This is a genomic window from Micromonospora sp. DT4, assembly GCF_049841675.1.
Lineage (GTDB): Bacteria > Actinomycetota > Actinomycetes > Mycobacteriales > Micromonosporaceae > Micromonospora.
Genome location: NZ_JBNCKT010000002.1, coordinates 114,017 through 170,162 on the forward strand (window position 1 = coordinate 114,017; position 56,146 = coordinate 170,162).

Sequence of the window (56,146 nt, forward strand, 5' to 3'; positions counted from 1 at the left end):
GCGCGGTGCCGCCGGCCGAGGCGGGCGAGCCGTTCCGGCCGACGCTGACCACCGCCGCCATCAACAGCGCTCGGGCCGAGCGGCAGCGTACGGTCATCCCGCCCCGCCCGAAGACCAACGGCGAGCGGCAGAGCCACCCGCAGCGGCCGTCGGTCGAGGATCCGCCCACCGGCGGCTTCAGCGTCACCGACCTGAGCATCCCCGTGCCCGCTCCCCGTCCGGAGCAGGAGTCCGCGCCTCCGGGCTCCCGGGCGAACTGGCCCCTGGTCAACAACCCGGAGGACCCGGCCGACAGCTCGCCGAACAACCCGGCCGCCTACCCGTACGGCGGCAACCGGGGCATCGAGGCCCCGACCGATCCGGGCCGGGCCGACGGGCGGGTCACGCCGCCATGGCTGGCCGACGACCTGCCCCAGGAGCCCCCCATGCTGCGGCTGGTCGAGCCGCCGCCGCTGGCGGACCGGGCGCTGCGGGAAGGTCTCAACCCGCCTGCGGCTGAGCCCCGCGTGGACACTCCGCCGCTGCGGCTGGTCGACCGCGAGCAGGCTGCCCGCAACGACCGCCCCGCGCCCCGCGTCGAGCGGGCCGTCGAGCACCGGCCGTCGCCCCCGGTCGAGCACCGGCCGCCGCCGGTCGCCGACGAGGGCGACGGTGATCTACTGATCTTCGCGCAGGCCAAGTCCGCCTGGTTCGTGGGCCACAGCGAGGACGAGTCCGATCTCGACTGGTCGACCACGGCCGACACCGGATGGCAAGCCGCCGAGCAGGCCGCGCGCCCCGCCGTCGGCGCCGAGACCAACGCCGGCCTGCCGAAGCGCGTTCCGCAGGCAAATTTGGTCCCGGGCTCCCCGCTGCGCGAGGAGCGTCCACTGCGGATAGTGCGGGACGCGGCGAGCCTCGCGGAGAACACCACTGGCTACTTCCGTGGCTGGCGTCGTGGCCAGGAGATCGGCGGGTTCGCGGTGGGCGGCCGTCCGGGCCGCGAGGCCGCCGGTGGTTGGGACTTCAGCCGCGATCACGGGGACCGCGACGACGACCGCGAGTACGAGTACCGTTCCGCCGGCTACCAGTCCTGACCGTCACCCGCATCTGAGTCGTATTCCGCCCTCCGTCGCCAGACGGAGGGCGGAATACGACTGCCAACCTTCCCGGACCCACCAAACGCGCTGCCCGCGACAGCACGGCGGCGACCCGGGCCAGCAGCGCCTCGCAGGCCGGATCGCCGGTGGCCACAGGACTCTGGCTGGCGCTGAGCGTGGCTGGGGCTGCGAGGGCTGCGAGGGCTGCGGTGGCGGGCCCGCGGGGACGGGACCGCTCGTGGGGCATCTCAGCGGGCAGACGGGGGCATGGGAACGGCGGTGTAGCAGGTGGCCCCGCCGCCTGGAGAGCACTCGACGCCCGGTGGCGGCCAAGGCCACCACCGGGCGCGGAAGCTCCCGGTCAGGCCGGGGCGACGGCGCGCGTACGCCGCATGGTGAGCACGTACTCGACCAGCGAGATCAGCACGTGCTTCGTCGACTCCCGGTTACGGGCGTCGCAGGCCACCACCGGCACGTCGCTCGAGATCGCCAAGGCGTCCCGGACGTCCTGCGGGTCGTGGTACTGCATCCCGTCGAAGCAGTTGATGGCCACCAGGTACGGCAGCCGTCGGTGCTCGAAGAAGTCGATAGCCGCGAAGCAGTCGGCCAGCCGGCGGGTGTCCACCAGCACGACCGCACCGATCGCACCCCGCACCAGTTCATCCCACATGAACCAGAATCGGGTCTGACCCGGCGTACCAAACAGGTACAGGATCAGATCACGGTCGATCGAGATCCGGCCGAAGTCCATGGCCACCGTGGTCGTCGTCTTGCCCGGCACCTGCCGGGTGTCGTCGACGCCCACGCCGGCCGAGGTCATGATGGCCTCGGTGGTCAGCGGCGTGATCTCCGAGACCGAGCCGACCAGCGTCGTCTTGCCGACGCCGAATCCACCGGCGATAACGATCTTCGCCGACGTCACGCGCCCACTCGGGTTCGGCGGGCGGTGCGACATGTCAGAGCCTGCGAAGTCCACTCAGCACCCTCTCCAGCAGTTCAGTGCCCACCGCGTCATCGGAGTCGTCCAGGATGGTCGGCTCGTGGACCGCGACCAGGCCGTCCGTCGCCATGTCGGCGATGAGCACCCGGGCCACACCGAGCGGCAGCTGCATCCGCGCCGCGATCTCGGCGAGCGATTGCACGCGTCCGTCACACAGCGCGGCAATGTACTGGTGTTCGCGGCCCTGGCCGCCGTTGCCATTGGCAGCGGCCCGACCGCGCACCGTCGTCTCGACGAGCGCCTCCAGCGCGATGTCGAGCCGGGGACGGGTTCGACCACGGGTCACGGCGTATGGACGGACCAACGCTCCGGTCGGTTCGTCACGATCGGCCATGTCGCCGCTCACCTCCTTCGCACCCCGTACCGGCTCCCACCGGTGGAACTCGTCGTCCTTGTCGTTTCAGTTGCGCCGACCGCACGATCGGCGAGACGTCAGCCCAGCATGCCCGCGGCCGCGCGCGGCTGCGGGGTCAGGGCGTCGCCCACCCGGTCGACCAGTAGCGCCATCTCGTAGCCAACCTGCCCGACGTCTGAGCTGCGGGCCGCCAGCACGGCGAAGGACGAACCATCCGAGATGGACATCAGGAACAGGAAGCCATTGTCCATCTCCACGACGGTCTGCAGCACCGCGCCTCCCTCGAAGCAGCGGGCCGCACCCTGGGTCAGGCTGACCAGACCGGACGCGATCGCGGCGAGCTGGTCTGCCCTGTCCCGCGGCAGGTCCCGTGACGACGCGAGGAGCAGGCCGTCCGCCGAGACGGCGACCGCGTGTGCGACACCCGGCACCCGGTCGGCGAAGTTGGCCAGCAGCCAACCAAGATCCTGCGTAGTTGTCATCCTTCTTGCTCCTTCTGCCCGCTCCCGGCCGCTGGGCCTGAGCCAGACTGCGAGGATTGCTGCCCTCCCGGAGTCTCCTCCGGGCTGGTCGGGTTGTCCGAGGTGCTACGCCCTCGCTGCACGCCCCGGTGGTAGGCGGAGAGCAGGCCACGGACCGCCTCCGGGGAGCGTCGCTGGACCGAGGTGGCGGGCTTCTCCACCGCGCCCGGCACCAGCTGCGCCATCGGCTTGCGCTTGGGCAGGCCGGTCGTGGTGGTCTCGTTCACCGGCACCGCGGTGGCCGCGGCCGAGGCGGCGCGCCAGCCGTCGTCGGCGGCGGTCTGCCAGCCGTTGTTCTGCGATTGGGGCCGGCGGTTCGGCAGGCCCTCGGCGAGGCCGGGGCGTGCGCCCCCGTTCGCTGTCGACCCGTTGTCCCGCAGCGCTCCTCCGGCCGTCGGAGTGTCTGCCATCGGTGTGTTACCTGTCGTCCCGGGTGGTGTCTTGTGGGCTGCCCGACCGGTGGCATCGACCGCGGCGAACTGCTGGGTCGCGTCACCGCCGTTCGCCGCCGGCGTGGCACCGGCCGTGGCCTCCTCCGGACCCGGACGGCGGGTACGGAACCAGGCGGACTCGAGCTCCCGGAAGATCGGCAGTTCCATGGTCTCGTCCGCGTACCGCTGGCGGTTCTGTGCCTGCGGCTGCTGCGGCGCCGGGCGGGCCGGCGCCAACGGCGCCTGCGCCTGTGGGGCGGGCGCGGCCTGCGGCGCGGGAGCCGGTGGCTGGGCGGCGGTGGCCGGCTGTTCGCCGGGTCGCGGCACCCGGGGCAGCTCCGTCGTCATGTCCAGTGCGGCGGCGAGCCGCTCGGGAACCGGCGGGGTCTGCGCGTCCCGCTCGCCGCCGGGGACCGGCGGCCAGGCCGGCGGCGCCGGAGCGCTGGGGGCCGGAGCGGGCGGGGCGGACCGGGGGGTGAAGCCGCTGAACGACTGGCCGGAGGCCGGCGGCGCCGAGTACGGCTGGCCGGACGCCGGGGAGGCCGAGTACGGCTGGCCGGACGCCGGGGAGGCCGAGACGGGCGACGCGGACACCGGCGGACCGGCGTACGGCGCACCCGAGTACGGCTGGCCGGAGTACGGCTGACCGGAGTACGGCTGACCGGAGGCCGGCGAGGCGGAGACCGGCGCACCGGAGTAGGGCTGGGCGGAGACCGGCGGGGCGGAGTACGGGTGCGCCTCCGGGCTGCTGGGGAGCTGCCGCGGGATGTTCGGCTGCTGGCCGCCGTTCGGCTCGTCACCGGCCCGGCGCTGCGGCAGCGGGTCGACGGACTGCCCGTTGGCGTTCCGGGGGGTGAACCCGTCGCCGCCGTTGACGCCGTTCGGCGCGCTCGCGCCGGTCAGGTCCGACCAGGCGGGCATCGAGCGGTATCCACCCGTGTTGGCGGGCGTACCGGAACCGTTGCGCGATGCCGGGTCGAACGGCCGACCACCGAGGGTGACCTGGTTGCCGGACTCGCCGGGGCGTGACCCGTTGCCCAGCGCGGGCAGCGCGCCGAGGACCGGCGACGGCCCAGCGGGCTGCGGGCCACCGGCGGCGGGAAGGGCCGGCGGATGCTGCACCCGGCCGGAGAGCGCCCGGGGCACCAGCACCGAGGTGGGCAGGGTCGCGTCGGCGACCGTGCCGCGATCGGCGCCGGGGCGCAGCTCGACGCGAACGCCGTGCCGCGACGCCAGGCGGGCGACCACGACCAGGCCCATCATCCGGGAGACGGCCACGTCCACCTGCGGCGGCGTCGCGAGCTTGTCGTTGAGCTCGTGCAACTGCTCGCGGCTGATGCCGATGCCGCGGTCCTCCACGTAGAGCGTGGCGCGGTCACCGACCCGGCGGGCTTCGACCATGACCTGCGAGTCCGGAGGGGAGAACGCGGTGGCGTTGTCGAACAGCTCGGCGACGAGGTGCACCAGGTCGTTGACCGCGTGCGCGGCGACCTCGATGTCCCGGTCGATGACCCCGAACTCGATGCGGGTGTAGTGCTCGACCTCGGACTGCGCCGCGCGCAGCACGTCGATGAGCGCCGCCGGCTCGCGCTGTACACGGGTGGAGTCGGCGCCCGCGAGAACGAGCAGGTTTTCGTCGTTGCGGCGCATCCGGGTGGCCAGGTGGTCGAGCTGGAACAGCTCGGCCAGCCGGTCCGGGTCTTCCTCGCCGCGCTCCAACCGGTCGAGGTGCCCGATGAGGCGGTCGACCAGGATCTGCGAACGACGGGCCAGGTTGACGAACATGGTCGCGACGGAGGCACGCAGCGCCGCCTGCTCGGCGGCTGTGCGGACGGCTTCCAGGTGGACGGCGTTGAACGCCTCGGTCACCTGGCCGAACTCGTCCTTGCTGCGGACCGGCAGCGGCTCGGCGATCTGGTTGGCCAGCTGCACCGGGGAGAGCTGCCCGACGACCTGCGGGTCACGCAGTCGGGCCACCGCCTGCGGTAGCCCGTACTGGGCGACGGAGAGCGCGCCCTGACGCAGCTCACGCAGCGAGCGAGCCATCGAGCGGGCGACCAGGTACGCGAAGAGGATGGCCAGCAGCAGCACGCTGAGCAGCAGGCCGGTCTCCAGGAACACCTGGCGCTGGACGTCCGAGCGGAGGTTGTCGGCCTCGGCGACCACGTCGCCGTCAAGCTTCGTCTCGACGGCGCGGATCAGCTTGGCGTTGGCCGTCATGGCCGAGTCCCATTGGTCCGGGCCGAACGGGGCGCCGCGCATGTCGCCGGTGGTGTTGCCGTCGATCCAGCCGGTGTATTTCTGCGCCTCGCGGCGGTCACCGCCGGCGACCGTCTGGTCGTGGAACTTCGCCTCGTCCGGGCTGGCCACCGCCTTGAAGCTCTGCAGCGCCTGCTGCTGGCCGGTGCCGCTGGCGATGTAGTCGGTGCGCAGCGCCGGAGTCAGCCGTTGCCCACCCTGCACGCCGAGGGCCCGGTGGACGACGACCCGGCGGAGGGCGAGGAATTCCTTCTCGCGCGCCACCGCCGCGGCGGCCCGCATCCGGTCGCTCAGGTCGTTGTTGCCGGCGAGCTGGGTGGCCGAGTCACGGATGGCGAGGAGGTCGTCGATGAGACCCTCGTACGCCTGGACGGCCTCGGCGAGCTTGAGCTTGCCGTTGAACACCTGACTGCGGACGCCCGGCAGGTCCTTGAGGCTCTGGTCGATGCCGTCGAGCAGGCCTTCGAAGCTGCCCGGCAGGTCCTCGACGTCGCCCCGCCGCTGACGGTACGGACCCGTCGCCTGGTCCACCCGGGAGTTCACCCGGTTGTAGGCCTCCTGGTACTGCGCCTTCGGCTGCGTACCCGTCGCCTGGAGCAGCAGCACGGCGGTGGTCCGCTCGTCCTGCAGGGTGTCGATCAGGTCACCCGAACGGCTCGACAGGTTGGCCAGGTCGCCGGCCCGGTTGGCATTGTTGAGCGTCTCCAGGTGGTCGACCAAACCACTGCTACCCACAACGACCGTGGCGATGGTCGGCACGATCATGATGAGACCGAGCTTGGACCAGATCGGCATGTCCCGGAGTCGGCTGGCCGGCCGGCGCAGCCGCGACAGGAAGGAGCCCGCCGTCTTTGGCCGTTTGCTCACGTCACCGTCCTCGCGATTACAGCTTTGAACGCGTTGCCCCGGGCAACGCCCAGCGACCGACCCGGCGGGTCGGACCCCCGAGATTCCATCACGCCGCCCGGCAAGAAGAAAGCCCAGGTTGTCACCGGCTGTAGGTGTGATGAGATGTTGATACGATTTGATAGCAGTCCGTCTGGCCGGAGTAACTGAAAGTAATGAAACATCCCCACCGCGTTGTCCTGCTCGCCGGCCCCTCAGGCTCCGGAAAGTCGTACATAGCGCAGCAAACAGGTCTGCCCGTGCTGTGCCTGGACGACTTCTACAAAGACGGCGATGACCCTACGTTGCCACGGCGAAACGGCCAGGTCGATTGGGAATCGCCGCAGTCCTGGGACGCCTCGACCGCCGTCGAAACGATTGCGCGACTTGCCCGCGAAGGCCGTGCCGATGTGCCTGTTTATGCGATCGGTGCGGATCGACGGGTAGCCACCCGGCCATTCGACGTCGACGGATCGCCACTTTTCGTGGCCGAAGGGATTTTCGCCGCCGAGATCGTCGAGGAGTGCCGCCGGCGGGGGCTGCTCGCCGGGGCCTACGCGCTGCGTCGCCCTCGGGGGGCGACGTTCCTGCGCCGGCTGGCCCGCGACCTGGCCGAGCAGCGCAAGGCGCCCCGGGTGCTGGTCCGGCGCGGCGTGGTGCTGCTGCGGGCGGAGCCCGCGGTGCTGCGCCGCCAGACGGGCCTGGGCGCCGAGGCGGCCCGGGCCCGGGAGGTGCTGCGCCGGGTGGCCGACCTGCTCGCCGGCCACCACCCGCACGGCCGAGAAGGCCACCCGCACGGCTGACCAGGGTCAGGCCAGCAGCTTGGCGTACGCCGGCTTGATCACCTCGTCGATGATCCGCAGTCGCTCGTCGAACGGGATGAAGGCGCTCTTCATCGCGTTGATGGTAAACCACTGCAACTCGCGCCAGCCGTAGCCGAACGTCTCCACCAGCAGCGACATCTCCCGGGACATGGACGTGCCGCTCATCAGCCGGTTGTCGGTGTTGACGGTGGCCCGGAACCGCAGGTCCCGCAGCAGACCGATCGGGTGCTCGGCGATCGAGGCCACCGCCCCGGTCTGCACGTTCGACGACGGGCACAGCTCCAGCGGAATCCGCTTGTCCCGGACGTACGCGGCCAGCCGACCGAGCGCGCCGTCCGGGGCGATGTCGTCTACGATCCGTACGCCGTGACCGAGCCGGTCCGCACCGCACCACTGGATCGCCTGCCAGATCGACGGCAGCCCGAACGCCTCACCGGCGTGGATGGTGAAGTGGAAGTTCTCCCGCTGCAGGTATTCGAAGGCATCCAGGTGGCGGGTGGGCGGGAACCCCGCCTCGGCGCCGGCGATGTCGAAGCCGACCACCCCGGCGTCACGGTGCCGCACCGCCAGCTCGGCGATCTCCTGCGAGCGGGCCGCGTGCCGCATGGCGGTGAGCAGCGTGCCCACCCGGATGCTCAGGCCCGCCTCGACGGCCTGGGCGGTTCCCTCGGCAAACCCGGCCAGCACGGCCTCGACCACCTCGTCCAGGCTCAGGTCCCGCTCCAGGTGCTGCTCGGGAGCGAAGCGCACCTCGGCGTAGACGACGCCGTCGGCGGCCAGGTCCAGCGCGCACTCGCGCGCCACCCGGCGCAGCGCCGGCCCGCTCTGCATGACCGCCACGGTGTGCGCGAACGTCTCCAGGTAACGCTCCAGCGACCCCGAGTCGGCGGCCTCCACGAACCAGCGCCCGAGCGCCTCGGGGTCGGTGGTGGGCAGCTCGTGCCCCACCTCCGCCGCCAACTCGACGATGGTCGCCGGACGCAGCCCACCGTCGAGGTGATCGTGTAGCAGCGCCTTCGGGACCTTGACGATGTCCTCGTACCGGATAGTTGCGACCATGCTCAGACCCTAGTCAGCCTGCTCGGACCAGCCGCGCCAGCCCGCTCATCCGGGCCAGCCGTAGACGCGGTCGACGGCGAACCGCAGGACCACCCGCCCGTCGGCGACCATCGCGGCGCGGTAGTCCGCCCAGTCCGGGTGGTCGCCGCGGATCCCCCGGTAGACCTCGATCAGCTCGTCGACCGCCGCGTCGCCGGTTGCCGCCGCCGGCTCGGTGAGCGTCACGGTTCCCTCGGCGACCGCGTACGCGCCGCCGTCCGGCGTGGTCACGTGGAAGCTGGCCCGGGGGTCGCGGCGCAGGTGCGCACCTTCGCCCGGTCGCCCGTGGTGGAGCAGCGGATCAACCCGGGTTCGGCCAGGTAGTCGAGGTTGGACAGTTGGGGTCGGCCGTCGCGGCGCAGGGTGACGAGCACGCCGCGTCCTCGGGTGCCGAAGAGGTCCCACAAGAGATTTGTTGACATGTCATCGACCGTAGGAGGCGATTCGATGACATGTCAACCAAGACGCTAGGCTGAACGGCATGGAAGCGACCCGGTGGCTGGACGAGCGCCAGGACCGCGCCTGGCGGGGCTACCGTCGGATGCGCCGCCTGCTCGACCTGGAACTGGCCCGGGAGCTGAGCCAGGACGCCGGCCTGTCCGAGCCGGACTACGACGTGCTCTCCGACCTCTCCGAGACGCCGCAGGGCCGGCTGCGCCTCAGCGAACTGGCGGACCGGATGCTCTGGTCCCGCAGTCGACTCTCCCACCATTTGACCCGGATGCAGCAGCGCGGCCTGGTGACCCGGGAGGAGTGCCCGGACGACGCCCGAGGCGCGTTCGTCGTGCTCACCCGGGCCGGCCGGAACGCCATCGAGGCCGCCGCCCCCGGCCACGTGACCGCCGTCCGGCAGCACTTCCTCGACCTGCTCACCCCGGCCGAGGTCGAGGCGCTCGGCGCGTTCACCCACCGGGTCGTCGACCACCTCGCGCAGAGCCGCGCGCCCCGCCCCCGGCGGGGCCCGGAGGCCTGACATGGACCCGCGCATCCTCGGCCGGCTGAGCTGCCCGGTCTGCGGCGAACCCCTGGCCGAGACGACCGCCGGCACCGCCCGGGCGCTGCGCTGTGGGCGCCGGCACACCTTCGACATCGCCCGCCAGGGCTACGTGAACCTGCTCACCGGCCGAGCGCCGCACGTCGGCGACAGCGCCGAGATGATCGCCGCACGCGCGGAGTTCCAGGCCGCCGGTCACTACGACGTCATCTCGGCCGCGCTTGCCGCCGCCACGACCCGAGCCGTGCAGCACCTGCGCGACGTCTCGTCGTTCGACGCGTACCCCCTGGTGGTGGACGTCGGCGCGGGCACGGGCCGCTACCTCGGCGCGGTGCTGGCGGCGCTGCCGGACTCCGTGGGTCTGGCCCTGGACGTCTCCAAGCCGGCGCTGCGTCGCGCGGCGCGGGCGCACCCCCGGGCGGCGGCGGCGCTGGCCGACACCTGGCAGCGGCTGCCCCTGGCGGACGGCTCGACGGCCGTGCTGCTGAACGTGTTCGCCCCGCGCAACGGGCCGGAGTTCCACCGGGTGCTCGACCCGGCCGGCACGTTGCTGGTGGTGACGCCCGCCGCCGACCATCTCACCGAACTGGTGGACGCCCTGGGCCTGCTGCGGGTGGACCCGGACAAGGCCGACCGGGTGACCGCCACGCTGGGTGGTCACTTCACGCCGGTCAGCTCGACGGCGCACCGCGCGGAGCTGACCCTGACCCGGCCGGAGATCGCCACGCTGGTCGGGATGGGTCCGAGCGCCTGGCACACCGACCCGGCGGCGCTCGCCGACCGGCTGGCCGCGCTGCCCGATCCGGTCCGGGTGTCCGTGGCGGTCCGGCTGGACGCCTACCGTCCCCGCTGACCTCAGGTAGAGAGGTCGACCTCTTCCCAGCCGGGCGGCTCGTCGTGGTAGGGCCCGCGCAGGATCACCGCCCACTCCAGCGCCCAGCGCCGCTGCCCGATCGCGTTGGCGTCGACCATCCCCGGCAGGGGGCGGCCGGTGCGCTCGGTCTCCAGGTACGCCCAGTCCAGGCAGTAGTGCAGATCGAGCAGGGCCGCCGCGTCGACCGGATGCTGCGGCACGGCGAGGATGCGGGACTGCCAGCGCCCGAAGGTCTCCCCCTCGGCGATGTGCGGCAGCCGCTCGACCAGCCGCTCGTCCACCGCCAGGGTGGGGTCGAGCTGCTTGCTCAGCCCCAGCACCCAGGCCAGCGCGAAGAGCGCGTCGTGGTGCAGCACGAACGAGCGGTGGTCACCCTTGCCGCCCATCACGAACTGCCACTCCGGCGGGGTGACCATCTCGACCAGGTGCGAGCCGAGCAGCCAGCTCATCGCCGCCTGCGGGGGCATCCCGAAGCAGCGGGCCAGGATGAGGTGCAGCACGGCGATGCGCGCCTCGATCTCGGGCCGGGGGCGCAGCTCGATCTCGTCACCCGGCTCCCACACGAGCGGAAACTGGGCCGGCGGCAGCGGCAGGCCGAGCCGGGACAGCTCGTCCAGGCTCGCCTCACGCACCTCGCGAGGGTCGGGGGCAGGTACGGTCACGGGGCAACTTCCTGTCTGCACGCGACGCCTTTGGCCTGCGAGGATAGCGCTCCCAGGTGACCGGCACCACGCCACCCCGACCCTCGGGTGGTCAGCCGATCCGTTCGATGACCAGGGCTGCTGCGGCTGGCGCGGTCGGTGCAATGTGCACCGCGCGAGTTGCCTCCGCCAGGGCCGCCGGAATCCGCGACGGATCCTCGGCGCGCAGCTCGTAGAGAGGGTCGCCGGCCCGCACCGCGTCACCCGGCCGCTTGTGCAACACCACGCCGGCCGGCACGCTGACCGGGTCCTCCTTGCGGGCCCGGCCCGCGCCGAGCCGCCAGGCCGCAACCCCCATGGCGTACGCGTCGACGGCTGCCACGTATCCGTCCTGGTCGGCCCGGACCACCTCGACCTCCGGGGCGGTCGGCATCGGTGCGTCCGGATCGCCGCCCTGCGCCCGGATCATCGCCCGCCAGGAGTCCATCGCCCGCCCGTCGCGCAGGGCAGCAGCGGGGTCGACGTCCGGTAGGCCGGCGGCGTCGAGCATCTCCCGGGCCAGCGCGAGGGTCAGCTCCACCACGTCGGCGGGCCCTCCCCCGGCCAGCACCTCGACCGACTCGGTCACCTCGACCGCGTTGCCGATGGTCAGGCCGAGCGGGGTGGACATGTCGGTGAGCAGGGCGACCGTCCGTACGCCGTGCGCACCGCCCAGCTCCACCATCGTGCGTGCCAGCTCGCGGGCCTGGTCGACGGACTTCATGAAGGCGCCCGAGCCGACCTTGACGTCGAGGACCAACGCTCCGGTGCCCTCGGCGATCTTCTTACTCATGATCGAGCTGGCGATCAGCGGGATCGCCTCCACGGTGCCGGTCACGTCGCGCAGCGCGTACAGCTTGCGGTCGGCCGGGGCGAGCCCCGCGCCGGCCGCGCAGATCACCGCGCCGACCTCGCCGAGCTGGCTGATGAACTCGTCGTTGCTCAGCCCCGCCCGCCAGCCCGGGATGGACTCCAGCTTGTCCAGCGTGCCACCGGTGTGCCCGAGGCCCCGTCCGCTGAGCTGCGGAACGGCGGCGCCGCACGCGGCGACCAACGGCGTGAGCGGCAGCGTGATCTTGTCGCCGACGCCGCCGGTGGAGTGCTTGTCGACGGTGGGACGGCGTACCGCCGAGAGGTCGAGCCGCTCACCGCTGGCGATCATCGCGGCGGTCCACCGGGCGATCTCCGGCCCGGTCATGCCGTTGAGCAGAATGGCCATGGCCAGCGCCGACATCTGCTCGTCGGCGACGACCCCCCGGGTGTACGCGTCCATCACCCAGTCGATCTGCGCGTCCGACAGCACACCCCCGTCCCGCTTGACCCGAATAACGTCAACAGCAGCAAACCCGCTCACCTTGTGGTTCCTTCTCGCGTCGTCATGCAGAACCCGACCCACGGTCGGTGACCACGTCGGGGCGCTCAACCCCAACGAACCGGGATCTCCGCAGGCGGCTCCCCCTCGCCAGCCCAGAAAATCGTGCCCGTCTCGTCCACCACGACGACGCGCGGCGTCCGGGCCATTCCCCAGGTGATCGCCTCGGCAGGGTCGTCCCAGTTCGGCGCCTCCTCCAGCACTCCGGTCTCGGCGTCCGCGTCGTCCCCGGCCGACCGCTCCCAGTACGCCGTCCAGACCTGCTGCCCCGCAGACATGTCCGGGTGCACGAAGACGGTGCCGCGCCCGCGCCAGGCGGCCAGCCGCTCCGGGACCACCGGCACCGGAGTCTCCCCGGTCACCGCCTCCAGGTTCTCCACGCCGAAGGCGTGCGGCAGCAGTTCGGCCATCCGCAGCGGGCGGGTCTTCGTCTCGATCAGGCACTCCGGGCCGCCGTTCTCCCAGAGCAGTTGCCGGCACCGGCCGCACGGCATCAGCGGCTCACCGGTGGCGTCGACGCAGGAGAGCGCGACGAGGCGACCGCCACCGGTGGCGTGCAGGCTGGACACCACTCCGCATTCGGCGCAGAGCGTCACCCCGTACGCGGCGTTCTCGACATTGCAGCCGACCACGACGCGGCCGTCGTCCACCAGCGCCGCGGCGCCGACCGGGAACGTCGAGTACGGCGCGTACGCGTGCCGCATCGCTTCGGTGGCGGCAGCTCGTAGTCGTTCCCAGTCGATCTCGGTCATCCCGTCATTCTGCCCGAAGCAGCGCAGGTCAGACGCGACCAGGGTGCCGGTCGACGTCCCACCGCGCCGGCTCCGGGCGGTGTGACCGGATGCTCCAGATTACGGATAAAGTCGTTGTTCAGAGCATGGAGGTACCGTTCGGCGGCGAAACGTACTAATGATCATGAAGGGATCTATTGTGCGAATCGCAAAACGAGTCGGGGCCGCGCTGACCGCGTTCGGGGTGACCCTCGGTGGACTCACCATGGCCACGACCACGAGCGCCCAGGCCAGCGCGAGTCAGTGCAAGTCGGGCCAGATCTGCCTGTACGAAGTGGAGAACTTCTCCGGCGGGATCTTCCGGGTGAGCGGAGGGTGCGACCTCAACCTCGGCGACAACCACTTCGACAACGGCAACCCGGTCGCGGACCACACCTCGTCGATCATCAACAACAGCGGTAGCGCGGTGTTCCTCTACGAGCTCGCCGACCCGTACCGCAAGAGCGGGTACGAGCTGGGCGTGGGGGCGAAGAAATCCCTGTCGAACCTGCGCAGCGTGCAGGTCCTCGACTACCGCGACGGCACCTTCAAGATGGTCAACTTCAACGACAAGGCGTCCGCCGCCTGCTAGACGGCGGACACCACAAGCGGCGGTCGACCGGTCCCGGTCGGCCGCCGCTTTCGCATGTCGTCAGCCCTTGATGTACGGCTTACCGTCGGCGGCGGGCGCCCGGACCCGACCGACCAGACCGGCGACCGCCAGGATGGTCGCCAGGTAGGGCAGCATGGCCAGGAACTGGCTCGGGATCACACTGTTGATGGCACCCAGGTAGGTGGCGAGCTGGTCGGCGAAGCCGAAGAAGAGCGCGGCGAGCAGCGCCCCGGTCGGGTTCCAGCGGCCGAAGATCAGCGCGGCCAGCGCAATGAAGCCCTTGCCGCCGATCATGTTCTTGGTGAACGAGTAGAGCGCCAGCGTGTACGACGCGCCACCGATACCGGCGACCACACCGGCCAGCAGCACGTTGCGGTAGCGCACCCGCAGCACCTTGACGCCGAGCGTGTCGGCGGCGATCGGGTGCTCACCCACCGACCGGGTCCGCAGCCCCCAGCGGGTGCGGAACAGCCCGATGTGGATCACCAGCACCAGCAGCAGGCCGAAATAGAGGAAGATGTTGCCGCGGAACAGCGCCGGCCCGAGCACCGGAATGTCCTTGAGCAGCGGGATCTCCCAGTTGCTGAAGCGGGGCGCGCTGTTGTACTTCTCCGCGTCGGTCTGCATCAGCCGCTCGTAGAGGAAGCCGGTGACACCGACCGCGAGCAGGTTCAGCACGATGCCCATGACGACCTGGTCGACCAGGTAGCGGATGGCGAAGACGGCCAGCAGCAGCGAGATGAACGCGCCACCGATGGCGGCGGCGACCAGGCCCACCCAGACGTTGCCGGAGATGCTGCCGAACAGCGCGCCGCTGAACGCGCCCATCAGCAGCTGCCCCTCGATGGCCACGTTGACCACGCCAGACCGCTCGCAGAGCACCCCGGCCAGCGCGCCGAAGATCAGCGGCAGGGCCAGGATGAACGTGCCCCGGATGATGTTGACCAGCGGCATGAAGTTCTGCCCGGTCGGCGCGGCGGAGACCTGCCAGCAGAGGAAGGAGAGCACGAAACCGACCAGCCCGACGCCGAGCACGGGAAGGAACCAGCGCTTCGGCACTCCGGCGAGCAGCGCCGCGCCAGCGGCGATCGCGATGATCCCGAACAGGATCGCGCCGATCGTGCCGTTGATCTCCAGCGCCGCGCCGGCCGCGTCGTCGCTGAGCGTGAAACGGGCCTGCTGGTCGGTGGCGAGGGCGCCGAAGAGCACCGCCGAGAGCAGGCCGAGCGCCAACAGGGTGAGGCCGACCTTGCGGGGCCGGGTCCAGAAGCCCTCGTCGACCTGGGCGACGGCGACGTCGGGGACAGCCATGGTGGACATGCGTTACCAGCCCTTCGCCAGGCTCGTCTGCAACCGGGCGGCCCGTGCGGCCCGGAGCTGGAAGATCGCCTTCACCAGGGCGGGTGCGGCGATGAAGATGACGATCAGCGCCTGTAGCACGGTCACCAGCTCCAGCGAGATACCTGAGTACGACTGCATCCGGTTGCCCCCGGCCTGCAACGCACCGAACAGCAGCGCGGCGAGCAGCACGCCCCACGGCTTTACCCGGCCGAGCAGCGCCACCAGGATGCCGTCGAAGCCGATCTGCGCGACCACCAGCGGGGTCAACGCGCTGGCGGTCGAGCCGAGCACCATGTTCGAGCCGCCCAGACCGGCCAGGATCCCGGAGAACACCATGATCAGGATGTACGTCCGGGTGACGCTGATGCCCGCGGTCCGTGCGGCGTCCGGGTTGGCGCCGACCGCCCGCAGCTCGAAGCCGAGCGTGGACCGGTTGAGCAGCCAGGCGACCGCCCAGGTGGCCAGCACGGCGAGCAGGATGCCGGCGTGCACCCGCAGGTTGTCGCCGAGCAGGCGGGGCAGCTGCGCGGAGGTGTCCACCGCCTTGCTGATCGCGTCGGTCCGCTTCGGGTCCTGCACGCCGTTCTGCACGATGAGCCAGGTCAGGAAGTACGTGGCGACGTAGTTGAGCATGATCGTGTTGATCACCTCGTGCGCGCCGGCGCGGGCCTTGAGGATGCCCGGGATGAAGCCCCACAGCGCCCCGCCTAGCGCGCCGGCCAGCACCGCCACCAGCAGGTGCAGGCCGGGCGGCAACGGCAGCAGGAAGCCGGCCAGCGCGGCCAGGATAACGCCGATGGTCGCCTGACCCTGCGCGCCGATGTTGAACAGGCCGCCGCGGAAGGCCAGCGCCACCGCCAGGCCAGTGAAGACCAGCGGCGCGGCGTACGTAAGCGTCTCGGAGATCGGCGCGAGCACCGCCTGCCAGCCGTTGCTGCCGTTCAGCCAGCCGGAGAACGCCTCCGGGTCGAAGATCGAGCCCTTGAACAGGTTCGCGTACGCCTCACTCACCAGCGTCCAGCTCGAACTGAACGCGTCCGAGGGGCGGGCGGTGATGTAGGTGTAGGTGTGCAGCACGTCCGGATCAGAAATGATCATCAACACCGCGCCGACCACGATCGCCAGCACCAGTGACAGCAGGGTCACCGTGAAGGTGTTGGCCGCCCAGAGGTTGTCCAGGAACAACCGGCCCAGGGACTGCTCCGGCTCCGGTTCGGGCTTCGACGCCGGGGAGGCCGGCTGGGTCGCCGACTCAGCCCGTTCGGTGTTGCCGAGCGCGTTCTGCGCGGCCTGCGCCTTGCTCGCCGGCTCCTTGTCCGGCGAGCCGGACTGCGGGGTGGGGTCGCTCATGCCTCGTCCTCGTTCGCGGAGCCCGCGTCGCTCGCCGGACTCCCGTCGATGGCCGCGCCGTCGGTCGGCTCGGCGTCCGTGCCGTGTTCGGCGTCCGTGCCGTGTTCGGCGTCCGGGCTGATGCCGGCCATCAGGAGGCCGATCTCCGCACGCGGGGTGTCCGGGCCGACGATGCCGATGATCCGGCCGCGGTACATCACCGCGATCCGGTCAGCCAGCCCGACCACCTCGTCGAGCTCGCTGGACACCACCAGGACCGCGGTGCCGACGTCCCGCTCGTGGATGATCTGGCTGTGGATGAACTCGATCGACCCGACGTCCACGCCACGGGTGGGCTGGGCGGCGATGAAGAGCTTCAACGGCCGGGACAGCTCCCGTGCCACGATCACCTTCTGCTGGTTGCCGCCGGAGAGGGTGCCCACCGCCGCGTCCGCTGACGAGGTGCGGACGTCGAACTGCTCGATCCGCTCCTTCGCCGACACGGCGATCGCGTCCGACTTCAGCGCGAGTCCGGCGCCGAACGGCGGCCGGTCGTACATGTCGAGCACCAGGTTCTCGGCGACGCTGAACTCCTTGACCAGGCCATCCACGCTGCGGTCCTCGGGCACGTAGCCGACGCCGGCGCGGAGCACCCTCTTGGTCGTCCAACCGTCGATCCGGTCACCGCCCAGGCTGACCGTGCCGGCGAGCACCGGGCGCAGGCCCATGATCGCCTCGATCAGCTCCGTCTGACCGTTGCCCTGCACCCCCGCCACACCGAGGACCTCGCCCGCCCGCACGGTCAGGTCCACCCCGTCGACGGCCCGGACCTGTCGGTCGTCTTCGACGACCAGCCCGGCCACCTCCAGCACCGGGTCACCCGGGGTGGACGGCGACTTGTCGACCGTGAGCCGCACGCTGCGGCCCACCATCAGCGCGGCCAACTCGTCCCGGCTGGCCTCGGGAGAGGCCGTACCGACGGTCTTTCCGCGCCGAATCACCGTGATCCGGTCGGCGATCGCCTTGACCTCGCCCAGCTTGTGGGTAATGAAGACGATCGACTTGCCGGCCGCCTTCAGCGACCGCATGACCGTCAACAGTTCGTCGGTCTCCTGCGGAGTGAGCACGGCGGTCGGCTCGTCCAGGATGAGCAGGTCGACGTCGCGGGTGAGCGCCTTGACGATCTCGACGCGCTGCTGGATGCCGACCGGCAGATCCTCGATCACCGCGTCCGGATCGACCCGCAGGTTGTAGCGCTCGGACACCTCGGCGACCTCGCGCCGGGCCCGCCGCCGGTCCAGGAAGCCGGCGATGCCGCCCCGGGTCTGCTCGGCGCCGAGCATGATGTTCTCCGCGACCGTGAAGACCGGCACCAGCATGAAGTGCTGGTGCACCATGCCGATCCCGGCGCCGATCGCGTCGGACGGACCCTTCAGCTTCAGCGGCTCGCCGTCGACCAGGATCTCGCCCTCGTCGGGCTGGTAGAGCCCGTAGAGCACGTTCATCAGGGTCGACTTGCCCGCGCCGTTCTCGCCGAGCAGGGCGTGGATCTCTCCAGGCTCCACCGTCAGGTCGATGTGGTCGTTGGCGACCAGATCACCGAACCGCTTGGTGATGCCGCGCAGTTCGAGTCTCAGCGCAACCTCCTGGAGTGCGAGCGATGGTGCAGCGTAGCTGCCGGTGACCGGGCTGGACCGGCCGGCCGCCGTGGCGAGATCGGCCGCTCCGGCCCACGGGTGGTCACCCGCGACGCCGGAGCGGCCGTATCGGTCGTACCTGTCCCCCGCCGGCCCCCCGATGATCCCACCGGAAAAGCCGGCCGGTCGTCACTTGGTCGGCTGGGCCTTCGAGGTGACGGTGATGGTGCCGGCGGCGATGTCCGCCTTGATCTTGTCGACCTCGGTCTTCAGCTCGGCCGGAACCTTGCTGTCGAAGTCGTGGAACGGAGCGATCGAGACACCGGTGTTGGCCAGGGTGCCGACGAAGCCCGGCTTGGCCTGCAACTTCTCGCCACCGGCGGCCTTGAGTACGGCCTCCTTGACGGCCTCCGGGATGTTCTTGACCACGGTGGTGATGATCGCGGCGCAGTCCGGGGTGCTCTCGCAGCCGTCGACGTCCACCCAGATGGTGTTGTACTTGCCACCGGACGCCTTGGCCGCGGAGGTGGTGCCGAGGCCGGAGCCGCCGGCGACCGGCATGATGATGTCCGCGCCCTGGGCGACCAGCGCGTCGGAGACCTTCTTGCCCTCGTCCTGCTTGGCGAAGTCGTTGGTGAAGGAACCCTTCTGGGTCTCCTTGTTCCAGCCCAGCGCCTGGACGTTCTTCTTCTTGGTGGTGTTGTAGTACGCCACACCGTCGACGAAGCCGTCCATGAAGATCGTCACCGGCGGGATCGGCAGACCACCGTAGGTGCCCACCTTGCCGCTCTTGCTCATCCCGGCGGCCAGGTAGCCGGCCTGGAACGCGGCCTGGGCGGTGTCGAACTGCATCGGGTAGACGTTGGCGTCACCCGGGTTGGCGTCGACGATGCCGAACTGCTGGTTCGGGTTCGCCTTGGCGATCTTCGAGGTCGCGTTGGCCATCAGGCCGCCGACGGCCAGGATGAAGTCGCACTTCTGGTTGACGAACTGCGTCAGGTTCGGCTCGTAGTCGGCCTCGGCCTTCGACGCGACGTACTTGATGTCGATGTTGTCGTTGGCGGCCTTGGCCGCCTGCAGGCCCTTCCAGGCCGAGGTGTTGAACGACTTGTCGTCGATGCCGCCGACATCGGTCACCATGCAGGCGCTGTACTTCTTGGCGCCACTGCCGGCGTTCTTGTCATCATCGGGGGCCTCGCCACACGCGGCGGCGCTGAGCACGAGCCCACCTGCCGCGAAGATCGAGGCGATCCGCATCCCACGCACCGAGCGCAAGACGTCTCCTTCCCATTGCACACCGCGCCTAGTGCGGTGGCAGCCCATCAGCCGACCTGCGGGTGTGCCGCCGGCTGTCCCACGTTACGGACGGGAGCGTACGCCCGCGCCCACCCACCGGCCGACAATCGTGCACGACTGTTGAGCGCCTGTTACCCGGGTGTAACCCTTGCGTGGGGCACATCACTCTTCGTGCTGCTAACCGAACGCCGAGGCGTCGCGGATGTCCGGTTTCCGGCGAGCGGTTCCTCCTCGGACGCTACCGCCAAAAGACCGCCACTGCCGCATTGACCAGGGTCAGGCCGACGATCGCGAGGAAGTGGCCGCGGTTGACCACGTCCCGCTTACGAGAGAAGAAGACCATGACGAAGATGAGCAGCGCGATCACCAACTTCGTCACAAGTTTCGCGGGGTCCGGCTCGGCGTCACCGCCGCCGCGCAGGGGCGCGGACAGCCCGAGGCCGGTCAGCAACTGGATCACGGCGCCCCAGAGCATGGCGGAGTTGATCCGCAGCTTCCCGCTGACGTACTGGGCGATCGAGCCACCGAGCAGCAGGGCGAAGCCGATCAGATGGACATAGAGGAGAATAAGTCGAAGTGCTTCCACGCCACCCATCCTCCCCCATCAACGACACTTTGTAGTAGTTGGGTCGGTCAATCGGCGTGGCAGTCCCGCCCGAGCCTCGCGCGCGCCGATCACCTACTGCCGGTCGACGCGGCTGCCTGGTTGGAACGGCGCTGAACGGGTAACCCAATTCCGACCTGGTCGTCCGTCGTGCCCCGCGCCAACGGGCGACTGGGCTGCCGACCCCTTGTGGTGGGGGGTGAGGTGCACCGGCGTCACGCGGAGCGAACTCCGCGCGGCGCCGGTGTTCGTGTGACGCCCGTGGTGTGTCCGGTCGCCGCCGTGGGTACCGCCAGGGACACCGACGCGACGGAGGTGACCCCCATGGTGGTACGGATGGCGCAGTACACGATCGACGTCGAGGACCTGGACCTGATGGTCACGTTCTGGTCGGCGGCGCTCGGCTACCAGGTCGAGCAGGGCGACGACGGCAGCGCCAAGCTCTGGCCGCCGGAGCAGCCGACCGCCCCCGCGCCCACCATCTGGTTGCAGGGCTCCGGCACCACCAAGCAGGGCAAGAACCGGGTACACCTCGACCTGGTCGCGGACACCGACCCGCAGGCCGAGGTACGTCGGCTGGTCGGCCTCGGCGCACGGCACGTCGACGTCGGCCAGACCGGGAACGAGCGGTTCACCGTGCTCGCCGACCCCGAGGGCAACGAGTTCTGCGTGCTGGACGGCCCGCCGACGCGCTGACCCGCCGCGTCACTTCGCGGTGAGCAGCGCCGCGATCCGGGTGAAGCCGGCGCGCACCTCGGCCTCGTCCGGCGGCTCGGCGGGCTCGCCGTGACCCGCCTCGTCGACCGCGGCGTCCAACTCCTCGTCGATCACGTCCTCGAAGTCGCCGTACAGGTCGGCCCCCTCGACCTGCCGGGCCTCGTCCTCGGCGGCCACCTGCGCGGCGGCGATCTCGCTGCGGATCTCGTCGGCCGACAGCGCCGTCAGCAGCGGCTCGACCACCGCCATCAACTGCTCCTCGGCCACCACCGCCTCGGCCAACGCCAACGCGTGCGGCCGTTCGTACGGCCCGCAGACCACCGGCTCCCACTCGTCCAGGTCTCCGAGCGGCCCGAAGGTGATGATCCACGGCAGGCCGAGCATCGGCGAGTCGGCCGGCAGGTCCAGTGTCATAAGTGCGCCCACGCGCTCATCATGGTCCGCGAACGCGAGCATCGGTGCTGTTCTGTTCAGTTACCGCCCGTCCGGAGTCCGATCGGCAGCCACTCAGCGGCCCGGCGACGTACCGCCTGGATGCAACCCGCGTACAGGTCGAGCGCGAGGTTTTCGTCGGAGTTGTGGTTGGCGAGCAGCCTTCGCCGTCCTCGGCTCAGTCGTGCCGGGTGGCGTCGACGGCGGCGCGGACGAGAGCGACAGCGCGATCGGGAGGTACGCCCAGCCGCCGCGCCTCGGCGGCGTACTCGACGGCGACCCGGTGTAGCCGGTCGACGGCGTCGTCCCGCCCAGGGGCGACGAAGGTGCCGTTGCGTCCCCGGGTCTGCAACAGTCCGGCCGCCTCCAACTCCCGGTACGCCCGCGCCACCGTGTTCGCGGCCAGGCGCAGGTCGGCGGCGAGCTGCCGGACGGTGGGCAGGCGGCTGCCCACGGGCAACCGGCCGTCGCCGATGAGCTCGGCGAGCTGCACACGCACCTGCTCGTACGGGGGCACCGGCGAATCCTGGTCGACCGTGATCAGCACGTCGGGCATCTCCGCCGTCACCCCGCACCGCCCGGAGCGCCGGGATCGGTGTTCTCGTCGACATCCACCGCCGGGGCACCCTCGGCCAGGTCCACCACACGCCCGCTCCGGCTGGTCGCGAGCAGCGCCGCTCCGAACAGCACCAGTTGGTTCAGCAGATAGAGGTAGAGCAGCAGACCGACCGCGCCGGCCACGACGGTGTACGCCGGATTCCGCTCGGTGCGCACCACGTAGTACCGCCCCACGGTGTTGAGCAGCGTGATGCCCACCGCCACCAGCAGCACCACCGGACGCAACCGGGACCGGCTCATCCGCAGTCGGGGCACCGCGAGCAGCAGCGCGGTGGCGAGAACCGCGTTGACCAGCACACTGAGTACGGCGCTGACGGTGGTCAGGCCGACCGACCCGGTGCTGCGCAGCAGGAAGCGCAGCAGGGACTCCAACGCGTCCACCGCCGCCACGGAGAGGCCGAGCAGCACGAAGACGCCGATCAGCACCCCTAGGTCGACCAGCCGCCGGACCACGAGGTTGCCGGGCTGCTGGTTGAGCGCGTACATGAGCCGCTGGGAGGAGCGGATGGCCTCCACCCAGCCGATGCCGGTGAACACCAGGATGACCAGGCCGACCACCCCGACCGTCCCGCTGGAGTTCGCGATCTGCTGCGCGTCCAGGAACGGCAGGTTCTCCTTCAGGAACCCAGCCGCCGCCTCGCTGACCTCGTCGTTGTCCTCCAGGATCGCGCCGAAGATGGAGTACGCGACCAGGGCGAGCGCGAAGACTGCGAAGAAGCCGTAGTAGGCGATCGCTGCGGCGAGCCGCCCCGCCAACACGTCGGCGTAGAGCGTCCCGGCGCGCCACACGTGGTCGAACAGGCCCGACCGGGCGCGCGCGGCACCCACCCAGCGGTCGATACCCGCCTCGATCCGGCCGATCACGTTCACGCAATCATCCTCGCCGATCTCCTGCCGCCGTCCCGGCAACCAGCACAAGACTGCTCGCCGCCCGGCGCGTCGCCGAGCTTCAGTCGCCGAGGCGGAAGTCCCGGCGCGGCTGCCACCGGGCCTGTCCACTGTGCGAGAACAGGGTGAACCCGTCGACCTCGAACATCGCGGAGAAGTCGGCCAGATCCTCGTACACCTTGTCCAACGCCTCCGGAGCGACGTCCTGGGCCACGGTGACGTGCGGATGGTACGGGAAGCGGGTCGGGCGGTGCAGTCCCGGCGCGGCCGCGATGGCCGCGGCCAGCAGTTCGCATTCGCTGATGCCGGCGGCCACCGCCACGAACACCACCTGCGTCACCGGCCGGAACGTGCCCGTGCCCCGCAGGTGCAGCGTGAACGGCAGGTGCGCGGCGGCCACGGCGGCGAGGTGCCGCTCGACGCCTGGCAGCACGTCGGTCGGGATCTCGGTCGGGCCGAGCAGCGTCACGTGCGCGGGCACCGCGAGGGGATCACCCGCCTCGACCCGTCGCCGGGTGAGCTGCGCCCCCCACGGCTCCGGGATGTCCACCGCGATGCCGATCTGCACGGTGTCGCCGCTCGACGGCACCCCGCCACTGCGATCCACGCTCCGTGCCACCACGTCGGCCACCTGTCCCCGCAGCGTTATTCGCCGCGCACCGGCGGGAAGAAGCCGATTCGCTCGTACACGGACCGCAGGGTCGCGCCGGCTACGGACCGGGCCTTCTCCGCGCCGGCGGCCAGCAGCTTGTCGAGCTGGGCCGGGTCGTCGAGGTACGTGCGCGTGCGCTCCTGGATCGGACGGACGAACTCCGCCACCACCTCGGCCAACTCCTTCTTGAGGTCGCCGTAGCCGCGACCGGCGAACGCCGACACGAGGTCGTCGATGCCACGCCCGCTGAGTGCCGAGTAGATGGTCAACAGGTTGGACACACCCGGCTTGGTCTCGGCGTCGAAGACGATCTCCCGGCCGGTGTCGGTCACCGCGGAGCGGATCTTCTTCGCGGACCGGGCCGGGTCCTCCAGCAGGTCGATGATGCCCGCCGGCGAGGACGACGACTTGGACATCTTCGCCGTCGGGTCCTGCAGGTCGGTGATCTTCGCGGTGTCCTTGACGATGTGCGGCGCGGGCACGGTGAACGTCGCGCCGAACAGCGAGTTGAAGCGCTGGGCAAGATCGCGGGACAGTTCCAGGTGTTGGCGCTGGTCCTCGCCGACCGGCACGGCGTTGGCCTGGTAGAGCAGGATGTCGGCGGCCTGCAGGACCGGGTAGGTGAACAGCCCGACGCTGGCCCGCTCGTTGCCCTGCTTCTGCGACTTGTCCTTGAACTGGGTCATCCGGCTGGCCTCGCCGAAGCCGGTGATGCAGCCGAGCACCCAGGCCAGCTGCGGGTGCTCGGGCACCTGCGACTGCACGAACAGGGTGCTGCGGTCGGGGTCGATACCGACCGCGAAGAGCTGGGCGGCCGCCACCCTGCTCCGTTGACGCAGGACCGCCGGGTCGTGGCCGGCGGTGATCGCGTGCAGGTCCACCACGCAGTAGAACGCGTCGTGGGTGTCCTGCAGGGCCACCCAGTGCCGCACGGCTCCCAGGTAGTTGCCGAGGTGGAACGAGTCGGCCGTCGGCTGGATGCCGGAGAAGACGCGGGGTCGTTCGGGAACGTCGGGCATGACGATAATTCTGTCAGCAAGCGAGCGGAGCCGTCATGACGGGCCGGCGCGTCGGCCCCGGCCTGCCGGTGTCGGGGCGCTGACCTCGCGTCGCCCGGCCGTGCCTACCCGTCGACTCGGCCCCACAGCGCCGCCGCGCCGCTGCCCCGCGGCGCTCCCGTCCGCCTCGCGCAGAAGGCCGGTGGCGGGGTCGCGCCGCTGTTCCGGCACCCGTACCGCCGTCACCGCGAGCCGGGCGACCCGGCGTCCGTCCAGGGCCAGCACCCGCAGCAGCCAACCGTCCGCCGGGGCCGCCGGATCTCCTCCGCCGCCGTCGGACGGCTCGGCGGGTACCGGAACCTCGTCCCCGGCCAGCGGCAACCGACCCAGCACGGCCATCACGTACCCGCCGACGGTCTCGTACGGCCCGGCGGGCAGCGCCACCCCGGTCCGCTCGGCGAAGTCGGCGAGGTTGAGCCGGCCGTCCACCACCGCAGGCAGACCGGCGTGCGTCGAGTCGGGTGTCGCGTCGTACTCGTCGTGGATCTCCCCGACGAGTTCCTCGATGAGGTCCTCCAGGGTGACGATGCCGGCGGTTCCGCCGTACTCGTCGATCACCACCGCCAGGTGGTGTCCCTCCCGGCGCATCTCGGTCAGCGCGGCCAGGACCCGCTTGCTCCCGGGCACCTGCTTGACCTCGCGGGTCAGCTCGCCGACGGTGCCACAGGGGTCGGCGTCCGGACGCAGCAGCACGTCCCGCAGGTGCACGAACCCGACCACGTCGTCATGGGTGCCGTCGGTGACCGGGTAGCGGGTGTGCGTCTCGGCCCGCACCAGCCGGGCGGCCTCGGCGATGGTCAGCCGGGCCGGCAGGAAGACCACCTCGGTGCGGGGCATCATCACCTCGCGGACGAGGCTCGCGCCGGCCACCAACACCTCGTCGATGATCCGTCGCTCGTCCGGGTCGAGCACCGTGTTGGCCGCGACCAGATCCCGTAGCTCGGCCTCGGAGATGCGCTCCCGACCGGCCGCCGGACCGGTCCCGAGCAGATTGGTGACGAGGCGGCTGGCGCCGTCGGCGGTACGGACCAGCACCCGGGCGACGGCTCGGGCGAGCGGCCCGGGGTCGCGGGGGGAGCCTCCCCGCCCGCGTCGTCGGAGCCCGGAACGGGCCGCTTCCCGCATGACAGAGATGGTAGACACCGTGTGCCCGCCACACGGGAGATCACACGGAGTCACCGGGGCATGTGCGGCTCTGTTTAAACATGAGAGATTATGATGGAATGGCGCGCGGCGCGATCCACACTGCTCCCGATCGCCGCCGTAGGGTGATCACCAAGGGCCACGTCCCGGCGGGCCAGGCAGGAGGCAACGACGTGAAACTGCTCGTCACCGGGGGTGCCGGTTTCATCGGCAGCGTGGTGACCCGGATGCTGCTCGACGCCGGCCACCAGGTCGTCGTCCTGGACGACCTGCGCACCGGTCACCGTGAGGCGCTCGCTCCGGACGCGACCCACGTCGAGGCGTCCATCCAGGACGCCGCCCAGGTCCTCACCCCCGACGCCGGCTTCGACGGAGTGCTGCACTTCGCCGCCCTCATCGCCGCCGGCGAGTCGATGGTGAAGCCGGAGCTGTACTGGCAGACCAACACCGTCGGTACGCTCGCCCTGATCAACGCGGTCCGCGCCGCAGGGGTACCGCGGATGGTCTTCTCCTCCACGGCCGCCGTCTACGGCAACCCCACCGAGCTGCCGATCACGGAGACCGCGGTCAAGGCACCCACCAACACGTACGGCGCCACCAAGCTCGCCGTCGACATGGCGCTCACGTCCGAGGCCGTCGCGCACGGGCTGGCCGCCGTGTCGCTGCGCTACTTCAACGTGGCCGGAGCGCACCTCGCCGGCGACGTCGCGCTCGGCGAGCGCCACGACCCGGAGACGCACCTCATCCCGATCGCCCTCGAGGTCGCCGCCGGTAGGCGGGAGAAGCTCCAACTCTTCGGCGACGACTACCCCACCGTGGACGGCACCTGCGTACGCGACTACATCCACGTCGCCGACCTCGCCCGCGCGCACCTGCTGGCGCTGGACGCCGCCACCGTGGGTCAGCACCGCATCTACAACCTCGGCAACGGAAACGGCTTCACCAACCGCCAGGTGGTCGACGTGGTCCGCGAGGTCACGGGTCACCAGCTTCCGGTCGAGGTGGCGCCGCGCCGCGAGGGTGACCCCGCCGAGCTGGTCGCCTCCTCCGCGCTGGCCCGTGACGAGCTGAGTTGGGTGCCCCGCAAGCCCACCCTGCACGACATGGTCGGCGATGCCTGGGCCTTCTACCGCGCGCACGTCCTGGAGCAGTCGTGAGCGGGAGGAGTGAGCCGGATTTGCGAGCCCCGCAGTCGCGAACAAAGGAGGCGCTATGACCGGCCCCACCGGTGACGTCGTCGAGCGGGCCACGGTCGGCTTCACCGAACAGTACGACGGTCCGGCCGCCGGCCTCTGGGCCGCACCCGGTCGGGTCAACCTGATCGGCGAGCACACCGACTACAACGACGGGTTCGTGCTGCCCTTCGCGCTGCCCATGCGTACCGTGGTCGCCGCCGACCGGCGGGACGACGAGCGCTGGACGGTCTGGTCCGAACTCTCCGGCGAGACGATCAGCTTCGACGCGGACGACGTGGCCGAGCCCGGCCGGGTGACCGGCTGGGGCGCGTACGTGGCCGGGGTGGTCTGGGCGCTGCGCGACGCCGGCCACGCGGTGCCCGGCGCCCGGCTGGCCATCGCCTCCGACGTGCCGCTGGGTTCCGGGCTCTCCTCGTCGGCCGCGCTCGAGTCGGCGGTGCTCGCCGCCCTGCTCGACCTCGCAGGACTGGAGCTGCCCGCAGAACGGCAGCCGCGGCTGGCGCAGCGGGCGGAGAACGTCTACGTGGGCGCACCGACCGGCATCATGGACCAGTCCGCCGTGATCCGCTGCCGCGCCGGCCATGCACTCTTCCTCGACTGCCGCGACGAGTCCGTCGAGCACATCCCGTTCGACCTGGACGCCGCCGGGCTGGCCGTGCTGGTCATCGACAGCCGCGCCCCGCACCGGCACGCCGACGGCGAGTACGCCGCCCGCCGCCGATCCTGCGAGGCCGCCGCCGAGGCGCTCGGCGTCCCGGCGCTGCGCGACGTGCCGGTCGACCAGCTCGACACCGCCCTGGCCCGGCTCGACGACACCGAGACCCGACGGCGGGTCCGACACGTCGTCACCGAGGACCAGCGCGTGCTGGACACTGTCACGCTGCTGCGCGCCGGCCGGGTCCGCGACATCGGCCCGCTGCTCACCGCCTCACACGTCTCGATGCGCGACGACTTCGAGATCACCGTGCCGGAGATCGACACGGCGGTCGAGGCGGCGCTGTCGGCCGGCGCGTTGGGGGCACGGATGACCGGCGGCGGGTTCGGTGGCTGCGTCCTCGCCCTGGTCGAGACCGACCGCGCAGACGCGGTGGCCGAGGCCGTCCGGGCCGCCTACGCCGAACGCAACTACACGGCCCCCACCACGGTTCCGGTCCTCCCCGCCCCCGGCGCCACCCGCCTGCACTGACCCCGGCCGGCGTTCCCCCGGTGATCACCCCGGTGCTCAAGAGGTTCGCGTCAGAATCCGGGCTCGGATTGACGCAAACCTCTTGATCACCGGATGGGTGGGTGGAGCGGGTGGAGCGGGCAGGGCGCTAGGCGGCTTCGACGATCATGGCGGCGCCCACCGTGCGATTGGTGGCCTCGTCGATGATGACGAAGCCGCCGGTGGTGCGGTTGCGGCGGTACTCGTCGGCCAGCAGCGGCACCGTCGTCCGCAGCCGCACCCGGCCGATCTCGTTGAGCCGCAGTTCGTCGGCCGACTCGTCGCGGTGCAACGAGTTGATGTCCAGCCGGTAGTACAGCCCGCGCACGATCGCCCGCGCCGACCGCGTGGTGTGCTTGATCGCGTAGCGGCCGCCGACCCGTAGCGGGGCCGTCTCGTCCATCCAGCAGACCATCGCCTCGATGTCCTGGGCGACGGCGGGCGCGTTGTTCGGCCGGCAGATCATGTCGCCCCGGGAGATGTCGATCTCGTCGGCCAGCCGTACCGTCACCGACATCGGCGGGAACGCCTCCGCGACCGGCCCGTCGGCGGTCTCCACGGCGGCGATCCGGCTGGTGAAGCCGGACGGCAGCACCATCACCTCGTCACCCGGCTTGAGCACACCGGAGGCGACCTGACCGGCGTAGCCGCGGTAGTCGGTGACCGTGGTGGACTGCGGGCGGATCACGTACTGCACCGGGAAGCGGACGTCGACCAGGTTGCGGTCACTGGCGATGTGCACCCGCTCCAGGTGGTGCAGCAGCGACGGGCCCTCGTACCAGGGCATGTTCTGCGATCGGGCGACGATGTTGTCGCCGCGCAGCGCGGAGATCGGCACCACGGTCAGGTCCGGTACGTCGAGCTTCGCGGCGAACGCGGTGAACTCGTCGGCGATCCGCTCGTAGACCTCCTGCGACCAGTCGACCAGGTCCATCTTGTTGACGCACAGGACCAGGTGCGGCACCCGCAGCAGCGAGCACAGGAACGCGTGCCGGCGGGACTGCTCGACCAGGCCCTTGCGGGCGTCCACCAGGATCAACGCCAGGTCGGCCGTGGACGCGCCGGTGACCATGTTGCGGGTGTACTGGATGTGCCCTGGCGTGTCCGCGATGATGAACTTGCGCCGGGGCGTGGCGAAGTACCGGTACGCCACGTCGATGGTGATGCCCTGCTCCCGCTCCGCGCGCAGGCCGTCGGTCAGCAGCGCGAGGTTGGTGTACTCGTCGCCACGGGCCACGCTGACCGCCTCCACCGCGGCCAACTGGTCGGTGAAGAGCGACTTGGTGTCGTACAGCAGCCGGCCGATCAGGGTGGACTTCCCGTCGTCCACGCTGCCGGCGGTCGCGAACCGCAGCAGGTCCATGGACCGAGCCTCCGGCCCGGCCCCGGTAACAGCCCGCGCCTGCGCATTCGTGGATGCCAGGGTCTCGGTGCTCATCAGAAGTAGCCCTCCCGCTTACGGTCCTCCATGGCGGCCTCGCTGACCCGGTCGTCACCACGGGTCGCGCCCCGCTCGGTGATCCGGGTGGCCGCCACCTCCTCGATGACCTTCTCCACGGTGTCCGCGTCCGAGCGGACCGCCGCGGTGCAGGAGGCGTCGCCGACGGTGCGGTAACGCACCTGGGCCTTGAACCGCTCCTCGCCGGCGCGTGGGCGGAAGAACTCGTTGACCGCGTAGAGCATGCCGTCGCGCTCGATCACCTCGCGCTCGTGGGCGTAGTAGATCGAGGGCAGCGGGATGCGCTCGCGGGCGATGTAGTGCCAGACGTCCAGCTCGGTCCAGTTGGACAGCGGGAAGATCCGGATCGACTCGCCCGGGTGGTGCCGGCCGTTGTAGAGCGACCACAGCTCCGGTCGCTGGTTCTTCGGGTCCCACTGACCGAACTCGTCGCGGAAGCTGAACACCCGCTCCTTGGCCCGCGCCTTCTCCTCGTCGCGGCGCGCGCCGCCGAACAGCGCGTCGAAGCGGTGCTTCTCCACCGCGTCGAGCAGCACGGGCGTCTGGATCCGGTTGCGCATCCCGTCGCCGGACTCCCGGACCATGCCACTGGCCAGGGCCTCCGGCACGCTCGCCACGACGAGCTGCAACCCCAGCTCGGCGACCCGCTGGTCGCGGTACTCCAGCACCTCGGGGAAGTTGTGCCCGGTGTCGACGTGCATGACCGGGAAGGGGATGTTGGCCGGAGCGAACGCCTTCTGCGCCAACCGCAGCATGACGATCGAGTCCTTGCCGCCGGAGAAGAGCAGCACCGGACGTTCCATCTCGGCGACAACCTCGCGCATCACGAAGACACTCTCCGCCTCGAGAGCGTCCAGGTGGGAGACCCGGTAGGCCGCGGGGGAGGTCATGACACTCGCTCGCTCATCCGATTTCCAGACCTTTCCGGTCGGACATGTCAAGAAGTGCGCTCAGGCTACCCGGAATGCCTCTGCAGCGCTGCAAGCAACCGGCTGGCGAGATCCTTGCGACAGACCAACAGGTCCGGCAGGCGCGGATCCGCCTCGTTGTATCGAAGCGCAGAACCGTCGATCCGGGAAGCGTGCAGTCCGGTGGCCGTCGCCACAGCCACCGGCGCCGCCGAGTCCCACTCGTACTGCCCGCCGGCGTGGATGTACGCGTCCACCTCGCCGGTCACCACCGCAGCGATCTTCGCCCCGGCGGAACCCATCGGCACGAGGTGCGCGCCCACGTCCTCGGCCAGGTCGGTCAGGAAGACCGGTGGCCGGCTCCGACTCGCCGCCAGACGGATCTTGCGCTCACCGGCCGTCGCCGCCTCCACCGTCATCGGCGGGTACGCCGGCGGATAGTCGGTGCACAGCACCCGGTGCTGCGCCGGCAACCCCACCGCTCCGGCGACCAGCCCGTGCGGGCTCGGCGCGCTCCGCGCCCAGAGCGCGACGTGCACCGCCCAGTCCGAGCGGCCCTCCTCGGCGAACTCCCGGGTGCCGTCCAACGGATCGATGATCCAGACCCGGTCCGCGGTCAGACGGGACACCGCCCCGGCGTTCACCTCCGCCGCCCAGGCCAACCGCGAGCCCTCGTCCTCCTCGGACAGCACCGCGTCGCCCGGTCGCCACCGCGCCAACTCCGTGCGGATCAGGTCGTGCGACACCTTGTCCCCGGCCGACTTGAGCGCCCCGGTGTCCGCGAAGCCCAACTCCGCACGCAGGTCGAGCAGCGCCTGACCGGCCCGGGAGGCCAACCATCGGGCGAACGCCCCGTCGATCATCGGAGGACTGCCCATCTGCCCGCTCCCGTCGCCTCGCCGCGGCCCGTGCCCGCACGCACCGATCGGCCGCGACCCGCGTCGCCGGCCACGGCACGCCGAAAGGCGCAGACTACCGGCCCGGCGTTTCCGATCCGGTACGCACCGCCCGACTCAACCCCCGTGATACAGGTTCTGGGTCGGCTCCACGCCCTTGACGATCACCGACTCCACCACGTCGGCGGCCCGGTCCACCAGGAAATCGAGCTCCTTGCGTTCCGCCGCGCCGAAATCCGACAGAACGAAATCGGCCGGGTCCTGCCGCCCCGGCGGGCGACCCACCCCGAACCGCACCCGGACGTAGTCCTTGGTGCCCAACGACTTCGACATCGAACGCAGGCCGTTGTGCCCGCCCTCGCCGCCACCGCACTTGATCCGCACCTGACCGAACTCGATGTCCAGCTCGTCGTGCACCGCGACCACCTGCGCCGGGGGCACCTTGTAGAACTGCGACAGCGCCGCCACCGGCCCGCCGGAGAGGTTCATGTACGTCAGTGGCTTCACCAGCACCAGCTTCGGGCCGCCGAACCCCAGCCGACCCTCCGCGACCTCGGCCACCGCCCGCTTGTGCCGGCCGAACCGCGCGCCCACGCGCCCAGCCAGCAACTCGGCCACCATGAACCCGACGTTGTGCCGGTTCCCGGCGTACTCCCGGCCCGGGTTACCCAGGCCGACCACCAGCCACGGCCCCGCCTCGTCCGTCACGACCCGCCCCTCCCGCGTCCTTGCCGACTCCCCATAAGCCGGCAGGCGCCCCCGAAGCTCGGGGACGCCTGCCAGCAGAGTACGAACCGATCAGGCCTCGGTACGCGCCTCGGTGCTCTCGTCGCCCTCGGCGGCCGGGGTGGCGTCCGCGCCCTCGGAGCCCTCGGTGGTCTCGCCGACCTCGGCCTCGGCCTCGTCGGTGGCCGTCTCGACCTCGGGCAGCGTCGCCTCGAGCTGCTCCGCCGTCGGCGCGGCGGTCACCGAGGCGACCGTCAGCTCCGAGTCGGCGACCAGCTCGACACCCGAGGGCAGCTCGACGTCGGCGGCGGTCACCTGGGAGCCCGCCTCCAGGCCCTCGATCGACGCCTCGAGGTGATCCGGGACCTTGGTGGCGTCGGCGGTCACCGAGAGGGTGTCGTGGTCGTGCACGATCAGGGTGTCCCGGGCGGCCTCGCCCGTCAGCTGCACCGGAACCTCGACGGTGACCTTCTCGCCGCGGCGGACCAGGATCAGGTCCACGTGCTCGAAGCTGTCCTTGATCGGGTCACGCTGGATCGCCTTCGGCAGCGCCAGCACCTGGGTGCCGTCGGTGATCTCGATCGCGAAGAGCTGGTTGGCGCCACCCTTACGGATCGCGGCGGCGAACTCCCGCGACGGCAGCGCGATGTGCTTGGGCTTCTCGCCGTGGCCGTACAGCACGGCGGGCACCTTGCCGGCCCGGCGGGTACGACGGGCACCACCCTTGCCGAACTCGGTGCGGGGCTCGGCGCTGATCTTTACCTCGGACACGGGGAAACTCCTGATGCTTCGCTGCGGCGGCTTGTCGTCTGGCGGTGCTGGGGCGAGGGGCTCGCTGGGGCTCATGCGTCATGAACGACTGCCCGGAGCACCGCGTCGATGACGGTGCCTCCGTGCGGCGCTATTCAGCGGCCCGCCGGGCACCCTCGCCGTGGCAACCGCACCAGTCTACCCGAGCCATTTCCCAGGTTTCCGGCAGTCCCCGGTCACGGCTCCAGGCTGACCCGCCGACGGTGTTTCCCGTCGGCGAGTCAGCCCTTTTCGACCAGTTTGTCAGCCTTCGTCGCCGGATTCGGCCACTCTCAGCTCAGGCCACCGAAGAGGGTGGTCACCGAGCCGTCGTCGAACACCTCCCGGATCGCCCGCGCCAGCAGCGGCGCGATCGACAGCACGGTCAGCTTGTCCAACTGCTTCTCCGGCGGCAACGGCAGTGTGTTGGTCACCACGACCTCGCTGATCGAGCTGTTCTTCAACCGCTCGGTGGCCGGGTCCGACAGCAGCGCGTGGGTGGACGCCACCACGATCTCCGCCGCACCCGACTCCTTCAGGATGTCCGCCGCCTTGGTGATCGTCCCACCGGTGTCGATCATGTCATCGACGATCAGGCAGACCCGACCCTCCACCTCACCGACCACCCGGTTCGCCACCACCTGGTTCGGCTTCATCGGGTCACGGGTCTTGTGGATGAACGCCAGCGGGCAGCCGCCCAGCCGGTCGGTCCACCGCTCGGCCACCCGCACCCGGCCCGAATCCGGCGCCACCACGGTCATCGGCCGACCCGCGTACTTGTGCTCCACGTACTCGGCGAGCACGTCCATGGCGAAGAGGTGATCCACCGGGCCGTCGAAGAAGCCCTGGATCTGGGCGGTGTGCAGGTCGACCGTGAGGATCCGGTTCGCACCGGCGGTCTTCAGCAGATCCGCCACCAGGCGGGCCGAGATCGGCTCCCGACCCCGGTGCTTCTTGTCCTGCCGCGCGTACGGATAGAACGGCAGCACCACGGTGATCCGCTTCGCCGAACCCCGCTTCAACGCGTCCACCATGATCAGGGTCTCCATGACCCAGGTGTTCACCCCGTGCGTCACGGACTGCACCACGAAGGCGTCCGAACCACGCACCGAATCCTTGAACCGTACGAAGATCTCGCCGTTGGCGAACTCGTACGCGTCAGCCGGCGTCGGTGCCACGCCGAGCACCTCGCCGATCTCCTTGGCCAACTCCGGGAAACCCCGTCCGGAGAAGAGCATCAGGCTCTTGCGGTTTTCGGCGACGATGCTGCCCATGGGCCCGTCTGCTCCCGTTTGTCGGCGGTACCCGGCCCGGTGGTGGTGGGTCGGGGACTATTCGGTTGCAGTATCTCCCGCGCCGGACGCACCGCCCACCGTCTCGGCCCGCCCGTGCATTGCCTCACTGTCACTTGCGGTGCCGCCCACCTCCGACGCACCCTTCGCATCGCGGGCACGCTGCGCGGCCTCGGCCGCCGCCGTACCGGCCCGCCGCATCACCACCCAGCCCTCGATGTTGCGCTGCCGCGCCCGGGCCACGCCCATCGCGCCCGCCGGCACGTCGTCCACGATCACCGAACCGGCCGCCGTGTACGCGCCGTCGCCCACCTCGACCGGCGCCACGAACATGTTGTCCGCCCCCGTCCGGGCGTGGCTGCCGATCACCGTACGGTGCTTGTTGACCCCGTCGTAGTTCACGAAGACCGACGCGGCCCCGATGTTGGTCTGCTCGCCGATCGTCGCGTCACCCACGTACGTCAGGTGCGGCACCTTGGAGCCGGCGCCGATCTCGGAGTTCTTCACCTCGACGAACGTACCGACCTTCGCCTTGTCCGCGAGCCGCGCGGCGGGCCGCAGGTACGCGTACGGCCCCACGCTCGCGCCCGCGCCCACCTCGGCGCCGACCGCGTGACTGCGGACCACCGACGCGGCCGGGCCGACGATCGTGTCGATCAGCGTGACGTCCGGTCCGATCAGCGCGCCCGCACCGACGACCGTGGCGCCGCGTAGCTGGGTGTTCTGGTCGATCACCGCGTCGCGGTCCACCGCCACCGTCACGTCGATCCAGGTGGTCACCGGGTCGAGCAGGCTCACCCCGGTGCGCATCCAGGCCTCGTTCACCCGGTCGCGCAGCAGCCGACGCAGCGACGCCAACTCCACCCGGTCGTTGCACCCGAGCGTCTCGACGTGATCGACGGCCACGTGCACCGCGACCGGCTCGCCGGCCGAGCGGAGCAGAGCGAACACGTCGGTCAGGTACTCCTCGCCCTGGTCGTTGTCCGTGGAGAGCTTGCCCAACCCGTCGCGCAGCCGCGCCGCGTCGAACGCGTAGATGCCAGCGTTGATCTCGCGGATCGCGCGCTGCGTCGCGTCGGCGTCGCGCTCCTCGACGATCTGCTCCAGTCGGCCGTCGGCGTCCCGGACGATCCGCCCGAGCCCGGTCGGGTCGGGCACCTCGGCGGCCAGCACGGTGGCCGCCGCGGCAGCCTCCTCGTGCGCGGTGACCAGCGCCCCGACCGTCTCCGGTCGGAGTAGCGGCACGTCCCCGTTGATCACCACGACCGTGCCGGCGCCCTCCGGCACGGCATCCAACGCGATCCGCACGGCGTGCCCGGTGCCGAGCTGCTCGGCCTGGAGCACGGGCGTGGCGTCGGGGGCGATCTCGGTCAGGTGGGCGCGGACCTGGTCGGCGCCGTGGCCCACCACGACGACGGTGCGGTCGGCGGCCAGCGGCGCGGCGGCGCTCAGCACGTGGCCGAGCAGCGTACGACCGAGCAGGGGGTGCAGCACCTTGGGCAGTGTCGACTTCATCCGCTTGCCCTCACCGGCGGCAAGTACGACGACGGTACGAAGGTGGGGCTGGGGCACGACGTGGCTCCCGTCGGGACGGTGGACACTCTCGCGGCCATGCTAACCACGAGGCCCGGCACGGTTCCCTCTTACCCCCACGAGAACCTAAAGCGGACTTATGGGGACAGCTCGGCCGCCAGGGTTCGAACCTGAAATACGGGTACCAAAGACCCGGGTGTTGCCAATTACACCACGGCCGATCACCACGTCGAGAACGTCGACGCGACGGGATTCGCATCCTGCCGCTACACCTTAACGCTCGACTTCGTCGGCGCCAGCACCGATGCCCTCCATGATCCCTCGATCTCCCAGTACAAATACCGCGACCTGGGCACCTCGATCATCAGGCGCCCTGGATAGGTGTCGACCCGGTGACGCTTGCACGTGGTGGCCTGGAACCGGTCGGCAGCCAGCCCGCGCAGGCGGTGCTGAAGTCGATTGCGCCCGATGCCCGAGCGGGCCTGGAGCTGGGCGACGGAGAGCTGTTCCTCGACGCGCAGACGGCGCACTTCGACAGCGGATGGATCGGTCGTGAGCAGCGGATTGGAACGCACGTACGACAGCAATTCCAAACTTCCCCGTGCGATCTACCAGGCCGTAAGTTACGGTGACGTAGGCGTAGGTTCGTGATCGTTTCCGTCCCCTCTGCGAGGTGTCATGTCCACTACCGTGCTCGAACCCAACAGCACCGGCTCCGGCCCGAAACCGCTCACCGACGGCACCCAGTCCCCCGGAATACTGGCCGCCCTGTGGGCGTTCGTCGTGATCCCCTTCGTGGCCCTGCTGATTGCCGTACCGGTCGCCTGGGGCGGCTGGCTGGGCTGGACCGACGTGACCATCGGCCTGGTCTGGTACGTGGTCTCCGGGCTCGGCATCACGGTGGGCTTCCACCGCTACTTCACGCACGGCTCGTTCAAGGCCAAGCGGTGGCTGCGGGTGACCCTGGCGGTGGCGGGATCCCTGGCGGTGCAGGGTGAGATCATCCAGTGGGTGGCCGACCATCGGCGGCACCATGCGTTCTCCGATCTGGAGGGTGACCCGCACTCGCCGTGGCGGTTCGGCACGAGCGTCTGGGCGCTGACCCGGGGCCTGTTCCACGCCCACGTCGGCTGGCTGTTCCGTCGCGAGCTGTCCAACCGGGAGCGTTTCGCGCCGGACCTGATCGCCGACCGCGACATCAGCCGGGTGGACCGGCTCTTCCCCGCGCTGGTGGTCATCTCGCTGCTCGGCCCGGCGCTGATCGGGGGTCTGGTGACCTGGTCGTGGCAGGGCGCGCTCACCGCGTTCTTCTGGGCCGGGCTGGTCCGGATCGGCCTCCTGCACCACGTCACCTGGGCGATCAACTCGGTCTGCCACGTGTACGGCGAGCGCCCGTTCGCGATGCGCCAGGGTGACCGCGCGTCGAACTTCTGGCCACTGGCGATCCTGTCGTTCGGTGAGAGCTGGCACAACCTGCACCACGCCGACCCGACCAGCGCGCGGCACGGTGTGCTGCGGGGTCAGGTGGACATCTCGGCGCGGGTGATCTGGCTGTTCGAGAAGATCGGTGCCGCGTCGCAGGTGCGCTGGCCGAAGCCTGAGCGCCTCGCCGCCAAGCTCATGAAGCCGGTCGCACCTCGGTAAACCGGGCGGTGTCACGGGGTGTCGCCTGGCAGGATGGCCGGATGACCGAGCGACGCGGGGGGACCGGACGGCTCGGCGGACGAGGGCCGGGCCCGCTCCGGGTTTGGTCGCACGACACGGCAGGGCGGTCGGGCCGCCCGCCAGTGAGGCGACGACGTGAACGGGCACAGCGGAGACACCATCCCACGGCAGGGCGTGACCGAGCGCCAGCGAGGCGGCGACATGCCCGAGGTGAGTGACGAGGCAGGCGGCCGGCGGCCGGCGCCGGCCGCGGCGGCGGCAGCGGCAGCGGCAGCGGCAGCGGCAGCGGCAGCGGCAGCGGCAGCGGCAGCGGCAGCGAAACCCAAGTCGACCTCACGGGTACGCATGTCGGCGGCCCAGCGCCGGGAGCAGTTGATCGCGATCGGCCGGCAACTCTTCGCCGAGCGGGGCTTCGACGCCACCTCCATCGAGGAGGTGGCGGCCCGGGCCAAGGTCTCCAAGCCGGTGGTATACGAGCACTTCGGTGGCAAGGAGGGGCTCTACGCGGTCGTGGTCGACCGGGAGGTCCGGGCCCTGCTCGACCGGATCACCACGGCGCTGACGGCGGGGCATCCGCGTGAGTTGTTGGAGCAGGCCGCGATGGCCCTGTTGGGCTACATCGAGGAGGAGACCAGCGGATTCCGGGTGCTGGTCCGCGAGTCGCCGCTGATGTCCGGCACGGCCACCTTCAGCAGCGTGATGAACGACGTCGCCCACCAGGTCGAGCACATCCTCGGCGCCGAGTTCAAGAGCCGCGGGTACGACCCGAAGCTGGCCGAGCTCTACTCGCAGGCGCTCGTGGGCATGGTCGCCCTGACCGGCCGGTGGTGGCTGGAGGTGCGCAAACCGCGCAAGGAGACGGTGGCTGCGCACCTGGTCAACATGGCCTGGAACGGGTTGTCGCATCTGGAGGCGAAGCCCACGTTGATCACCGCGCGCCGCCGCTGAGCCGTCAACTTCGGTGCGCGTCGGCCACCGGATGTTTGCGGCGTTCGCGCTCCGCCTCGGCGTGCTCCGACGGGCCGACCTTGTCGTAGAGGCCGGTGCCGAGCAGAACCAGGCCGAACAACATCGACACGATCACTGTCGACATCGAGAAGTTGAGGAAGTTCGCGTCGGTCTGCAGCACGGACATCATGAGGATGCTGGTCACCAGGAACACCGCGCCGGCGGTGAGGTTCATGTAGTGGCCCAGGTTGCTGCGTCGGGACGCCCCGATGATCAGGACGACTCCGAAGACCACGGAGGCGAGCGAGAAGGCCAGGTTGGTCCGTAGGCCGAGGGCCCAGGTGCTGCTCCGGGCGAAGAACGGGTCGCCGATCGTCTCGGCGACACCCCAGACACCGAAGACCAGGATGTAGACGCCGATCAGCCCGGAGAGAACCCGGTAGAGCGGCCGCGCCGGATGGTTCACCGGAAAGTGCGCCATACCCCTGACCCCCTGATGTGACTGGTTCAGGGGAATTGTCACCCAACGAAACGGGCATGTCAGGCAAACCACCGATGGCTGCCCAGTCCGCCGAATGGCTGGACCAGGTCAGGTCTTCGCCGGAGCCCGAGCTACGCAGGGATCAAGCCTGACCGCCCGGAGCAGCTCGGGCTCCGGCGAAAACCCACGGCCGCAACCACGAAAGCAACCAAAGAAGCCTCAGAGAACGAGCCGAGCCTTCTGGAACGCCTCCGCCTCCTCGTCCGTGCCGACCTTGCCGTACATGCCGGCCATGAGCAGCACCAGGGAGGCCGACAGCACCACGATCACCGTGAGGATGTTGGCGTTGAAGATGTTGGCGTCGGTGCGGATGAACGCGAGAGCGCCGAGGCCGATCACCATCAGCGAGTACGCCGTCCACTGGTTGATCGCCACGTCGATGTTGCGGCCGAGTCCGGCGCCGACCAGCACGACGAGCCCGAGCAGCACGCAGAGCAGCGAGAGGCCGAGGTTGGTGCCCTGGCCGAGGACCTTCGTGTCGTCCTGCGCGAGGACCTCGTTGCCGGCGCTCGCGATGATGCCGAGCACGCCGAAGACCACCAGGTACAGACCGGTCAGCCCGCCGATCGCCCGGTAGATCGGCCGCGCGGGGTGGTTGATGGGGGTGTGGGCCATGTCTGGGTCTCCAACGCCGTGGGGTGAGGTGTCGCCGATGATTGTCCCGCATGTGCCGGTGTGACGCCGCACACGGCCCCCGCGCCGGCGTGCCCGGGCGGGTCAGCCCTCCGGCAGCTCCTCGGCGAGGGTCATCCAGCTCTCCTCGATACCTTCCCGCTCGGCGCGCAGATCCTTGAGCTGGGTGTCCAGCTCGGCGACGCGGGCATAGTCGGTGGCGCCGGCGGCGAGCTGGTCGAGCAGGGTCGCCTCGCGCTGGTCGAGCTTGCCGAGCTGCCGTTCGAGGCGAGTCAGCTCCTTGCGGGCCTGGCGTACCTCGGCGGCGGACATGCCGCTCGTGACCGGCCCGGTGGGCGCGGTGGTCGGGGCGCCGCCGGCGCGACCGGCACCCGCCCGCTCGGCGGTCCGGGCGAGGTACTCGTCGACGCCACCGGGCAGGTGCACCAGCCGGCCGTCGCCGAACATCCCGTACGCGGTTTCGGTGACGCGTTCGATCAGATAGCGGTCGTGGCTGGCCACGATGATCGTGCCCGGCCAGGAGTCGAGCAGGTCCTCCAGCGCGGCGAGGGTGTCGGTGTCCAGGTCGTTGGTGGGCTCGTCGAAGAGCAGCACATTGGGCTCGCTGGCCAGCAGCCGCAGCATCTGCAACCGGCGGCGCTCACCGCCGGAGAGGTCGCTGACGGGTGTCCAGAGGCGGCGGTCGTCGAAGCCGAAGACCTCGGCGAGCTGGGCGGCGGAGACCTCCCGGTCGCCGAGCTGGACCCGGCGGGCGACCTCCTCGACGGCTTCCAGGACCCGCAGGTGCCCGGGCAGCTCGGCGAGCTCCTGGGAGAGGAACGCCGGCCGCACGGTGGAGCCGGTGTTGAGGCGACCTCCGTCGGGGCGGGTGATGCCGGCGAGCATCCGCAGCAGGGTGGTCTTGCCGGCACCGTTGGCGCCGAGGATGGCGATCCGGTCGCCCGGGCCGACCAGCCAGGTGACGTCGCGCAGGATCTCCTTCGGCCCGGCGTGCAGCTCGACGTCCGTGAGCTCGTACACCTGTTTGCCGAGGCGGGAGACGGCCATGCGCTGCAACGACATGGTGTCGCGGGCCGGCGGCACGTCCGCGATCAGCGCGTTGGCGGCGTCGATGCGGAACTGCGGCTTGGAGGTCCGGGCGGGCGGGCCACGGCGCAGCCAGGCGATCTCCTTGCGCAGCAGGTTCTGCCGGCGGGCCTCGGTGGCGGCGGCGACCCGCTCGCGCTCGACGCGGGCGAGGGTCCAGGCGGCGAAACCACCCTCGTACGCCCGGACGGTCTGGTCGGCGACCTCCCAGGTGGTGGTGCAGACGGCGTCCAGGAACCACCTGTCGTGGGTGACCACGACGAGTGCGCCCTTGCGACCGACGAGGTGCCGGGCCAGCCAGTCGACACCGCCGACGTCGAGGTGGTTGGTGGGCTCGTCGAGGATCAGCAGGTCCGAGTCGCGGACGAGCAGCGCGGCGAGCGCCACCCGCCGCCGTTCGCCACCGGACATCGGGCCGACCGGCTGGTCGAGGCCGAGGTGCGGCATGCCGAGACCGTCGAGGATGTTGCGGACCCCGGCGTCGCCGGCCCACTCGTGCTCGGCGCCCATTCCCTCACCGAGCCAGGCAGTGCCGAGCACGACGTCCCGGACGGTGGCGTCCGGGGCGAGGGTGAGCTGCTGCGGCAGCCAGAGCACGCGCAGGTCACGACGGTGGGTGACCCGGCCGTCGTCGGGCTCCTCCTGCTTGGTGAGCAGACGCAGCAGGGTGGACTTGCCGGCGCCGTTGAGGCCGACCACACCGATCCGGTCGGCGTCGTCCAGGCCGAGCGAGACGTCCGTGAGCAGCCGCCCGGCGGCGCCGTACCCCTTGGACACCCGGTCCAGATTGACGATGTTGGCCACGTTCCACCCTTCAAGATCAAGGCGTCCGGGTGCCGGCGGGCACCTCGGGACGCCTGACCCAAGGGTACGCGGACGTCCCGGCCACCCGCGTCGCGCGGGCCGACCGGGGCACGCCGTCAGCCGACGCGCGCGCCCGCCACGGGGCCGTGCGCGACCCGCGCCTCCCGGCACACACCGGCGCTGGTCAGCTCGGCGGCGATCCGTTCGGCGTCGGCGGCGTCCACGGCGAGGAACACGCAGGTCGGGCCGGAGCCGGACACGATGCCCGTAAGCGCGCCGGCAGCCTCGCCGGCCTTGAGGGTGTCGGCCAGCGCTGGATGCATGGCCAGCGCCGCGTCCTGGAGGTCGTTGCCGAGCGTACGGGCGAGGACCCGGGGGTCGCGCTGGCGCAGCGCACCGAGCAGGGCATCGGTGCTGCCCAGCGGGGCGCTTGCCGTGCCAGCCGCACGGAGCCGGTCCAACTCCCGGTATGCGGCAGGCGTGGACAGGCCGACATCGGCGATCGCCACCACCCAGTGCCAGGACGTCGGCCGGACCAGCACCGGGCTGACCGCCTCGCCGCGGCCGGTGCCCAGCGCGGTGCCCCCGTAGATCAGGAACGGCACGTCCGAGCCGAGGTCGGCGGCGATCCCGGCCAACTCGTCGCGGGACAACCCGGTACCCCAGAGCGCATCGCAGGCCACCAGCGCGGCGGCCGCGTCGGCGCTGCCGCCGGCCAGCCCACCGGCGAGGGGGATCTGCTTGCGCAGGTGCAGTCGGGCGTGCGGCAGGACACCCGCGTAACCGGCCAGGGCGTGTGCCGCGCGGATCACCAGGTTGGAGTCGTCCAGTGCCAGCTCGCCGGTGCCCTCGCCCTCCATGGTCAGGGCGAGGGTGTCGCCCCGGCGGGCAGTCAGCTCGTCGTAGATGGAGAGCGCGTGGTAGACGGTGTTCAACTCGTGGTAGCCGTCACGGCGCAGCGGCCCCACCCCGAGGTGCAGGTTGACCTTCGCGGGCACCCGCACCCGCACCGGGCCGATGGCCCCGCGTCGCTCGTCCTCGTCGTCCGGTCGCCAGGCCTCGGTCACGGGGTGATGTCCCGCACGCGCAGGTGGGTGTCGAACGGCTTGGCCACGATCAGCTCCTCGGCGTCCTCGGCGGGCACGGGCGTCAGCCTACTTCGCGCCTGGCGTACCGGCCGGAGCCGACGCGGCGATGGCCGCGAACTGCTCGACGGTCAGTGACTCGCCGCGGGCGCCGGGGTCGGCGCCCGCGGCGGTGAGAGCGGCGGCGGCCCGGTCCGGGCCGCCGGCCCAGCCGGCGAGCGCCGCGCGCAGGGTCTTGCGGCGTTGCGCGAACGCCGCGTCCACCACGGCGAAGACCCGCTCCCGGGGTACGTCGGGTCGGGGCGGGTCGTGGCGGGTGAAGGCGACCAGACCGGAGTCCACGTTGGGGACCGGCCAGAACACGTTCGGCGGCACCCGCCCGGCGCCGCGGGCGTCGGCGTACCAGGCGAGCTTGACCGACGGGATGCCGTACACCTTGGAGCCGGGACCGGCGACGAGCCGGTCGGCGACCTCCTTCTGCACCATGACCAGGCCGTGTCGCAGGGAGGGCAGCTCGGCGAGCAGGTGCAGCACCACCGGTACGGCGACGTTGTAGGGCAGGTTCGCGACCAGCGCGGTCGGCGGCGGCTCGCCCAGGTCCGCTGCGGTGACGCGTAGCGCGTCGGCGCGGTGCACGGTGAGCCGGTCGGCGTCCGCCCCGGCGTGCCGGGCGGCGGTCTCCGGCAGCGCCCCGGCGAGCGTCGGGTCGATCTCCACGGCGTGCACGTGCCCGGCGGCCGGCAGCAGCCCCAGGGTGAGTGAGCCGAGTCCGGGGCCGACCTCCAGGGCGACGTCGTCGGGAGTCAGGCCGGCGGCGGTGACGATCCGCCGGACGGTGTTCGGGTCGTGCACGAAGTTCTGGCCCAGCTTCTTGGTGGGCGCGACGCCCAGCCGGGTGGCGAGCTCCCGGATCTCCGCCGGGCCGAGGAGACTCACCACGGGCCGAAGGCCCGGTCGCCGGTGGCGGAGATGGCCGCGCACAGCTCGTCCAGGTCGCTGCCGGTCGTTCCGGCGAGGAAGCGGACGGTCAGCGGGATGAGGTACGACGCGTTCGGCCGGCCCCGGTGCGGGATCGGGGTGAGGTAGGGGGCATCGGTCTCCACCAGGATCTGGTCCAGCGGTGTGAGCGCGGCGGCCTCGCGCAGCGCGGCGGCGCTGCCGAAGGTGACCGTGCCGGCGAAGCTGAGCAGGTAGCCCCGGCGCACGCACTCGCCGGCGAACTCGGCGTCGCCGGAGAAGCAGTGCAGCACCACCGTGTCCGGTGCGCCCTCGTCGTCGAGGATCCGCAGCACGTCCGCGTGGGCGTCCCGGTCGTGGATGACAAGCGCCTTGCCGTACCGCTTGGCGATGGCGATGTGTGCCCGGAAGCTCTCCTCCTGCGCGGCGCGCCCCTCGTCGCCGGTGCGGAAGAAGTCCATCCCGGTCTCGCCGATCCCCCGGACCCGGTCGCGGGCGGCCAACGACTCGATCTCCCGCAGCGCCTCGTCGAGGTCCGCCAGCCGGGGCGCCTCGTTGGGGTGCAGCGCCACGGTGGCCAGCACCGCCGGGTACGCGTCGGCGATGTCCGCGCCCCACCGCGAGGAGGCGACGTCCACCCCCACCTGCACCAGCCGGTCCACCCCGACGGTGGCGGCCAGGTCGACCGCCACGGCGACCGGGTCGTCGGCCGGCCCGCCACCCGGTACGCCCGCCTCGCTCACCGTGATGTCCAGGTGGGTGTGGCTGTCCAGCACCGGCCGGGGCAGCGGCTCGGGGGCGGGCGGGAACTCTCCGGCCCGCCGGGCGGCACGCTCGCGACGGGTTTCAGTCAGCTCGCTCATCAGCGACAGCATCACACACCGACGTCGTCCATCCGCCCGCCACCCGGCGTTCACCCCGACTACGCCGCGCGACTCTACGTCGCCAAGTGAGCGAGCTCCACCCAGCTGGTCGGCCTCTACGGTGACACGGAGTACGAGGCGGTGGCCGACCTGCCCGGAGGTTTCCGGGTGTCGGCGATGACCCGGGCGGCCCGTTGCCCGGTGGAGGCGGTGGCCCGCCGGCTGCGGTTCGCCACCTGGCGGCGCCGTCCGACGTTCAGTCGGCCAGGCGGGCCAGCTCCTCGTCGACGATCGACGGGTCGAGCTTGCGGAACACCGGCTTCGGCGCGGCCAGCGGCCGACCGGCTTCGATCGACACCGACTCCCAGCGCGCGCCCACCGTGTAATCACCGGTGAGCACCGGGTACGACGGGCCGCCGTCCAGGTCGTCGACCTGCTCGATGACGGGCATCGGGGCGTGGACGCCGGTGCCGCCGAGCAGCCCGTGCACCTGCTGGGCGGAGTGCGGCAGGAACGGGGTGAGCAGCGTGTTGGCGTCGCTGATCACCTGGAGGGCGACGTGCAGGATGGTGCCCATCCGGGGCTTGTCGGCCTCGGCCTTGAGCTTCCACGGCGCCTGCTCGGACAGGTACTTGTTCGCCTCGGCGACCACCTTCATCGCCTCGCCGATGGCCTGCTTCTGCCGGTGCCGGCCGATCAGGTCTCCGACCGTGGCGAAGCCGGCCCGGGCGACGGCGAGCAGTGCCTCGTCGGCCTCGGTGAGGCCGGCCGGGTCGACCGCCGGGATGGCCCCGAAGTTCTTCGCGGCCATCGAGACGCACCGGTTGACCAGGTTGCCCCAGCCAGCGACCAGCTCGTCGTTGTTGCGGCGCAGGAACTCGGCCCAGGTGAAGTCGGTGTCGTTGCTCTCCGGGCCGGCGGCGGCGATGAAGTAGCGCAGGGCGTCGGCGTCGTAGCGTTCCAGGAAGTCCCGGACGTAGATGACCACCTTGCGGGACGAGGAGAACTTGCGCCCCTCCATGGTCAGGTATTCGCTGGAGACCACCTCGGTGGGCAGGTTGAGCCGGCCCAGCTCGCCCGGCTTACCGTCGCGGGCGCCCTCACCGGAGTAGCCGGCGAGCAGCGCCGGCCAGATCACCGAGTGGAAGACGATGTTGTCCTTGCCCATGAAGTAGTAGGACTGGGCATCCTTACCGGCACCGTCGGCGGACCACCACTTCCGCCACGCCTCCGGGTCGCCGGACCGGCGGGCCCACTCGATCGAGGCGGACAGGTAGCCGATCACCGCGTCGAACCAGACATAGATCCGCTTGTCGGGGCGGTCCCGCCAGCCGTCCAGCGGGATCGGCACACCCCACTCCAGGTCGCGGGTGATCGCCCGGGGCTGGAGGTCGTCGAGCAGGTTGCGGGAGAACCGCAGCACGTTGGGCCGCCACCCGTCGCGGGTGTCCAGCCACTGCCGCAGCACCTCGGCCAGGGCGGGCAGGTCCAGGAAGAAGTGCTCGGTCTCGACGAACTTCGGGGTCTCCCCGTTGATCCGCGACTTCGGGTCGATCAGGTCGATCGGGTCGAGCTGGTTGCCGCAGTTGTCGCACTGGTCGCCGCGCGCGCTGTCGTACCCGCAGATCGGGCAGGTGCCCTCGATGTACCGGTCGGGCAGGGTGCGCCCGGTGGACGGCGAGATCGCGCCCATGGTGGTCTTGGGCACGATGTAGCCGTTGCGGTACATGCCCTCGAACAACTCCTGCACCACCGCGTAGTGGTTGCGGGTGGTGGTGCGGGTGAACAGGTCGTAGGAGAGGCCGAGGCCGTGCAGGTCCTCCACGATCACCCTGTTGTACCGGTCGGCCAGCTCGCGCGGGGTGACCCCGTCGGCGTCGGCCTGCACCTGGATGGGAGTGCCGTGCTCGTCGGTGCCGGAGACCATGAGCACGTCGTGGCCGGCCATCCGCATGTACCGGGCGAAGACGTCGGAGGGAACGCCGAAACCGGAGACGTGGCCGATGTGGCGGGGGCCGTTGGCGTACGGCCAGGCCACTGCCGCGAGAACGTGACTCATGAGCAGCAAGCCTAGTGACCCGTCCGGCGTGCCCGCGAACCAATGGGGGGTGCCGGGCCGACGGACCGGGTCGACCCCCTCGACCTTTGGTCCGATTTGTCGCCGACACGCGGCCCAGCTGCCCGTTCAGCCCTTGCTTTCGGTGTGCAATGAACGTCGTGACTGGCAGACGAGCGGCTCGGGACCATGACGAGCGTCCCAGCGGGCCAGCGGTCGGCGACGAGCCCACCCGGACGTCCGAGCCACGGGGCAGCGGGGTCGCGCCGCAGCCCCGACTGGTGCCCGCCGCCGACCCGACCGCCACCGGGCGCCCGGGCCCCGCGCCTCGACCGGGCGCGTCGTCACGGCCGAGCCCCACGCCACGGCCGCCGACACCCACCCCGGCGCGGCCCAGCCCGACGGTGCCCACGCCCAGCCCGGCCCGCCCGCACCCGGCAGGACAGTCCGCCGAGACGCCGCCACCCGGTTCGTCGGCCGGCACGACGACGGCCGGGGGCACGGCACGGGCGGATGGCGAACCGGGCGGGGCGACGGTCGAGGTGGAGCCGACCACCGGGGCCCCGGTGGACGCGGTGCCGCGTCGGGTGCCGGTCCGTCAACAGAGCCGCCGTCGGGACGCGTACCGGCCCGACGGGGAGCAGTCGGCGGACGACGGCGCTGTCTCTTGGCCGCCGATCGAGGAGGTGCACTGGGACGGCACCCCGGTCCGGGAGGAGTCCGCCCCGCAACCTCGCCCCCCGGCGACCGATCGTCGCAGCGCCGCGCGGACGACCGCGCTGCCCGACCCGCTGCGCGGGCTCACCGTTCTGGTGCTGTTGAGCCTGGTCACAGCCTTCTTTGCCTGGGTCAGCGCGGGGCCGTTCTGGCTCGCGGTCGGGCACGGGCGCAATGGCACGGTGGTGATCGACACCTGCACCGGTGGGGGACTCAGCCAGCGGTGCCGGGGGATCTTCACGGCGGACGAGGGACGGTTCCTGGCACACGGCGTACGCGTCAGCGGTGTGCCCGCCGGAGGCGACGCTCCGGGGACCGCGCACCGGGCCCGGATGACCGGCTCGGACGGCAGCACCGCGTACGCCGACACCGGCGCGAGCCGGCACCTGCGCTGGCTGCCCGGGCTGGTGGTGGTGCTCGGCTGCGCCGCCGGCATCGTCCGGTGGACCGGGTCGGCCCGGCTGCCCGGACGGCGACACCGCCGTTGGGCGGTGTCCGCCGCACTCGCCGGCCCGGCCCTGATCACCCTCGGCTTCCTGGCCGCCGCCTGGTGAACTCGTGCCGGCGGGTCAGCTGTGCACGATCGTGTAGACCTCGCGGCGGCGCAGGGAGTATTCGGTGGCGACATCGGTGATGGCGTCCCGGCGGGAGCGGCCCGCGGCCTCGCGCACGGCGACCGCGGCGCGCAGGGTCTCGTCGTCGGGGCGGTCGGCGGCGGTCGCCGGTGCGCCGGCCACCACCAGGGTGATCTCACCGCGCGGATCGCTCTCCGAGGCCCACCGGGCCAGTTCACCGAGGGGGCGGCGGAGCACCTCCTCGTACGTCTTGGTCAGCTCCCGGCAGAGCGCGGCCGGCCGGTCCGTGCCGAACGTCTCGGCCAGGTCGGCGAGCGCCGCGCCGATCCGGTGCGGCGCCTCGAAGAAGACGAGGGTGCGCTCCTCGGCGGCGAGCGCACGCAGCCGGGACCGGCGGGCACCTCCGCCGCGCGGCAGGAACCCCTCAAAGCAGAACCGGTCGCAGGGCAGCCCGGAGACGGCGAGGGCGGTGGTCACCGCGCTGGGCCCGGGCGCGACGGTGACCGGCGCACCGGCGTCCAGCGCGGCCCGGACCAGCCGGTATCCCGGGTCGGAGACGCTCGGCATGCCGCCGTCGGTCACCAACGCCACCGTGTACCCGCCGAGGATGACCTCGGTCAGCTCGGGCGTACGCCGTTCCTCGTTGCCCTCGAAGTAGGAGACGATCCGGCCTCCGACGGTGATGTCGAGGTCGCGGGCCAGCCGGGTGAGGCGCCGGGTGTCCTCCGCGGCCACCACGTCGGCGCTGGCCAGCACCTCCCGGAACCGCACCGAGGCGTCGGCGGGGTTGCCGAGCGGGGCACCGAGCAGGATCAGGCGCCCCGCTTCGGACATTTCACCCACGAGATCGTCTCCTTCATCGACAGCGAATACCGGTATCAGGGACGACGGGCGCCACAGGACACCCCGGCAGCCTACGATCGCCGGGTGACGAGTGCGTCGACAGCGCAGAGCCCGAGCGCCGACCCAGCGGTAACGGTCGAGGTGTCCGGCGAGCCCAGCCCCCACCAGGAAGCGGCGACACCGCCTGCCGACGGCGGGGGCGTGTCCGCCGTGGTCCGTCGCCGGTTCGCCACCGTAGACACCCGGATGGACCCGTACTCGTGGCTGGCCACCGGCATGGTGGTGGCCATCGCGGCGATCCTGCGCTTCGTCGGACTGTCCAGCCCCAAGGGCAAGATCTTCGACGAGACGTACTACGCCAAGGACGCGTACGGGCTGATCAGCCGTGGCGTCGAGTGGAACTACAAGGACAACGTCCCGTCGTACGTGGTGCACCCGCCGCTGGGCAAGTGGCTGATCGGCATCGGCGAGTGGGCCTTCGGCTACCAGGACGCGGAATCGAAGGTCTCCGTCGGCGGGCACCTGTTCACCACCGCGCCGGAGTTCGGCTGGCGGTTCTCGGCGGCCGTCATCGGCACGCTGTCGGTGCTGCTGCTGGTCCGCATCGGTCGGCGACTGTTCCGCTCGACGGTGCTCGGCTGCGCGGCCGGCCTGCTGCTCGCGCTGGACGGTTTCCACCTGGTGCTGTCGCGCGCGGCGCTGCTCGACATCTTCCTGCTGTTCTTCGTGTTGGCCGCGTTCGGCGCGCTGGTGCTCGACCGGGACGCCCGGCGGCGGCGCTGGGCACGGGCGCTGGACGACGGGCTCGACCCGAGCCTGCCGGGTCGCGCGGGCCGGCCGTCGACCGGCTGGCGGACGTGGCCGTGGTGGCGGCTGGCCGCCGGGGTGCTGATCGGCTGCGCCTGCGCGGTCAAGTGGAGCGCGCTCTACTTCGTGCCGGTGTTCGCCCTCTTCGTGGTCCTCTGGGAGGTCGGGCTCCGCCGGTCGGCGGGCGTCCGCAGGCCCTGGCGGGACACCCTGCTCGACGAGGTGCCCTGGCTGGTGCTGGCCGGGGTGCTGATGGTCGGCACCTACCTGGCCACCTGGTCGGGGTGGCTGATCAGCGACGACGGCTACTACCGGCTGGCGACGTCGTCCGCGTACCCGACGGGGTCGCTCAGCGACACCCCGGTGATCGGCCCGCTGGTCAACCTCTACGAGTACCACCGGGCCGCGTACGGCTTCCACGCGCAGCTCGACGATCCGCACAAGTACCAGTCGTGGCCGTGGCAGTGGCTGCTGCTCGGGCGACCGGTCGCATTTTACTGGTCGGGGGACGGCGCCTGCGGCGCGCCGACCTGCGCCTCGGAGATCCTGCTACTGGGCACCCCGCTGCTGTGGTGGTCGTTCCTGCCCGCTCTGGTCGCGCTCGTCTGGCTGGGCATCGCCCGACGGGACTGGCGGGCCGGCGCGATCCTGCTCACCGTGGCCGCGGGTCTGCTGCCCTGGTTCTGGTTCGCCTTCGACGGCCGGACGATGTTCTCGTTCTACACGGCGCCGGCACTGCCCTTCCTGGTGCTCGCCGTGGTGTACGTGCTGGGGGCGTTGATCGCCCCGCCGGGGGGTGACGTGGGCGAGACGGCGGCCCTGACGCCCGGGGACGCCGGCTACGAGAGACGGCTGGTCGGCAGCATCGCGGCCGGCGCGTACGTGCTGTTGGTGGGCCTGTGCTTCGCGTACTTCTATCCGATCTTCGTGGGCCGACTGATCCCGTACTCGGACTGGCTGGCCCGAATGTGGCTCGACGGTCGCTGGACATAGGCACCGGCAGGCGACGCGCCGCACAGCGCGACGGAAATCGGGCCCGCACGCGTGAGGCGTGCGGGCCGGATTCTTGCTCTCCAAGCTCTACACGAAGACGCGCGCCCCGATCGCCTGCCACGGGGGAAGCGGGCGATTGGGGCGCGCAGAAGAAGCTTAACCACCGCGCGCCACCGGCACAACGGGTCAACTTGGGTCGGATTTCCGACCGATTCCGCCCGGGCCGAGGACTATCCTCCGGCCGTTGACCGAGGGTGACCTGACGTGGACCCAGCGCCCCCTCGGAGAGTCGTTCCCGGGGCTGTCCGGGACGACCAACCACCCCGACGATCATCCAAAGTGGATCTCACTACACTGCGGGCCGTGATCAACTTCAGACGATCGGCGGCCGTCCTTCTCGGACTGCTGGCGACCACCGCGCTGACCGGGCCGGTCCCGGCGGCGGCCGACGAGGAGCAGGTGGCCGAGCCACCCCGGATCGAGCTGGTGCTCGACGTCAGCGGCTCGATGCGGGCGGCGGACATCGACGGGCGCACCCGGATCTCGGTGGCCCAACAGGCGTTCAACGACGTGGTGGACGCGCTGCCGGAGGAGACCCAGCTCGGCATCCGGGTGCTCGGCGCGACCTACAAGGGCAAGGACAAGAAGGTCGGCTGCCAGGACACCCAGCAGATCGTGCCGGTCGGGCCGGTCGACCGGTCCACGGCCAAGGCGGCGGTGGCCGGGCTGCGGCCGACCGGGTTCACCCCGGTCGGCCTCGCGCTGCGCTCCGCCGCACAGGACCTGGGCACCGGCACCACGACCCGACGGATCGTGCTGATCACCGACGGGGAGGACACCTGCGCACCGCCGGACCCGTGCCAGGTGGCCCGGGAACTGGCCGCGCAGGGCACCAGCCTGGTCGTCGACACGCTCGGCCTCGCACCGGACGAGAAGGTGCGCCGGCAACTACTCTGCATCGCCGGGGCGACCGGCGGCACGTACACCGCGGCACAGAGCGCCGACGAGCTGACCGGCCGCATCAAGCAACTCGTCGAGCGGGCCGGGGACACCCACACCCGGGCGCCGACGGTGGTCGGCGGCACGGACGCCTGCGCATCGGCGCCGCTGCTCGCCCCCGGGGTGTACGCCGACCGGGAGTCGTTCTCCGAGCACCGCTACTACCGGGTGCCCGTACGCCCCGGCCAGGAGCTGCGCGCGTCGGTGAGCATGGCGCTGGACCGGCCGGTGAACCGGGACTACGGGGTGCTGCTGCGGGCGACCGCGGCGGATGGCCGGGAACTGGTTCGGGGCGCGGACGCCGGCAGCGGTCGCGCCGACGTGCTCTCCGCCGGTCTGCGCTGGTCCGCCACGGCGGACGACGAGGCCACCGCCGAGGACGAGGAAACCGCCGAGGAGAGCCCCACGCCCGTCGTCGAGCCCACCACCGTCTGCCTGGTGGTCAGCAACTCGTTCGCCGCGCGCCCGGGCACCGCGGCGACGCCCGGCATGCCGGTGGAGCTGACCATCGACGTGGTCGCCGCCGCCGGCGCCCCGGACGGCCCCGATCTCGGCCGGGGCTGGGTGCTACTCGCCCTGCTCACCGTCGCCGGCCTGCTGACCGGCCTGATCGCCGGCCTGCTCACCCGCTGGTGGGTCGCCACCTGGAGGGAGAACTGATGCGTACCGCCCTGTTCCGCTCGCTGGCGGCGCTGCTCGCCGCCGGTGGGGCCACGCTGCTGCCCGCGGCGGCCGTGGCCGCCCCCACCCCGTCCCCGGGTGCCACGCCGGTGACCCGGGCCGGCACCTCGTTCCTCACCGCCACGCCGATCACCGCCGGCCAGCCGGTACGCGTGGACGCCTCCGTCGGCGACCACCTGTACTGGTCGTTCCCGGCGACCGCCGGGCAGGTCCACGAGATCACCGCCACCGTCGCCTTCCCGAAGGCACGTGACGGGGCCTCCACCTGGACGATCGACGTGTTCGACGGGCTGCGCCGACGGCAGGCGTGCACCGCCGGGGCGCAGACGCCGACGGTGGACGGCAAGGCGTCGAGCGTGGCGCTGGGCTGCACCCTGCGCGAGGTGCGTCCCTGGGCGGAGCCGTGGTCGGCCGACCCGCTGCCCGGCACGTACGTCGTCCGGCTCTCGGTCATCGACCTGCCGGAGCCGGACCTGGGCGCACCCATCGACGTGGACCTGCTGGTGGGCGTCGTCGCGGACCGGGGCGCCTCGGCCGACGACGGTGCGCTGGCCGCCCCGCTGGTGCCGAACACCAGAGCGGGCACGGTGCTCAATGCCGTACCGACGCCCGCGCCGGAGGCGGACGACGAGGGTGACTGGCTGACGGACTGGTTACCGGATCTTGGCTCGCGTTGGATCTGGACCGGCGTCGGCGGCGTGCTCGCCGCGGTGGCCGGGGTGGTCGGCTTCGCCCTGACCCGGCGGCCCCGACGGCCCTGAGCCGACCGTGTCCGCCGGTGGCCCCGCCCGCTCGGGGCGGGGCCACCGGCGGTTCAGCTTCGTCGCGTCCCTCGGGGTAGCCAGCCGATGAACCGGTTCTGCAACGACATCACCAGGGCTGCCCGCAGGTCCTCGGCGGCGGCGGCGAGACAGGACCCCAGGTAGACGCTGAGCATCGCCCGGTCACCCCCGTACTCCGCCAGCAGTCGGCCGCGCTTGGTCGCGCACGGCCACTCGTCGCCACAGGAGCCGCAACTCCAGCTCGGGGTCGTCGGTGCGTGGTCGTCGGCCCGACCCCTCGGCCGTTCGGCGCCATCACTCATCGCAGCTCCTCCAGATGTTCACGCGACTTGCCAGCTCTTGGTGGTGGTCCCGGAGCCCATCATGGATGGCGTGACGCGTCCCTCCGGTGTTACATCTTTGCGGTACGTTCTCCGGTCGTGGGAGTCGGAAATTTGACCGTCGCGCGAACGTTCCCTCGCTACCCGGCGGTAGGTGGCTGCCGTGCGTGACCTTCTGCCGCCAACGGTCGCCGTGGCCGTGGCCGCACCCGACGACTGGACCGGCGACCTCCTCGACGCCGAGCAGGCGTGTCTCGGCGAAAAGGCGGTGCGGACCCGTCGACGGGACTTCACCGCCGGTCGGGTGTGTGCCCGTCGGGCGATGGCCGACCTCGGCCTGCCGGCGGTGGCCGTGCCGAGCGCCGCCAACCGCGCGCCGATCTGGCCGGCGGGCGTGGTGGGTGCCATCACCCACACCGCCGGCTACTGCGCCGCCGCGGCAGCGCGCGCCACCGACGTGCGGTCCGTCGGCATGGACGCCGAACAGCACCGCGAGATCAATGCGGGGGTACGCCGACTCGTGCTGCTGCCCGAGGAGGAGGAGACCTGCGCTCGGCTGCCCTCCGGGATCCTGTGGCCCATCGTGCTGTTCAGCGCCAAGGAGACCGTCTACAAGGTCTGGCACCCGGTCGTCGGGACCTGGCTGGACTTCCACGACGCCCACCTCGACGTGGACCCGGACGCCGGCACGTTCACCGCCCGGATCGCACCGGCGCGCGTGGACGCTGCCCAGGTCTCCGGTCCCCCGACCACGATCACCGGCCGGTTCGTGGTCGCCGACGGCCTGGTGCGCACCGCCGCCGTCCTCACCCTGCCCTGACCGCCGCCGCCGCTCGCACCGTCCATCCTGGCCGCTGCGCCGACCCTCGGCGGGACCGTGGACGCGAGGCGGCGTGCCGACCGGCCGACAGCCGACGCACGGTAGCGTCGGCGGGTTCCCGAACCGCACGTACGAGGCGTCAAGGAGTACGGTGACCCACCCCCACCCCCCCCGTCGGACCGCAGGACCCTCAGCAGCCGAGTCCGGAACCGCCGCCGACGCAGCCGTTCCCGGCGACACCGCAGCCGCAGCAGTCCGCCACCGGCCCGACGGTCCCGCAGGCGCCGGCACCGCCCGACCCGTGGTCGGCGGCGGCGCAGACGCCGGTGTCGGGTCAGCCGGCGACCGGGGTGCCGCACGAGGGCGTACCGGAGCAGTGGGCGGCCCCGACGAACGCTCCGCTACCACCGTTCGCCAGCTCGCCCTACCCGGTCTCCCCCGACCAGCCCTGGCCGCAGCCCCCGTTCTCGGGTAGCGCCTACCCGCACACCGGGGGCGCTTATCCGCCGCCCGGCGGGCCGGGCTACCCGCTCACGATTCCGCCGCCCGTCGCGACGAAGAGTTCCAAGAAGACCGTGGTGGTCGTCGCGGTGACGGCGGCCGTGCTCACCCTGCTCTGCTGCGCGGGCGGGATCGTGGCGGTGGTCATCGGCGCGAACCGTGCGGCGAACGAGGTGACCGACGCGCTGCCCACCCCGGACGTGACGCGCGGCGTCGGGCGGCCACCGGCCACCATCGCTCCGTCGCCCCGGGCGGCCGACGGCGGCGACACCCGCGACATGTCCGTCGGCGACACCCTGGTCCTCGACGAGAGCAGCGGCACCGTCGAGATCACCGTGACGGAGTTCAGCACCTCGGCCAAGCCCTGCACGTCGTACGGCCTCAAGCCGGACGAGGGCATGTACGTGATCGCCAACGTGACGGTGGCGGTCACCAAGGGCACCGGCTCGGCGAACCCGCTCTACTTCCAGTGGGTCGCCGCCGACGGCACCGAGACCAATGCGATCGCCGGCGCCTTCTCCGGCTGCGGCATGCCCATGCCGGCCGGAAACGACCTGACCGCCGGGACCAGGCGCACCGGCAGTGTGGTTTTCGACGTACACGACACCTCGGGAGTGCTCGAGTACCAGCCCAGGTTCGCGACCGCTGGCTCCTGGAAGCCGTGACGTGCGGTGGGGCCGACCCGACGGGCCGGCCCCACGCACCTACGGAAATCGGGTGTCAGCAGCCCGTCCACCGGACCGGAGTCACCCGGTCGGCGTTGCGGAAGCCCACGATCGTGCCCGTGTCGGCGATGGCCTTCGCGCCGACGTTGCCGCCGCCCGGCAGGATCCGGGAGGTGCCGCCGTGCGCGACCCGGTCGCCACCCACCACGACGCCCTTGGCGTTGACGTCGTCCAGCCCCACCTCCTGGTCGAGGAAGGTGTACGAGCCGTTGCGAACGTCCCACCGCACCTTGGCCGGGCTGGTGCCGCCCACCCAGACACGTACTTCCGACCTGACGAACCTGCTGCGCCGGTACGGCCTGGTCGCCGCGGCGACCGAACGGTTCTCGTAGCCGCTCCGGAAGGGGCGACGTGCCGAGTTTGCAATGATGTACGTCGATGTTGCCAGAGTGGGCTCAGACGTGGTGGGATGGCTCGTATCGCCGCAGCGCGGGGGCAACCGCGCTGGGAACGGCCACTGCGGGAGCATCGCGGTGCCGGCAGCGCGCCACTTGGGCAGACGCTCGCCTGTCGCATCACCGGGCCATCTCCACGACGACGGGCACCTCGCCGGGTAAGGCGTCCTCGCCCGTCGCACGCATCCCCTGGCACGCACCCCGACGGCCGACGCACTCGACGTCCCACCCGCCGGGGCGTCCGATCCGGCCTGTCGGGACGCCGGGAAACGGCGACGAGGCGAGAGGCAGTCATGAGTTCCCAAGAGAGTGCCGAGAGCGCCGCGAGGTGGTACCGACACCGTCTGGTGTGGGTGGCGGTGATCCTGCTGGCGGTGTCGGCCGGCGCGGTCGTACTGGCCAGGCGGGCGGGTTCGGAGGAGAAGCCGGCGGATCTGCAAGCACAGATCACGGCCCGCATGCGGACCACGCTCGAACAGGCGGACCCGGGGCAGCACAACCATGCCGGCCACGGCGCCCAGCAGGTGGCCGCCGAGGGCAAACCGCCGGTGATCTGCGGAGTCCGCGTCTACGGCTACGAGCCGACCGACGCCGCCGCGCTCGCCGACGTACGGACGGTCTACGGCTTCCACCTCTGCGGGGTCGCCGAGAAGAAGCGCCCGTGGGACGTGGCGGCCAAGCTGACCGGCCCCCTGATCATGGACATGTCCACCAACCCTCCGGGCATTCAGGTGGTCGAGGCGACCGCCGACGTCATGTTCGTCGACCGGCTACGGGAGATGTTCCCGGACAAGTACGAGGAGTTGGCGCTCGAGGAGGCGTTGACCCAGTCGGAGATGGCCGATCAGCGTCGCCGGTACGACGCCGCAGCCGGCCT

The 56,146-nt window shown here is 71.4% G+C and carries 53 protein-coding genes, 1 tRNA gene and 2 pseudogenes (2 of these 56 cut by a window edge); 17 read left to right on the top strand and 39 right to left on the bottom strand.

Annotation, left to right across the window (positions count from 1 at the left end; translation table 11 throughout):
• Nucleotides 1-1,076 carry the 3' portion of a transposase gene (locus ACLQ24_RS01490; RefSeq protein ID WP_425888657.1) on the top strand. 1,354 nt of this gene lie to the left of the window's left edge, so 1,076 of the gene's 2,430 nt are visible here — the last part of the coding sequence; its start codon lies off the left edge, out of view; its stop codon occupies nt 1,074-1,076.
• Nucleotides 1,077-1,440: 364 nt separating this feature from the next.
• Here ACLQ24_RS01490 and ACLQ24_RS01495 read toward each other — a convergent pair whose 3' ends face one another.
• The 4 genes from ACLQ24_RS01495 to ACLQ24_RS01510 form a co-directional block, all read right to left on the bottom strand.
• Nucleotides 1,441-2,034 (bottom strand): GTP-binding protein, encoded by a 594-nt coding sequence (locus ACLQ24_RS01495; protein WP_007455465.1) that lies wholly within the window; start codon nt 2,032-2,034, stop codon nt 1,441-1,443.
• 1 nt (nt 2,035) lies between these two features.
• Nucleotides 2,036-2,413 carry a DUF742 domain-containing protein gene (locus ACLQ24_RS01500; RefSeq protein WP_030329021.1) on the bottom strand — a complete coding sequence of 126 codons (378 nt, stop codon included), beginning with the start codon at nt 2,411-2,413 and terminating at the stop codon, nt 2,036-2,038.
• A gap of 98 nt (nt 2,414-2,511) precedes the next feature.
• Nucleotides 2,512-2,916: a roadblock/LC7 domain-containing protein gene (locus ACLQ24_RS01505; protein WP_007455462.1), complete on the bottom strand. Its 405-nt coding sequence runs from the start codon at nt 2,914-2,916 to the stop codon at nt 2,512-2,514.
• Nucleotides 2,913-6,512 carry a nitrate- and nitrite sensing domain-containing protein gene (locus ACLQ24_RS01510; protein ID WP_425888585.1) on the bottom strand — a complete coding sequence of 1,200 codons (3,600 nt, stop codon included), beginning with the start codon at nt 6,510-6,512 and terminating at the stop codon, nt 2,913-2,915. Before ACLQ24_RS01510 ends, ACLQ24_RS01505 begins: the two co-directional genes overlap by 4 nt.
• A gap of 503 nt (nt 6,513-7,015) precedes the next feature.
• Between ACLQ24_RS01510 and ACLQ24_RS01515 the strand changes: the two genes are divergently transcribed.
• Entirely contained in the window at nt 7,016-7,333 is a 318-nt protein-coding gene (locus tag ACLQ24_RS01515) for a hypothetical protein (RefSeq protein ID WP_425888586.1), read from the top strand.
• A 6-nt stretch (nt 7,334-7,339) separates the two neighbouring features.
• Here the strand turns inward: ACLQ24_RS01515 and ACLQ24_RS01520 are convergent, their stop codons facing one another.
• Together ACLQ24_RS01520 and ACLQ24_RS01525 are read right to left on the bottom strand one after the other, a co-directional pair.
• Complete coding sequence (locus tag ACLQ24_RS01520) at nt 7,340-8,413, bottom strand: adenosine deaminase (protein WP_425888587.1); 1,074 nt, start codon at nt 8,411-8,413, stop codon at nt 7,340-7,342.
• A gap of 45 nt (nt 8,414-8,458) precedes the next feature.
• A pseudogene (locus ACLQ24_RS01525) lies at nt 8,459-8,874 on the bottom strand (PPOX class F420-dependent oxidoreductase).
• Nucleotides 8,875-8,933: 59 nt separating this feature from the next.
• On the opposite strand from ACLQ24_RS01525, the gene ACLQ24_RS01530 reads away from it, so the two are divergent.
• Both ACLQ24_RS01530 and ACLQ24_RS01535 read left to right on the top strand, forming a co-directional pair.
• Nucleotides 8,934-9,425, top strand: a complete 492-nt coding sequence (locus tag ACLQ24_RS01530; RefSeq protein WP_425888588.1) for a MarR family winged helix-turn-helix transcriptional regulator — start codon at nt 8,934-8,936, stop codon at nt 9,423-9,425.
• Between the two features lies 1 nt (nt 9,426).
• Nucleotides 9,427-10,299 (top strand): putative RNA methyltransferase, encoded by an 873-nt coding sequence (locus ACLQ24_RS01535; RefSeq protein ID WP_425888589.1) that lies wholly within the window; start codon nt 9,427-9,429, stop codon nt 10,297-10,299.
• A gap of 2 nt (nt 10,300-10,301) precedes the next feature.
• On the opposite strand, the gene ACLQ24_RS01540 is transcribed toward ACLQ24_RS01535, so the two are convergent.
• The 3 genes from ACLQ24_RS01540 to ACLQ24_RS01550 form a co-directional block, all read right to left on the bottom strand.
• The gene (locus ACLQ24_RS01540; protein WP_425888590.1) at nt 10,302-10,982 is read right to left on the bottom strand and encodes a DUF4272 domain-containing protein; all 681 of its coding nucleotides are present in this window, start codon (nt 10,980-10,982) and stop codon (nt 10,302-10,304) included.
• Between the two features lie 91 nt (nt 10,983-11,073).
• Nucleotides 11,074-12,354, bottom strand: a complete 1,281-nt coding sequence (locus ACLQ24_RS01545; protein WP_425888591.1) for a thymidine phosphorylase — start codon at nt 12,352-12,354, stop codon at nt 11,074-11,076.
• A gap of 65 nt (nt 12,355-12,419) precedes the next feature.
• Nucleotides 12,420-13,124 (bottom strand): cytidine deaminase, encoded by a 705-nt coding sequence (locus tag ACLQ24_RS01550; RefSeq protein ID WP_425888592.1) that lies wholly within the window; start codon nt 13,122-13,124, stop codon nt 12,420-12,422.
• 163 nt (nt 13,125-13,287) lie between these two features.
• On the opposite strand from ACLQ24_RS01550, the gene ACLQ24_RS01555 reads away from it, so the two are divergent.
• Nucleotides 13,288-13,734 carry a peptidase inhibitor family I36 protein gene (locus ACLQ24_RS01555; RefSeq protein ID WP_425888593.1) on the top strand — a complete coding sequence of 149 codons (447 nt, stop codon included), beginning with the start codon at nt 13,288-13,290 and terminating at the stop codon, nt 13,732-13,734.
• Between the two features lie 60 nt (nt 13,735-13,794).
• Here the strand turns inward: ACLQ24_RS01555 and ACLQ24_RS01560 are convergent, their stop codons facing one another.
• From ACLQ24_RS01560 to ACLQ24_RS01580, 5 genes are all read right to left on the bottom strand, one after another.
• Complete coding sequence (locus ACLQ24_RS01560) at nt 13,795-15,075, bottom strand: ABC transporter permease (RefSeq protein WP_425888594.1); 1,281 nt, start codon at nt 15,073-15,075, stop codon at nt 13,795-13,797.
• Between the two features lie 3 nt (nt 15,076-15,078).
• Nucleotides 15,079-16,446: an ABC transporter permease gene (locus ACLQ24_RS01565; RefSeq protein ID WP_425888595.1), complete on the bottom strand. Its 1,368-nt coding sequence runs from the start codon at nt 16,444-16,446 to the stop codon at nt 15,079-15,081.
• Complete coding sequence (locus ACLQ24_RS01570; protein ID WP_425888658.1) at nt 16,443-18,062, bottom strand: ABC transporter ATP-binding protein; 1,620 nt, start codon at nt 18,060-18,062, stop codon at nt 16,443-16,445. The genes ACLQ24_RS01565 and ACLQ24_RS01570 overlap by 4 nt, the downstream gene beginning before the upstream one ends.
• A gap of 189 nt (nt 18,063-18,251) precedes the next feature.
• Nucleotides 18,252-19,319: a BMP family lipoprotein gene (locus ACLQ24_RS01575; protein WP_425888659.1), complete on the bottom strand. Its 1,068-nt coding sequence runs from the start codon at nt 19,317-19,319 to the stop codon at nt 18,252-18,254.
• Between the two features lie 277 nt (nt 19,320-19,596).
• On the bottom strand, nt 19,597-19,944 hold the full coding sequence (locus ACLQ24_RS01580) for a hypothetical protein (protein WP_425888596.1): 348 nt from the start codon (nt 19,942-19,944) through the stop codon (nt 19,597-19,599).
• Between the two features lie 342 nt (nt 19,945-20,286).
• Between ACLQ24_RS01580 and ACLQ24_RS01585 the strand changes: the two genes are divergently transcribed.
• Nucleotides 20,287-20,658 (top strand): VOC family protein, encoded by a 372-nt coding sequence (locus tag ACLQ24_RS01585; protein WP_425888597.1) that lies wholly within the window; start codon nt 20,287-20,289, stop codon nt 20,656-20,658.
• Between the two features lie 9 nt (nt 20,659-20,667).
• Here ACLQ24_RS01585 and ACLQ24_RS01590 read toward each other — a convergent pair whose 3' ends face one another.
• The 6 genes and pseudogenes from ACLQ24_RS01590 to ACLQ24_RS01615 form a co-directional block, all read right to left on the bottom strand.
• On the bottom strand, nt 20,668-21,105 hold the full coding sequence (locus ACLQ24_RS01590) for a hypothetical protein (RefSeq protein WP_425888598.1): 438 nt from the start codon (nt 21,103-21,105) through the stop codon (nt 20,668-20,670).
• Nucleotides 21,106-21,289: 184 nt separating this feature from the next.
• On the bottom strand, nt 21,290-21,667 hold the full coding sequence (locus ACLQ24_RS01595; protein ID WP_425888599.1) for a GntR family transcriptional regulator: 378 nt from the start codon (nt 21,665-21,667) through the stop codon (nt 21,290-21,292).
• Between the two features lie 8 nt (nt 21,668-21,675).
• Nucleotides 21,676-22,599, bottom strand: coding sequence for a YhjD/YihY/BrkB family envelope integrity protein (locus ACLQ24_RS01600; protein WP_425888600.1), 924 nt, complete (start codon nt 22,597-22,599; stop codon nt 21,676-21,678).
• Between the two features lie 79 nt (nt 22,600-22,678).
• Nucleotides 22,679-23,248, bottom strand: coding sequence for a 2'-5' RNA ligase family protein (locus ACLQ24_RS01605; protein ID WP_425888601.1), 570 nt, complete (start codon nt 23,246-23,248; stop codon nt 22,679-22,681).
• A 14-nt stretch (nt 23,249-23,262) separates the two neighbouring features.
• Entirely contained in the window at nt 23,263-24,288 is a 1,026-nt protein-coding gene (trpS, locus tag ACLQ24_RS01610; protein ID WP_425888602.1) for a tryptophan--tRNA ligase, read from the bottom strand.
• Between the two features lie 189 nt (nt 24,289-24,477).
• Nucleotides 24,478-25,452: pseudogene (locus ACLQ24_RS01615) on the bottom strand (hemolysin family protein); the annotation flags it as partial.
• A gap of 245 nt (nt 25,453-25,697) precedes the next feature.
• On the opposite strand from ACLQ24_RS01615, the gene galE reads away from it, so the two are divergent.
• Together galE and galK are read left to right on the top strand one after the other, a co-directional pair.
• Complete coding sequence (gene galE / locus ACLQ24_RS01620) at nt 25,698-26,627, top strand: UDP-glucose 4-epimerase GalE (protein WP_425888660.1); 930 nt, start codon at nt 25,698-25,700, stop codon at nt 26,625-26,627.
• Nucleotides 26,628-26,682: 55 nt separating this feature from the next.
• Nucleotides 26,683-27,852 carry a galactokinase gene (galK, locus tag ACLQ24_RS01625; protein WP_425888603.1) on the top strand — a complete coding sequence of 390 codons (1,170 nt, stop codon included), beginning with the start codon at nt 26,683-26,685 and terminating at the stop codon, nt 27,850-27,852.
• A gap of 127 nt (nt 27,853-27,979) precedes the next feature.
• Here the strand turns inward: galK and ACLQ24_RS01630 are convergent, their stop codons facing one another.
• The 9 genes from ACLQ24_RS01630 to ACLQ24_RS01670 all read right to left on the bottom strand — a co-directional run bounded on the left by ACLQ24_RS01630 (nt 27,980) and on the right by ACLQ24_RS01670 (nt 36,060).
• Entirely contained in the window at nt 27,980-29,308 is a 1,329-nt protein-coding gene (locus tag ACLQ24_RS01630) for a sulfate adenylyltransferase subunit 1 (RefSeq protein WP_425888604.1), read from the bottom strand.
• On the bottom strand, nt 29,308-30,219 hold the full coding sequence (cysD, locus tag ACLQ24_RS01635; protein WP_425888605.1) for a sulfate adenylyltransferase subunit CysD: 912 nt from the start codon (nt 30,217-30,219) through the stop codon (nt 29,308-29,310). The genes ACLQ24_RS01630 and cysD overlap by 1 nt, the downstream gene beginning before the upstream one ends.
• Before the next feature lie 65 nt (nt 30,220-30,284).
• Nucleotides 30,285-31,115, bottom strand: a complete 831-nt coding sequence (locus tag ACLQ24_RS01640) for an inositol monophosphatase family protein (protein WP_425888606.1) — start codon at nt 31,113-31,115, stop codon at nt 30,285-30,287.
• A gap of 135 nt (nt 31,116-31,250) precedes the next feature.
• On the bottom strand, nt 31,251-31,841 hold the full coding sequence (gene pth, locus ACLQ24_RS01645; RefSeq protein WP_425888607.1) for an aminoacyl-tRNA hydrolase: 591 nt from the start codon (nt 31,839-31,841) through the stop codon (nt 31,251-31,253).
• 90 nt (nt 31,842-31,931) lie between these two features.
• Nucleotides 31,932-32,630, bottom strand: coding sequence for a 50S ribosomal protein L25/general stress protein Ctc (locus tag ACLQ24_RS01650; RefSeq protein WP_425888608.1), 699 nt, complete (start codon nt 32,628-32,630; stop codon nt 31,932-31,934).
• Between the two features lie 311 nt (nt 32,631-32,941).
• A complete protein-coding gene (locus ACLQ24_RS01655) occupies nt 32,942-33,922 on the bottom strand; it encodes a ribose-phosphate diphosphokinase (RefSeq protein WP_425888609.1) in 981 nt (326 codons plus the stop codon).
• 57 nt (nt 33,923-33,979) lie between these two features.
• The gene (gene glmU, locus ACLQ24_RS01660) at nt 33,980-35,512 is read right to left on the bottom strand and encodes a bifunctional UDP-N-acetylglucosamine diphosphorylase/glucosamine-1-phosphate N-acetyltransferase GlmU (protein WP_425888610.1); all 1,533 of its coding nucleotides are present in this window, start codon (nt 35,510-35,512) and stop codon (nt 33,980-33,982) included.
• Between the two features lie 110 nt (nt 35,513-35,622).
• A tRNA-Gln gene (locus ACLQ24_RS01665) sits at nt 35,623-35,694 on the bottom strand.
• Between the two features lie 45 nt (nt 35,695-35,739).
• Nucleotides 35,740-36,060: a hypothetical protein gene (locus tag ACLQ24_RS01670; RefSeq protein ID WP_425888611.1), complete on the bottom strand. Its 321-nt coding sequence runs from the start codon at nt 36,058-36,060 to the stop codon at nt 35,740-35,742.
• A 91-nt stretch (nt 36,061-36,151) separates the two neighbouring features.
• Here ACLQ24_RS01670 and ACLQ24_RS01675 point away from each other — a divergent pair, with 91 nt between their 5' ends.
• Together ACLQ24_RS01675 and ACLQ24_RS01680 are read left to right on the top strand one after the other, a co-directional pair.
• Complete coding sequence (locus ACLQ24_RS01675) at nt 36,152-37,117, top strand: acyl-CoA desaturase (RefSeq protein ID WP_425888612.1); 966 nt, start codon at nt 36,152-36,154, stop codon at nt 37,115-37,117.
• 222 nt (nt 37,118-37,339) lie between these two features.
• Nucleotides 37,340-38,086 (top strand): TetR family transcriptional regulator, encoded by a 747-nt coding sequence (locus ACLQ24_RS01680; protein WP_425888661.1) that lies wholly within the window; start codon nt 37,340-37,342, stop codon nt 38,084-38,086.
• Between the two features lie 4 nt (nt 38,087-38,090).
• Here ACLQ24_RS01680 and ACLQ24_RS01685 read toward each other — a convergent pair whose 3' ends face one another.
• The 7 genes from ACLQ24_RS01685 to metG form a co-directional block, all read right to left on the bottom strand.
• A complete protein-coding gene (locus ACLQ24_RS01685) occupies nt 38,091-38,567 on the bottom strand; it encodes a DUF4383 domain-containing protein (protein WP_425888613.1) in 477 nt (158 codons plus the stop codon).
• A gap of 219 nt (nt 38,568-38,786) precedes the next feature.
• A complete protein-coding gene (locus tag ACLQ24_RS01690; protein ID WP_425888614.1) occupies nt 38,787-39,242 on the bottom strand; it encodes a DUF4383 domain-containing protein in 456 nt (151 codons plus the stop codon).
• A gap of 102 nt (nt 39,243-39,344) precedes the next feature.
• On the bottom strand, nt 39,345-41,150 hold the full coding sequence (locus ACLQ24_RS01695) for an ABC-F family ATP-binding cassette domain-containing protein (RefSeq protein ID WP_425888615.1): 1,806 nt from the start codon (nt 41,148-41,150) through the stop codon (nt 39,345-39,347).
• A 116-nt stretch (nt 41,151-41,266) separates the two neighbouring features.
• The gene (locus ACLQ24_RS01700) at nt 41,267-42,217 is read right to left on the bottom strand and encodes a 4-(cytidine 5'-diphospho)-2-C-methyl-D-erythritol kinase (protein WP_425888616.1); all 951 of its coding nucleotides are present in this window, start codon (nt 42,215-42,217) and stop codon (nt 41,267-41,269) included.
• Nucleotides 42,218-42,304: 87 nt separating this feature from the next.
• Nucleotides 42,305-43,174, bottom strand: coding sequence for a 16S rRNA (adenine(1518)-N(6)/adenine(1519)-N(6))-dimethyltransferase RsmA (rsmA, locus tag ACLQ24_RS01705; RefSeq protein ID WP_425888617.1), 870 nt, complete (start codon nt 43,172-43,174; stop codon nt 42,305-42,307).
• On the bottom strand, nt 43,168-44,067 hold the full coding sequence (locus tag ACLQ24_RS01710; RefSeq protein WP_425888662.1) for a TatD family hydrolase: 900 nt from the start codon (nt 44,065-44,067) through the stop codon (nt 43,168-43,170). Before ACLQ24_RS01710 ends, rsmA begins: the two co-directional genes overlap by 7 nt.
• Nucleotides 44,068-44,311: 244 nt before the next feature.
• Nucleotides 44,312-46,114 carry a methionine--tRNA ligase gene (metG, locus tag ACLQ24_RS01715; RefSeq protein WP_425888618.1) on the bottom strand — a complete coding sequence of 601 codons (1,803 nt, stop codon included), beginning with the start codon at nt 46,112-46,114 and terminating at the stop codon, nt 44,312-44,314.
• A 158-nt stretch (nt 46,115-46,272) separates the two neighbouring features.
• On the opposite strand from metG, the gene ACLQ24_RS01720 reads away from it, so the two are divergent.
• The gene (locus ACLQ24_RS01720; RefSeq protein ID WP_425888619.1) at nt 46,273-47,382 is read left to right on the top strand and encodes a hypothetical protein; all 1,110 of its coding nucleotides are present in this window, start codon (nt 46,273-46,275) and stop codon (nt 47,380-47,382) included.
• Between the two features lie 15 nt (nt 47,383-47,397).
• Here ACLQ24_RS01720 and rsmI read toward each other — a convergent pair whose 3' ends face one another.
• A complete protein-coding gene (gene rsmI, locus ACLQ24_RS01725) occupies nt 47,398-48,237 on the bottom strand; it encodes a 16S rRNA (cytidine(1402)-2'-O)-methyltransferase (protein ID WP_425888663.1) in 840 nt (279 codons plus the stop codon).
• Nucleotides 48,238-48,492: 255 nt separating this feature from the next.
• Between rsmI and ACLQ24_RS01730 the strand changes: the two genes are divergently transcribed.
• The 3 genes from ACLQ24_RS01730 (at nt 48,493) to ACLQ24_RS01740 (ending at nt 52,487) form a co-directional block, all read left to right on the top strand.
• The gene (locus tag ACLQ24_RS01730; RefSeq protein WP_425888664.1) at nt 48,493-50,046 is read left to right on the top strand and encodes a dolichyl-phosphate-mannose--protein mannosyltransferase; all 1,554 of its coding nucleotides are present in this window, start codon (nt 48,493-48,495) and stop codon (nt 50,044-50,046) included.
• A gap of 363 nt (nt 50,047-50,409) precedes the next feature.
• Nucleotides 50,410-51,705: a VWA domain-containing protein gene (locus ACLQ24_RS01735; protein WP_425888620.1), complete on the top strand. Its 1,296-nt coding sequence runs from the start codon at nt 50,410-50,412 to the stop codon at nt 51,703-51,705.
• Nucleotides 51,705-52,487, top strand: a complete 783-nt coding sequence (locus ACLQ24_RS01740; RefSeq protein WP_425888621.1) for a peptidase — start codon at nt 51,705-51,707, stop codon at nt 52,485-52,487. The genes ACLQ24_RS01735 and ACLQ24_RS01740 overlap by 1 nt, the downstream gene beginning before the upstream one ends.
• A 53-nt stretch (nt 52,488-52,540) precedes the next feature.
• On the opposite strand, the gene ACLQ24_RS01745 is transcribed toward ACLQ24_RS01740, so the two are convergent.
• Entirely contained in the window at nt 52,541-52,810 is a 270-nt protein-coding gene (locus tag ACLQ24_RS01745; protein ID WP_425888622.1) for a hypothetical protein, read from the bottom strand.
• Nucleotides 52,811-52,991: 181 nt separating this feature from the next.
• On the opposite strand from ACLQ24_RS01745, the gene ACLQ24_RS01750 reads away from it, so the two are divergent.
• Entirely contained in the window at nt 52,992-53,648 is a 657-nt protein-coding gene (locus tag ACLQ24_RS01750; RefSeq protein WP_425888623.1) for a 4'-phosphopantetheinyl transferase family protein, read from the top strand.
• Between the two features lie 326 nt (nt 53,649-53,974).
• Entirely contained in the window at nt 53,975-54,814 is an 840-nt protein-coding gene (locus ACLQ24_RS01755) for a hypothetical protein (RefSeq protein WP_425888624.1), read from the top strand.
• A gap of 55 nt (nt 54,815-54,869) precedes the next feature.
• On the opposite strand, the gene ACLQ24_RS01760 is transcribed toward ACLQ24_RS01755, so the two are convergent.
• Nucleotides 54,870-55,127: a hypothetical protein gene (locus ACLQ24_RS01760; RefSeq protein ID WP_425888625.1), complete on the bottom strand. Its 258-nt coding sequence runs from the start codon at nt 55,125-55,127 to the stop codon at nt 54,870-54,872.
• 435 nt (nt 55,128-55,562) lie between these two features.
• Here ACLQ24_RS01760 and ACLQ24_RS01765 point away from each other — a divergent pair, with 435 nt between their 5' ends.
• Nucleotides 55,563-56,146, top strand: partial view of a hypothetical protein gene (locus ACLQ24_RS01765; protein WP_425888626.1) — the 5' portion only. Its footprint extends 4 nt past the window's final position; the window shows 584 of its 588 coding nt (coding positions 1-584); its start codon is at nt 55,563-55,565; its stop codon lies beyond the right edge, outside the window.

Coding starts and splice junctions, on each gene's coding strand:
- ACLQ24_RS01495 (WP_007455465.1), bottom strand. CDS start 2,034: ATGTCGCACCGCCCGCCGAACCCGAGTGGGCGCGTGACGTCGGCGAAG.
- ACLQ24_RS01500 (WP_030329021.1), bottom strand. CDS start 2,413: ATGGCCGATCGTGACGAACCGACCGGAGCGTTGGTCCGTCCATACGCC.
- ACLQ24_RS01505 (WP_007455462.1), bottom strand. CDS start 2,916: ATGACAACTACGCAGGATCTTGGTTGGCTGCTGGCCAACTTCGCCGAC.
- ACLQ24_RS01520 (WP_425888587.1), bottom strand. CDS start 8,413: ATGGTCGCAACTATCCGGTACGAGGACATCGTCAAGGTCCCGAAGGCG.
- ACLQ24_RS01530 (WP_425888588.1), top strand. CDS start 8,934: ATGGAAGCGACCCGGTGGCTGGACGAGCGCCAGGACCGCGCCTGGCGG.
- ACLQ24_RS01535 (WP_425888589.1), top strand. CDS start 9,427: ATGGACCCGCGCATCCTCGGCCGGCTGAGCTGCCCGGTCTGCGGCGAA.
- ACLQ24_RS01550 (WP_425888592.1), bottom strand. CDS start 13,124: ATGACCGAGATCGACTGGGAACGACTACGAGCTGCCGCCACCGAAGCG.
- ACLQ24_RS01555 (WP_425888593.1), top strand. CDS start 13,288: ATGAAGGGATCTATTGTGCGAATCGCAAAACGAGTCGGGGCCGCGCTG.
- ACLQ24_RS01560 (WP_425888594.1), bottom strand. CDS start 15,075: ATGTCCACCATGGCTGTCCCCGACGTCGCCGTCGCCCAGGTCGACGAG.
- ACLQ24_RS01565 (WP_425888595.1), bottom strand. CDS start 16,446: ATGAGCGACCCCACCCCGCAGTCCGGCTCGCCGGACAAGGAGCCGGCG.
- ACLQ24_RS01575 (WP_425888659.1), bottom strand. CDS start 19,319: ATGCGGATCGCCTCGATCTTCGCGGCAGGTGGGCTCGTGCTCAGCGCC.
- ACLQ24_RS01585 (WP_425888597.1), top strand. CDS start 20,287: ATGGTGGTACGGATGGCGCAGTACACGATCGACGTCGAGGACCTGGAC.
- ACLQ24_RS01595 (WP_425888599.1), bottom strand. CDS start 21,667: ATGCCCGACGTGCTGATCACGGTCGACCAGGATTCGCCGGTGCCCCCG.
- trpS (WP_425888602.1), bottom strand. CDS start 24,288: ATGCCCGACGTTCCCGAACGACCCCGCGTCTTCTCCGGCATCCAGCCG.
- galE (WP_425888660.1), top strand. CDS start 25,698: ATGCTGCTCGACGCCGGCCACCAGGTCGTCGTCCTGGACGACCTGCGC.
- galK (WP_425888603.1), top strand. CDS start 26,683: ATGACCGGCCCCACCGGTGACGTCGTCGAGCGGGCCACGGTCGGCTTC.
- ACLQ24_RS01630 (WP_425888604.1), bottom strand. CDS start 29,308: ATGAGCACCGAGACCCTGGCATCCACGAATGCGCAGGCGCGGGCTGTT.
- cysD (WP_425888605.1), bottom strand. CDS start 30,219: ATGACCTCCCCCGCGGCCTACCGGGTCTCCCACCTGGACGCTCTCGAG.
- ACLQ24_RS01640 (WP_425888606.1), bottom strand. CDS start 31,115: ATGGGCAGTCCTCCGATGATCGACGGGGCGTTCGCCCGATGGTTGGCC.
- ACLQ24_RS01655 (WP_425888609.1), bottom strand. CDS start 33,922: ATGGGCAGCATCGTCGCCGAAAACCGCAAGAGCCTGATGCTCTTCTCC.
- ACLQ24_RS01675 (WP_425888612.1), top strand. CDS start 36,152: ATGTCCACTACCGTGCTCGAACCCAACAGCACCGGCTCCGGCCCGAAA.
- ACLQ24_RS01680 (WP_425888661.1), top strand. CDS start 37,340: ATGCCCGAGGTGAGTGACGAGGCAGGCGGCCGGCGGCCGGCGCCGGCC.
- ACLQ24_RS01685 (WP_425888613.1), bottom strand. CDS start 38,567: ATGGCGCACTTTCCGGTGAACCATCCGGCGCGGCCGCTCTACCGGGTT.
- ACLQ24_RS01690 (WP_425888614.1), bottom strand. CDS start 39,242: ATGGCCCACACCCCCATCAACCACCCCGCGCGGCCGATCTACCGGGCG.
- ACLQ24_RS01710 (WP_425888662.1), bottom strand. CDS start 44,067: ATGCTGTCGCTGATGAGCGAGCTGACTGAAACCCGTCGCGAGCGTGCC.
- metG (WP_425888618.1), bottom strand. CDS start 46,114: ATGAGTCACGTTCTCGCGGCAGTGGCCTGGCCGTACGCCAACGGCCCC.
- rsmI (WP_425888663.1), bottom strand. CDS start 48,237: ATGTCCGAAGCGGGGCGCCTGATCCTGCTCGGTGCCCCGCTCGGCAAC.
- ACLQ24_RS01730 (WP_425888664.1), top strand. CDS start 48,493: ATGGACCCGTACTCGTGGCTGGCCACCGGCATGGTGGTGGCCATCGCG.
- ACLQ24_RS01740 (WP_425888621.1), top strand. CDS start 51,705: ATGCGTACCGCCCTGTTCCGCTCGCTGGCGGCGCTGCTCGCCGCCGGT.
- ACLQ24_RS01745 (WP_425888622.1), bottom strand. CDS start 52,810: ATGAGTGATGGCGCCGAACGGCCGAGGGGTCGGGCCGACGACCACGCA.